This window comes from Paenibacillus sp. J31P13 (assembly GCF_056269295.1).
Map to the genome: position 1 here is coordinate 403,062 of NZ_JBWDNR010000004.1, position 57,671 is coordinate 460,732.

Sequence of the window (57,671 nt, forward strand, 5' to 3'; positions counted from 1 at the left end):
TTCCCCCTTGTCTTGCAGCCCCAGCATCTTCATTCCAGCAGGATTAATATAAGAAATTTCACCTTCCTTATAAACCGCAATAGCTACTGGGGAGAGTTCGACCAACTTCCGATAACGCTTTTCACTGTTCTTAAGCGCCTTCTCCATCTTCAGGCTTTCCGTAATATCTTCAATTAAGGTAAGGACGCTACCCGCTTTTTCATCATAAATACCAGTAGCCTTTGCATCAATGACTTGACCATTAAGCCGAACAAGCTTGATTTCGGTTTTAATATACCCGTTGTACCTCAATTCTTGTGCTCTTTGTCTAATCGATTCCCTTTGGTCGGAATGGATAAAATTATAAATATTTCTTCCGATGATGGAATCATCCTTGGTCGCTCCAATCAGTTCTAGTCCTGCTGGATTAATATAGACCATAATACCGTTATGATGGGATACCATCGGTTGAGGAGACAGCTCAATCAAACGCCTGTAGCGCTCTTCACTCTCTCTAAGCTCTCTCTCCATCCGTTTTTTTGCAGTAACATCTTTTACAATTGTAAAGACGCCTTCGATTTGGTTATTCACATAGATGGGGACATTCTTCATGTCCAAGTGAAAAACCACACCCTCCTTAACGGTTGTAGCTATGACATAATGCTGAGATTGTCCTTGCAGTGCCCCATCAAAATAAGTTCGCATCGTTTCCGCGTGTTCAGCCCCAAAGGCATCAATTATAGACAAATGATTCTCAGAGTCTATATGTGACTTTGCAGTAATTTGCTCACCCGCAGAATTAATGCACCGTATATTTCCGTTCAGATCCATTTCACAAATCGCATCGGAATTGAATTCAAATAGTGATTTATAACGTTGCTCGCTTCTGTTCAATGCTTCCTCTATCGTCTTTTTTGCTGTAATATCAACAACCGCGCCATCCAATCGAGATAGCTTGCCAGATTCGTCCAAGCTAGGGATAACTCTTACCTGAATCCAACGAAGATCCCCATTGGCATGGAATATTCGATATTCACTGAGATAAGGAAGCCCTTTTCTCACATCGCCTTCCATTTGTTCATATAGGAAAACATCATCCTTGTAGATGATGTTTTCCCAAAAGCATTTATCCAAAAAATTATGAATGGAATAACCCGAAATTCTTTCCATAGCATCAGAAATAAATGATACTTTACGTGTGGAGCAATCATAAGACCAAATCGCCAAATCAATCGTTTGCACCATTTTTTGAAACAACGAGTGACTGTGCTCCAGTTGCTCCCATGCAGCTCGGTTCTCCGTTAAATCCTGTATAACCCCTTCAATGGAAAGAACCTGCTTAGCCTTATTTAGAATAGGAATACCTATGTTGCGGATCCATCTATTCTCCCCAGTTTGCAAGTGAACCCGATGCTCAATGCTGCTTGGATATCCGTTAAACAATTTGGTCATATGCTCATTAAACAACATTAAATCTTCTTTATGAATCAATCCGTACAACAAATCAGGGCTATGATACATACAGTCAAACGAATAGCCTAGCCATTTCAACAGAGCCTTAGACATGTAAAGCAGGTTTTTTTCTTTATCAATAGACCAAGTGGCAATCTCTGTGCTGTCAGATGAACTCATGTTATTCCTTCTTCTCCTATTCATAATTGGGGGTAGACATAAACTTTATTTTAAAACAACTGATTTTGAGCCAAACATCGTTTATCAATTGCTCCGTTACATAAAACAAAATGAGACTTTATTATATATAGTAGATTACTGCAATGCTATAGCACAAATTTAAATATAATAAGAAATATTATCCAATTTTAAAATAAAGGAACTTCCTTTGTCGATTTGATTATTCGAATCATTTGTTCTGCCGCTGTTTCCAGTAACGGTTCCGTCTGTTCCATGGCCTCCGCTAGCGTCATAGGTCGGTTAACAATACTAAAAACGGCGGATACACCATGCTCGTATAGACTATCAATCCCCTTACCCACAGAGCCTGCTAAAACAATGACCGGTACCCCATACTTCAATGCGGCTCTCGCAACTCCAAATGGCGTTTTACCATGTACGGTTTGAAAATCGACTCCACCCTCGCCCGTGATGACAAGGTCCGCCTCTTGAATCGCTGCCTCTAGTCCAGTAACCCGAGTAACAATTGAAACGCCCGACTCCAGCACGCCTTTAAAAAAAGCGAGTATGCCGCCAGACAATCCGCCGGCTGCTCCAGTACCCGGAAGATCATGTATCGCTATTCCTTGCGTGCGCTCTATGATATCAGCAAAATATTTAAAATTCTGATCCAGCTGTTCCACCATTTCAGGGGTTGCTCCCTTCTGTGGTCCAAAGACAGCAGAGGCGCCATTTGGGCCAGTGAAAGGATTATCCACATCGCATGCTACAGTAAAGTGACTTTCATGAAGACGAGGATCCAAGCCACTCGTCCTTATCGTTACGATTTGATTCAAGTTTTCGCCGCCATACCCAATTTGTTGCCCTTTGCCATTAAGCAGTTCTACACCTAAAGCCTGCAACATGCCCGCGCCTCCATCATTCGTTGCACTTCCTCCAACCGCAAGGATAAAGCTGCGACAACCGAGATCAAGCGCTGCGATTATTAATTGTCCGACTCCATAGGTCGTTGTTTTCATTGGATTTCGTTCATGTGATTCTATTAGATATAAGCCCGAAGACATGGCCATTTCAATAATGCAGGTCTTGCCATCGCCCAGTATTCCGAAGCCAGATTGGATGTCCCGTCCTAAAGGATTCTGAACAGATACACTTATAAATCTGCCTTGAGTGGCATCGATTAGACATTCCATCGTCCCTTCACCGCCATCTGCCATTGGGATGATTTTAGTTGCGCTGTCAGGAATAACTCGTTTTATCCCTTTCTCAATCGCTGTGCCTACTCCCCTAGCAGATAGACTGCCTTTGAATGAATCTGGTGCGATTACAATGTTCACCCTTAGCCGCCTCCTCCGTGTCTAGTCTACTATGTATTTTTCATTACTTGTGCATTATAGTATCTTATTCCAAATCCAAGTTCAACGAGTCGTTCAACATTAAGCTAACGCAAATAACCCGCCCACGAATGTGAGCGGGCTAATTGTCCCCTTTATAAACACTATAACCATTTTTCCCGAGTCGCTTGGCATGATACATAGCGATATCCGATTCATTCATCATTTTGGAGCGATTAGCTTTAGAGCCCTTGCTCCAACTTATCCCAATGCTGGCTGTCACGGAAATATCTCGACCTTGGATATAGCTTGGTCTACTTATTTTTTCTATGATTAATCCCGCCATAATTTCTACTTTATTGTGATCACAATTTTTCATAATGAATAGAAACTCATCTCCACCAATTCGATAGACGAATTGATGCTTATTTGTAAACTGACGTAAATTTTTACTCACTTCCTGCAGGAGCTGATCGCCCACCCCGTGACCGTATGTATCATTAATCTCTTTAAAATGATCCAGATCAAGACTTAATACCGCCAAATTTTCTTTGCCTTTGTAGTTGGACCAGAAATGATCAAGTCCATTGCGATTCAATAAGCCTGTTACCGGATCACGATAGGCTAGCTCTCTGAGCATCGACCTCTCCTTGAGCAGTGCTCTCAAGCCTATCCCTGCCCCGATTAATAAGACTACAAAAATACTGTATATCGTATAGGTTAGATAAGGATTCGCAAAATTCATTGCCTTGTCACCTGCCAAATTATCGCTAGTATTTAAACCCGTCAGTATACCATTGCTTCAGCATTTGGACTCAATACCAGCGTATCAAGAGCCTCATCTGTTATTTAATAGCCTCAATGTCTCCTGGCCCCAATCACCTAGTCTCCAAAGCGCTATGTTGTTATAGCCTGCTTCCTGAGAAACACCGATCCACTGAGATAATGTTTCTTCATCCGCATACCAGACCGTATGCTTCATGCCGCCTTCATCTCTATATTCAAAGAATAGACTGCCGCTTGCAGCATCCCGCTTCGGCGACTCCAAGCCTCCTTCCGCAAGCTCTGCCGCCCGTTTCTCTGTCAGGGCAGTGACCTTCCCCTTTTCAGACCAATCAAATCCCCCTACGGATAGAGCGATCATGGAATCCCCGGGAATATTATTCATCTTGCTCGCCAGCTTGCGAATCAATTTATGGTCGGCTTTTGGTCCTGGTCCGCTATGATTACCGTAAAGGTTATACGCCATCATTATATAAACCGGTCCCTCCGGCAGATTTATGGACTCGAGCGGTGCTTTGGGTTCTAGAACAATTCTTAGCGATTTCCCTTGGAGCTGAAGACGCTCATATAACTCTCTATAAAAAACAATTAGATTATCCCAGTCCCTCGCATTAATCGCTTCGTAATCAATCTCTACACCTTGAAAATGATATCGCGCTACTGTCTCCAAAATCTCATCAATATGATGGGTACGAGATTCTTTATTCGACATCAGCCTTGTGATCAATGCAGATTCCTTCTGTATCGATGTCCCGTCTCCATTTATTCGGTCGTTAACCACGGATAAGGAGATATTATCAATACCGCCATCCTTCGCAGTGTTCATGATTTGAGGCAGCGCTTCCGTCATATCCTTGGTGAAATATAAATGGTCCGACTCATCAAAATAGGCTGCAAACACCTGTAAGCTCGTTAACCCCTTGGTCATTTGACGCAGATCCTCGATACCGGATTCCCATTGCCAATCAACGATCCATGCAGACCGTTCCTTCTCGGTCTCTTCCACTTTCGGCTCGTTCTTCACCTCAGAAGGCTCCTGTTTCATAAAATAGAAAATAGCTGCGCCAATCATAACTAGTATGAATGCCGCAACTATATATGCTTTTCCCATCATCCTATTTGCTCGCACTACGCGCCTTGCCCCCTTCTATTGAAATTAAAAGGTATCAATCGCCCAGTCTACGGAAGCATTGATCGCTTTACGGATTTTACTTACAACGGCTTGAAAGCCTGTAACTCGATTACTAAATAGAATAACCTCTTCATCATTCTCTGTGCTTAGCGCTGCGACTCTTACATCTTCAAACACTGCATCGTAGATGTCATCTTTCTTATTCTGTTCACTATATTGCGAGGCAAGAGCAATTCCACCTGATGCTATCGCGTTGTCGATTTTCAGTTTATCGAACAGTATTTCCTTATCCACCCTAACCTGCAAGTCATCGCCTTGAATAACGAGTTCAATATCCCGTGTGTTCTTAATGTTAATCGGATATTTTTCATCCGTCGATGCTCCTGATGCGGTCTGTTCCTTCGTGTATACGGAAGCTTTATCAAATGCCAAATCCTTCGCGCTCCAAATAACCGGATCCAGCTCCCGCGTAAAGATTCGCTCTATCCCCTGTCCTGGTTTCTGCTGATCAACTTGCAGCTCGTTGTTCTCCAGCGTAACACGAACGAAGGAATGCTTTGCCTGATCATAACGGGCATAGATCGTCTGCTTGCCAACGACATTTCCAGCAAGCTTAGCCGAAACCTTAATATCACGACTAGCATCACTAGCTTTCAAGTATAACTTGCCCGCATCGCCCGGGAGAGAGGTCAGAACCATTTTGTTTTCTGTATACTGTGCTTCACCGCTGAGGGACTGCCATTTGTCAGCATCCTTCTTATTGCCGCGAATAAACGTCATCGTCTGTCCAGTATCCTTGTTAATTTTCATCAGCAGATGATTCGTATACCAATAAGGAGCCGGTTGAACCCTAGTCAAATCATAGAGGCTCTGGTCCTTTGTATTATAAACGATTCCCTCACGATTAAAATTCATCTTAAATACTCGCTCAATATTGGTGTTATTGGCGTTCGAGACAAGGCGGTTCATCCCTTGGTTAAGCGCATTAGCATGCATAATCATATAAACATCCGGAACATACCCTAATGTATCGGTATAAATATCCTTCATCCGCTTATAGTCCTCGTTAATACGCGCTTCCATCTCTGCCCGATTCTCCACCGGAATCATGTTCTCATCACGAATGAAATCCATCAAATAATGATTGTAATACTCCAAATTCGCTCGGTCTATCAATTGGCTTTCGTCCTTCATCCCTACAAAACGGCCTGCTTTATCGAAGATGTTCAAATAAGTTAGACGGTATCCGTTGCTCCCGAGTTCCCAGAATCCCGTTTTCTCCATCTTCAACATATCCTTGGGCTGAAGAAATTTACGATCGCTATTGCCCATTTTGTTCGCGTAGGAAAGAAACGTCGCTTTAAAATTATATTTCTCCAGCAGCGGTTGAGAGAATAGACTGGAATCATTGCGGCCATCCTCAAATGATAAGAAAAGCGCCTTATCCGGCAATGCCTTTCCCTTCGTGTAGAAGTCCAAAATATCCTGCTGCGAAATCGTCTTATATCCCTGATCGTATAGTGCTTTAAGCTGTTGATCCAATTGATTCTTTGCGACTAATTTAGAAGTGCCGGATCGCCCAACGCCAAAATAGGATAACGCAATAAAGCCTTTATCCCCTGACCATTTCGTCTTATCCGGCTCTTCATATTTCTTCACATCAAATATCGTATTGAACAAAATAAAGCCTACAATCAACACAATAGCAGTCTGAACGATCGTTTTTATAACCTTCATACGATCCTTCTTGCGAACATTCAGGGCAGAACTTCGCTTTTCTTTCACCATTTCTGCCATCCTCACTCTTGAATCTTAAGATGATTGCATTAGAACGGCAATCCGATTCTTTTTTTATTTTTACGCTTCCTTGCTTCCTTCTTCTCTTTGGCTTCAATATCCTGAGGCGTTTCTCTTGTGCCCCAAGTAGACTTCCAGAAGGTTACCCAAGCAACCGGCATTTGCCACAGCAGCACAAACTCATAGAAAATACAGAACACAAATCCGAAGAGCCATAGCTTGCTCTTTCGAAACCATAGATGTGCAAGACTCATAAGCAATGCCATCAACAGCAAGCCCATTAAGAAAGTACCCGGGAATACACCGTAAACGAGCGGAACATAACCGAGGTTATACAATACGACTACTGGAGCCGCAATCGGAACGATAAGTCCAATGTAAAAAAAGAATGCCATGAAGGGCTCTTTTCGCCATATAAATAACGCGGCACGAAGCGACTCCCGCAGCCATGAACGTTTCCAGCGCATTTGCTGCTTTAAGAATACGTTCATTTTTGAAGGGACGATTGTCGAGCAAATGGCTCTATCCTGGTAGCCTGTACGATGCGTCTGCAATATAAAATTCGTCATGCTTCGATCATCGCCAAAGGTAGCAGGCTGACCAAGAAACTTCTGATTCAGCCATGCATCAGAATGCTTCAGTATCAAATCCTTCCGATAACAGGAAAGAGGACCGGAAAGACAAGTAACGCTGTCGAACCAGGATTCGGCAGCTTTCATAATTCGAAAAGCAATATAATAGCGCACGGTTTGCAATTTCGTAACCGAATTGGTGTACTTATTTTCCACATCCGTACGACCCGCGACTCCGCCCATTTTCGGATCTTGAAAGGGCTGTACGAGATTTCGAATAGCAGTTGGTTCTAGGAAGCTGTCCGAATCGACAAACACGACTAAGTCATGCTTCGCCATTTCCACACCTTTCACCAGCGCCACTCGCTTACCGCCGTTTTCTGGCAGCACATGCATTCTCAGACGATCACGGGTTGAATAACGTTCCGCCTCTTTGTGAATAAGCTCGATCATCTTATTGATTTGCTCTACCGATTTATCGGTTGAGCGATCATCCACGACAATGACCTCCAGCTTGTCCACGGGATAGTCCTGATTCATACAGCTTAGAATGGTGCGATGAATCCATTCCTCCTCGTTAAAGCACGGAATAACGATCGATACGCCCGGCGTATAATCCGGATTGACTGGAACGTCGCGATACAGCGCCCCGAATAAGTAGCGCGTCAGCAAGAAGAGTGCCGCTGTAAGGCTATATAGATACAGCACGAAATTGTATTTGAAATAGATAATGCTCTCTACACGCATAAGGATGATAAAGGCAACCGCTACAAATAATAGTCCGCTGGCTGTGTATACGGAATATCCCCAACGTTTTCTCTGGAAATAGTCCGTAAGCGGCTTAACAAATTGAATAGCCATCATGATCTTCTCTTCGCCATCTGCTTGCTCCGTAAAAATCCGAACTACACTAGCATCCGTTTTTACAAGTGACTCAAAGCCTTCCGGCATCGTACCGGCAGGAATATTAAATCTTGCCCTTAGTTTATCTCCAACTTTAAAAGCGGCGAGAGCAGGGTCTAATTCCAGCAATAAACCCGTTGAAGAGATATCTATAGCCTTCGCCTTTACTCCTGCTTTTCTCTTCTGTCCTTCTGAGATAAGCAGGACTTCAAAGTCAGCTACATACCTTAAGCTAAGCATTCTTAGCTTGTTCAAGTAATCGGAATCTTCGCTGGCCTCAGAGCCCATTCTGCTGATTCCTCTGCGATCGACACTAAGTCTTATCTGTTCCGGGTCGGGCACATGTGATAGCGTACGCCTGTCGGCCCTTGGAACAGTTAAAACCTCCTCGGTCCTTTTCTTTTTCTTACTAATCACTGTCGCTGTCTCCAATCTGATTATTACAAACTCCAGTAATAATAACCGTTGTTCTCAAATTCCAAATTAGAATAGATGCCCTTAATATCAATCATGATTTTAGTTGGTCCATCGCCGTACATCTTATCGAAATCCGCAACATTCATTTCTGTAAATGGTTGATGAGGAACGGCAACAATCGCAACGTCCAGCATTTTCAACGAGGACATATCCGAGAGCTCAATGCCGTATTCCTCGTAAGCTTGAACAGGGTCTACCATAGGGTCCGCGACGAGAGTCGTTATGCCGTACTCTTTGAGCTCCTTAATAATGTCGATGACCTTGGAATTTCGAATATCCTGACAATTTTCCTTGAAAGACAATCCGAGCAACCCAATACGCGCGTTCTTCATATCTAGCTGTTTGCGAACTAGTATCTTAATAATATTTTGAGCGATATATTTTCCCATGCCGTCATTAATATGACGTCCTGCAAGAATGATTTTGGAATGATAGCCGCTATCCTCTGCTTTGTATGTTAAATAATAAGGATCAATACCTATGCAATGTCCGCCAACCAAACCCGGTTTGAAATTCATGAAATTCCATTTGGTGCCTGCTGCCTGCAAAACCGCATTCGTATTAATGTTCATTTGGTTAAACAGCATGGACAATTCATTCATAAAAGCGATGTTAATATCACGCTGTGCATTCTCAATCACTTTGGCAGCTTCTGCAACCTTAATGCTCTCGGCGCGGAAGACACCAGCATCTACAACTAGCTCATATAACTTGGCCACCATATCAAGTGCGGCCTCATCATTGCCAGAGACAATTTTGACAATGTTCTCAAGGCGATGGACTTTGTCGCCCGGATTAATACGTTCAGGTGAATAGCCGACTTTAAAATCCTCACCGCAGCGCAGCCCAGACACACTCTCCAGTATCGGAATACAAACCTCTTCGGTCACACCAGGGTAAACCGTCGATTCATAGATCACTACAGCGCCTTTCGCTAAGTTCTCTCCCACTACTCGGCTCGAGCTTTGTACATACTTCAAGTCAGGCACATTACCGCTTTGTACAGGAGTCGGGACTGCCACAATAAAACAACGTACCCCTTTCAAATCATCAGGGTCTGAAGTAAATTGCACGGTGCAACCTCTTATAACCTCATCCCCGACATCGCCGGTAACATCTTTGCCATTCTTATATTCTTCTATCTTTTGTCGATTAACATCGAAGCCAATGACGTCGCATTTTCTCGAAAAAGCGATAGCTATAGGCAAACCCACATACCCAAGGCCGACTACAGCTATTCTCTCCTGTTGATTTAATATCCCTTCGTATAGCCCCATCGTATTTCATCCTCGCCTGTGTGATATTTCTAATTGCTGATCAAATCCGCCATTTTCACGAACGTAAATCCTTTGCTCTTTAAGCCTTCAATCACTCTAGGAAGCGCCTCGATAGTATGGATGTCATCCAGCATATGGAGCAATATGATACTGCCGTCTTTTGTCTGATTCATAACGCCATTTACGATGTCATCTGCACTATTGGAAGCATCCCAGTCCAGCGTCGTCACATCATACATGGCAATTTGAGGATAGCCGACTGCTGCTATGGCTTTGCCCATTTGATCATTCACGACCCCAGTTGGCGGTCTGAATAACATTACCGGCTTCTCTTGAATCGCTTCTGTTATAATCTGATGAGCTTTCACCAAATCCTCCTGCAGCTCTTCTGGAGTCAAAGTGGTAACAACAGGGTGACTGTATGAATGATTGGCCACGTCATGTCCGCCTTCGATCATTGCTCTAGCCAAATTCGGGTTGTTCTCCACTCCTTTGGCACGCAGGAAGAAAGTTGCAACTACTTCATGCTGAGACAAAATATCTAAAATCTTCGTTACCGTTTTGTCGCTGCCCCAATCATCAAAGGTAAGCGCAATCTGCTTTTTATTTTTATTTTCTACATTATAAATAAGTTCGTATTTTGCATTTTGAAAATTCAAGTTCACTTTAGCTGCATCATAACCAGGGATTTCCTCTAGCGGTTTTCTCACGCCGCCATTCTTCACCAATTGCTCTAATGGAATCAGTTTATAACCGATTTCCTGTGCCGCTTTGGCTATGAGTTTAATGGATGGAATAACCTCCGGGTTAATATCCGTGTTTAACGAGATGATACCGCCTCTGGATATATATTTTTCGACATATTCTCCTATGGCTTTGGCGTCCTTCATATCACGATCTTTGGGATTGATATTATAGCTAACTACCGCTTCCATACCGAGGTGAGCTGCCGCTAGCGGAAGATCATCTGGATAATCACCAGATTTTGTTCGAATATACTTCGGTTGTATGCCTGTGTTCTTCTTAATAACATCATTGCTTAGTTTAATTTCATTATAGATTTGTTCATAATCCAGCTTGTTCATATCCAGCTGATTCAGCGTATTGTTCTCAATCTCATGGCCCCTAGCCAAAATATCTTGAGCGATCTTCGGTTCTTCCGTCACTCGCATCCCTGGCAGAAAAAAGGTAGCCTTAATTTGATAACGATCCAGTTCATCCAGCAGGCTTGTCATCATCACCTCATCGCCCATACCGTTAAACGTAAGGGAAAGCTCTTTCCGAGCCGTATAGACATAAGGGATTTCCCTGCTCTTCTGTCCATCGTATCGCTCTATCTTTTGCGGCGTAGTGCTGCTATCGCTCTGATTTTTGGCAGTACTACCATTCCCCTCTCCTAAACAACCAGATAGCAAGACGAGAGTCATCGCCATAACAATGATTAGGGCAAATGATTTTTTTGTTGTTTTATCTAAGTAAATCTTCATCCACTTACTCCTCTTATATAGTCAAAACACTGCCTATTAATATTCCTGTTAATTGTAACTTATTGTTCTGAACAATTTCTAAACAATGGTCATTATCCTAAAAATGTTAATATCAGTATCCGAACAACTCTATTTATTTTAGTGTTTTCATCTTTTTTTAGGTACTCATCCCTCCCTTAATTTTCCCGCTAAAGTTATGCTTATTTTACATGATACACTACTTTAGTTCGACAATTTATTCTAAAATTCGACAAATTTATTTGAATTACTAGATCCATACAAATTCGCTTCAAAACCGATTCAAACAAAAACGCAAAAAAGATTATCATCCATTAATACCACGATAATAAGCTTATGAATCTAATTCCTGTCTCTTTCCTTCACTTATTTCCAAATATCTTCGTACCATTTGCTGTCGAATAATCCCGATTCAGTTCAATGATGAGTAAGCTTCAATCTTTTTGGAGTATAAAGGGTTGATCTGTACAATTTCTATACAACTTAAACAGCCCTCGAAATTTAGGATGGAGGGATGGCATATTGCTGCTTTTGATTCATTTTGATGGGTTTCGGAACAGTTATGATAATAGAAAAAATGAGGTTTTAAGGAAGCGAGACAGATGTTTTTTTCAAAGGGGCTCATTCCATTGTAATCGGGGGTGCTGATGAAATAAGAGGAGAGCAAATCATAGTAATATTTCAAAGCCTCTATGATTTACTCAATTGCTTTTCCCATTGCTCATACCATTCTGTAATATATAAGCTTGGCTGTTCATTTATTTCCTCCAGCAGTGCTGCTGTCAAACTATTATATTGACGATGGACCATCGTATCGTAATGCATACTCTCATAGATTTTCATGAGCGCAAAATAAGCCTTCTCATCCTGAGGATACTGATTACAAATGTTCGTATAGCAGGCTACCGCTTTATCCAGAAGGTCTTGATCGCGATACCACTCCGCCATTTCACAGGATACGTTAAACCATAATTTTTTCAGGCGCTGGCGTTCACTCTCTGCCCACCAATAGTGGTACTCCAGCAAATAATCGCCAGTATATATTTTCATTGCTTCTATGTAATCATCTATCATGTTAGAAGTTAGCGGGGCAAGTGAGGCGAGTCTAGATTCCCATTCCTCAGCGTCCAAGCGCACATTATTTATATTTAATATATAGCCCTCGGTCGTATTCATAATCTGAAAATAGTCGGCGTACTCATCCAGTGTTTTCCGGATATGATAAACAGCTGTGTACAACTGTGAATAGACCTTATCTATTTCATATTCCGGCCATAGCAATTCAATTAGAAATGACTTACGAACGAGTTGACCGCGGTGCTGCAATAAGTAGAGGAAGAGCTCTTGTGCTTTTGTCGTACGCCATTGCAGAATCGAAAACTGGCCTGGGGTCAGCTCTATGCTTACTTGCTTGAAAACATTCATTCGAATGCTATCATCGCTTGCTGTCGATTCGTCCCGCTTTAACTCCATTCGTTCCCGAATGCGTTCAATCGTTATAGCCAATCGTTCCGCCTTGATCGGTTTAACAATATAATCGGATGCATTCAGCTCAAAAGCTTTCACCGCATACTCATTATAAGCCGTCACAAACACAATATTCAGGTTCGGCTTACTCTCTAAAATTTGTTCCGCCAGCTCTATGCCGCTTATTTCCGGCAAGCTGATATCGAGAAAAATGACATCTGCATTTCTCTGCAGCGCCGTATCCTTCCCTGCTGCGGGATCTGTGAACTTTCCTATGATTTCTATGTTCGTGAGCTTCATCAGTTCACGCTCCAAATATTCCAGTGCCAATCGTTCATCATCCACAAGGATTACTTTCATAGAATTTACTCCTTATCATAGTTTAAGTTAAGATCAATTTGCACCAATTATACAGCTTGTTTTGTCGTTTTGTAAGTTGTTATGTCATTTCTCAATCTATTATGGAGCAAATAGGCTAGTCCACGCCCTAAATAAGACTTAACTACCTCTGATCAGTGATATTCTAAGTAACATAAAAAATGGCCATTCCCAGTTAGGAATAGCCATGCATTACTATTTATTTAAATGAGATCCTTAAAGGAATTCCGAATGACATCACCGCGGCTAATGATTCCAACAAGTACGCCATTACGTTCAACCGGCAGCTTTTTGATTCGTTTTTCGCCTAAAATAGCCGCAATATCTTCGACCTCAACATCCCATTTCACTTTTTGCACTTTCTTCTGTGCAATCGTCATAACATTCAAATCAAGTATTCTTTGGAGTCTTTCCTCATACTCGTCATCATCGCCTTTGACCACGTTTATATAATACAACGTGTCGATGACAAAGTCCTTATGCTTTCCAATATAACGCATAATATCTCCATCGCTAACATATCCAACAATTTCGTTTCTTTCATTAACAATGGGCAGGCCGCTAATACGATGCTCAATGAATCTAGCGAGGATAGACCTTATTGTATCTGTTTCCTTCACTTTAAACACATTATTAACCATGATTTCGTAAGCTTGCATAATAAACAACCTCCTATTGAATATTGGGTTTGCTTCAATGGAATGGTATAACGAAACTCTATAATTGTATTATACAACTAATTTCAGAACGGTCAACGTACTTCTTATATTGTCCCTAATATGGCAAACATACACGAGGGTCTGTGATCCTGCATGGGCAAAGTGTTACGTATCCTTAGCTAATTGCTTTAGACCCGACAAAATCACGAAGATAAGCGCTTTTGTCGGGTCTTTTTTTCAGAAAAAGGTATTACGTAATAATACCTTGATGGAAAAGCTCAGCTAACGCATGTGAATGATTTTTTGTTCCAAAATTTATTCATTGTTTAAGAATAAAATTTCAAAAATCAATTGTCATTTTTGGACGGAATTTGCGGTTATGCTCGTTAACGCACTTCAATTAAATGGCGATGCGAGCACAAAATCATTTACCGATCAGAATCAGATTAGTGCTTGGGCTAAATCAGCTGTCTCCCTTGCTGTAAAGGAAGGGATTATTACAGGCTATGAGGATGGCAGCTTCCGTCCTAAAGCGAAAATTAGCCGTGCTGAAATCACTGCTATGATTGTTCGCGCATTGCAACTGAAAGAACAATCTGGTGCTGAAGCAAAATTTGCTGATGATGCAAGCATCCCTTCATGGGCAAAGAGCTACGTGTCTATAGCCGTAGAACATGGCATTATTCAAGGACGCACAGGCAATCAGTTTGCTCCAAATGATTCCGCTACTAGAGCAGAATCAGTAGTAATGCTTCTTCGTATGCTAAACATCCCTAACTAACTGCAAAAAGACCCGATAAAAGCGCTGAAATAAGCGCCTTTATCGGGTCTTTCTTTTAAAGTATACAAAGTAATACGAAATAATACCTTATCGAAACAGCCTGACTGGATCACAGAAAACTCCAAATCACGCGGCTCTATAGACTGTATACCTTTTAATAAGTAAATTTATTGATCAACATCTTAAGCTCCTCAGACAATGCTGCTAATGATTGCGCAGAAGCGGAGATTTCTTGCATGGAAGCCAATTGCTCTTCGGTCGATGCTGCCACTTCCTCTGATGTTGCCGCATTACCTTTGGCTATCATCGCCATTTCACTTGCAACAGCAATGACCTCCTGCACCCCAGCAGAGATTTGCTGCGTAATTGCCGAAACCTCATCAATATGAGGAGTTGTTTGTCTCATACTGGCCAATATTTGCTCGAACTTAAGCGTCGTATCATTGGATACCTCAAGTCCATTCTCGACATCATGCGTTACTTTATCCATGGTTTCCACGGATTCCTTCGTTTCCTTCTGAATTTCAATAATCAAATTAGAAATTTGTTGTGCGGATGTCTGTGATTGCTCTGCCAATTTACGCACTTCACTTGCGACTACAGCAAAGCCTTTCCCATGCTCACCGGCTCTTGCTGCTTCAATGGCAGCATTAAGTGCAAGCAGGTTGGTTTGTTGTGAAATACCGCTAATCACTTCCGATATCGAGCTGATTTCCTTTGAACGATCATATAATGATCTGATCATACGGTCTGACTTTTCAACCGATTCATGAATGAAGTTCATCTGTTTCACGACTTCATTAACAGACTCTCCGCCTTCTTCTGCTTGTATCGTTGTATGTCTGGAAAGCTCTGATACAATCGACACACTCTCCACAATTCGAACCACACCAAGCGAGATTTCACTTAAGGCATTTGAATTAAATTCAAGTCCGCTTGTCTGCTTCTCAGCACTGCCTGCTACTTCCTGTACAGCCATTGCGACCTGTTCGGTTGCTTCGCTAGTTTGATGCGAGCTTATCGTCAGTTGTTCCGCAGATGCTGCAACTAGCTCTGATCTAGCCTCAACATCCTTAATTAAGGAACGAAGATTATGCTGCATATCATTAAAGGCTTTACCCAGTTCGCCAATTTCATCATTCGAGTCAATGTGGATGCTTTCAGTAAGAATTCCCTTACTTACTTGTGCTGCATGCACTTTCAATTTAATTATTGGCTTTAAAATGGATTTCAAAATGAAATAAATAATGACTCCGCCCATTAGTAAGCAAATGAAGATTGTGAAAAATGTATAATAAAAGATCGGTCTTGTCGCATCCGTAACCTCCTTCGCATCCATGGTCCCTGATACCTTCCAGCCTACAACTTTATTTGTCGTAAAATACATCCTCTTCTCTTTACCTTGATATTGATAGTCAAATTGACCAGTATCCCCTTGATACAAATTATCGTAGAAAGACTCTGCAGCCTCTGCTCCTGCTTCATCCGTAGGATGAACGACAAACTTCTTATTTTTGTCCAGCAGAAGGACGTAGCCTTCTTTACCAATATTGACGGAATTGGCTAATTGCTTAATTTGTTCAATGCCAAGCGTCACAGCGACAACACCAGAACTGTCCCCCGTTGCCTCTGAAATGGTTACGATAATCTCTCCTGTAACGGCAGAAACATATGGATCAGTAACAACGACCTTTCCTTTGTTAGCCATAGCGTTTTTGTACCAATCTCTTGTTCTAGGGTCAAAATCAGCCTTTACTTCCTGTCTAGGTGAACGTACATAGACACCTGTCTCCGTACCCAGACTCAGACTTGCCACATCTAGATGCATGCCTAAGTACATATCAAATATCTTTCTTACCGCAGGGCTGTCTTCCCCTTGATGCATGCTGATATTTATATTCTTTGATAGATACTCAACGTCCTTCATCTTCGTTTCCATTGTACTGCTGATGATGGAATCAACTAGCGCAACATTTTCTTTCGCGCTATTCATGATCTGCTTTTTCATCTCTGTCTTCGATTTACCGTAAGCTAAAGCTCCAACGACTAACGAAGGAATAATGAGAATCAACACAAAAGTAGATATCAGCTTTGTTTTAAAATTTTTCCTCAATATCTTTGCCAAACTTGTCTTCAAAAAAATCCGCCTCTTTCTCATGATGTCGTTTTAAGTAAAATATGGATCATAATTCGACCTATTCATTTACTTCGGAAAACATGGTTACTTTCATTAGAAAAGAAAGGATAAATTTTAATAAAATCTCTATTTTATTCAATAAGTTATTGTAAAGACAAAAAAAGGACACCTCTATTAGGTGCCCTTCATTTCTAGATCCTCTTATTTTCTCCTTACCGTTACTTCGATATATCCACGAAACCTTCCCCAAATACATCCCTTACATCATGTATGGTAATGAACGCATCTTTATCAACGGATCTTACGATTTTTTTGAGCGTGCTCACTTCCTGTTTGCTAATGACGATATAGAGCAGCTCTTTTGGCGATTTCGTATAGTAACCACGGCCATAGATGACTGTGACCCCTCTATCCATGATCACATTTACTTGCTCCGCTATTTTATTCTGCTCCTTGGATATAATCGTTATCGCCTTTTTAGGATTAACTCCTTCAATGATAAAGTCCATCACTTTAGTAGCAATATAGAGCATGACAATCGTAAACATCAAGCTTTCAGCGCCAATGATGAAATAGGAAGCAAATACGACAACTAAATCAACGACTAGAAGCGCGTAGCTAACATTCCAATCCAGAAATTTATGTAAGATTCTAGCGATAATGGTTGACCCCGCAGTTGTACCTCCTACCCGGATGATCAATCCTATACCAATTCCTCCAAAGATACCTCCGAAAATAGCATTGATGATGAGCTCATTAGCTTCAATATGCCAGCTCTCTGTTAGTTGAAGGAAAAGTGAGTTAAATACGACCGCAATAATCGTATAAATCGTTGTCGTCTTATCCAAAAATTTATAGCCTACTATTAATAATAACGAATTAAGAATCAAGCTTAGAAGCCCAGGAGACCAGTGGTACAGATAGTAAAATATGATCGTAACTCCCGTTACGCCGCCTTCGCCTAATTCACTTGGAATAATGAACAGATTAACAGCTAAGGAGAACATAATCGACCCCACCATAATGACACAAATATCAAGAATACGTTTTTTCATTGGATGCCTCTTCTGCATAAAAAAAATTTGATTTACCTATTATATAATTCATCGTTGTGGATTTAAAGGAAAAAAGTAAACCCCCTCAATTCGTTGCCTTTTGTTACCTTGTACTTGCTCTTTAGAGTGGCGTTTTCCGATTTTACACTAGCATCTCCAAAAAAAGAAGAGACAATTACACTTCACCCCCTAAATATAACAACTGACACCTTTTCGATATGAACCTAATACGATGGTGTATGCAGCATGACATTAGCCTAGGAAGGTGTGACGGTTATGACTGGAATCATCAAAAACTTCTTTGTGAACGGCAATACGGCCCATGGCTTTACCAGCCTGTTTGACTCATCTTTGCAAGAAATAGACCGCCTCTTTATTTTGAAAGGAGGACCTATTGCAGAACGATCCAATTTAATAAGAACAATCTCAGACGGGATGGTGAGAGATAACTATGACATTTGGTTGCTTCATTGCCCTTCAGACAATGACGCGCTCGATGGATTAATCGTTCCCGCGCTAAAGCTCGGGATTGTAGATGGAACCGGTCCGAGATTTATTGAGCCGCAGCTTTCTGGTCCCGCACTGCAATACGTTGATTTGAGCGAAGCGACAGACTCTGAAAGGCTTAATGCGTTGAACCTAGAAACCGAGCGGTTAAAAGAACAATTAGCGCAAGCATATGATCGCGCTTACGCAGGTTTCGCTGAAGCGCTTCGCATTCATGACGATTGGGAAGCACTCTATATTGCTAATATGAATTTTCAAGCCGCTAATGAGTTGACTGAAACGTACATTGGCACACTCTTTGGTGATTGTAGATTGAAGAAGCCGAGCCGAGTTGATCATCGCTTTCTAGGTGCTGCTACACCACGCGGTGCCGTAGATTTTGTTCCGAATCTAACTGAAGGCTTGAAAAGATATTTGATTAAAGGCAGAGCTGGCTCCGGTAAATCAACCTTACTCAAAAAATTAGCGGCAGTGGCAATCGAACGAGGGCTCGATGTAGAGATCTATCATTGCGGTTTCGATCCCAACAGCTTAGATATGGTCATCGTTCGGGAGCTGGGATTCGCTATCTTTGACAGTACGGCACCGCATGAGTATTTTCCAGATCGCGCAACTGACGAAATTGTAGATATGTATGCTTCCTGTATCAAACCAGGTACAGATGAGGCCTATTTCGATACAATTACTGAAATCAAAAACCGTTACTCTTCCCAAATGAAGTCTTCTACCGCGGAGCTTGCATTTGCTAAGTCCATTCAGGATGAACTGGAACGGATTCAGACCCAATCTTTCGATTTCCGTGGGGCTGAGCGTATCAAGGACGGGATTAAAGAGATCATCAGCAGCATCTCAGCCAATGCTAATTAAGGGCTCCAATCATAAGAAAGCCTGCAAGCTTTCACCATAATGGTGAGGCCTGCAGGCTTTTTGGCGTAACGTTATTGTTGTAGATTGATTTATTTATTCAGCATTCCAATAATAAGTGCTACTGCCTCAGCACGCGTTGCGATTTGCTTCGGAGCGAAACGATTTTTACCTACTCCGCTTACTAAGCCCGCATCTACTGCTGCTGCAACATAAGGCACTGCCCATGCTGGAACATCTTTCCCATCCGCAAACGATAATTTCGCGTTCGGATCTACTTTTATGTTGCTTGCACGAACGATCATTGCAACGAGTTCTGCTCGGTTAAGCTCTTTGGCAGGACCGAATGTACCGTCCTCATAGCCGCTTATAATCCCTGATTCTACTGCTTGTGCTGCGAATGATAGCGCCCATGCAGGTATTTTGTCAGCATCTTTAAAGTTTGTGCTATTAGTTGTATCCGGGAGTTTCAATGCGCGAGCCAGCATTGTAATGAACTCAGCACGATTCACGGATTTATTCGGTAGGAATTGATTATCGCCATAACCTTTCACGAAGCCTGCTTCTACCGCTTGCTTAATAGCTGATGCAGCCCAGTGTCCTGCGATATCCGTCAACACAACCTGAGACTCACCGCCTGTTCCAGGCGTTGTTGTGCCCGGGTTCGTTTCTGTACCCGTTCCTGGTGTTGTTGTACCTGGGTTCGTTCCTGGGTTCGTTCCTGGGTTTGTTCCTGGGTTCGTTCCTGGGTTTGTTCCTGGGTCGGTAACCGTCTTCTTCACAATACCGAACTGATCAACAATAAATGGCTTAGCGCCGTTAAGATTTTGGTCAATCTCATACGTTACAGCCGTCAATTTATCTCCGTCAATGGTAATGCCGACGAAGTTTTGAACTTGGCTGCGCTTAGGACGGCGATTATCCGATGGATCTGCACCATACTTAGCTGCATGATTTTCCTCTGCAAGTTCGAAGAGGTTGTAATACGCATCCCCTAGCTTCTCACTCGGGTTTTTATAATAAACCTTTGGACCTGCAGTAGCTGGAATCACATAGATGGAACCGTCAGGATTAACGCTGTACTCTATCGTCTCACCATTCAGCTTTTCTACGATTTTTTCTGGCTCGGATGCTTTACCATCCTGCTTAATCGGTTTTGTACGTGCATAGATATGGTCATGACCTTGTACGACAAAGTCAATCCCCAGCTCAGCCATCAGCGGAGCAATTTGGTTCCTTACACCATTCGCATCCATAATATCAGAATCCGTTGCATGATTCGAAGTTGTGTAAGGACCTTTGTGAATATTTACAATGATCCACTTTGCTCCGGCAGCCTTTGCTGCTTTTGCATCCTTCTTCAACCACTCCACTTGATCTACAGAGAAGTTCGCATATTGTTCCGAATCCTCATTGGAGTTCAGTACGATAAAATGAGCATTGCTGTAATCATAAGAATAATAAGCACCTGTCTCAGTAGCAGAATTCTCCGCTTGCTTGATGTTGAAATGCTCGTAGAAAGCAAAGTTCTCATCCTCATGATTACCTGCAGAAGGTACAATGGTCGTATTCAAAAGACTATCCTGCGAGTGACCAAGAAGCCAGTTCCACTGCTCTTCTTTTGTTCCTGTATCTACAATATCGCCATTATGAACAACAAACTGTGCGTTTGGTACCGTATCTAGCGCTTTAGCTAACGTCTCAGATGAAAGCTTAGCTTCTACTTCATCCTTCGCTTGCGTATCCGCTAGGTCGATGAATGTAAATGCGCCATCTTTTGCAGCCGTACGGAATGTTCCTGTTTCGCTCCAAATATTGAGTGCTGCGTCACCAACACGGAAGTAGTATGCCGTATCTGCTTTCAAGCCAGTCGCTTCCGCCTTGTGAACAAGCTCCTTCGGAGAGTTTGATGATACCGTTGAACGTCCTGTGAATGCCGTTGCACCCGTAAAGTCAGCTGCAGCATTTGTTTTCTCTACAACTTGTACATCATTGCCCTTAACAAGCGATGAAGTGTACCAAGCAAAGCCTTTCGAGCTTACGGTATCACCATTGAAGGTTACCGTTACTTTGCTTACTTTTTCCTTGCTGTAATCAGGTTTTGTTTCCTTTGTAATTCCGAACTGATCGACAATAAATGGCTCAGCATTGTTTAGGTTTTGATCAATTTCGTACGTTACAGCAGTCAACTTGCTGCCGTCTATCGTAATACCCACAAAATTTTGTACATGCCCACGAGCAAGACTCGTTGTATCGCCATATTTCCGTGCATGATTCTCTTCTGAAAGCTCAAACAGATTAAAGTAAGCATCGCCCAGCTGTGTTTTTTGGTTTTTGAAATAAACCTTTGCACCCGCTGTTGCTGGAATGACATAAATCGTTCCGTCTGGTTTTACAGCATAATCAATGGTTTTCCCATTCAATGTTTCTGTAATTTTCTCGACAGATTCCGCTGTGCCATCGCTCTTAATTGGTTTTGTACGTGCATAGATATGGTCATGGCCTTGGAAAACAAAATCGATATCCAATTCATTCATAAGCGGAGCAATTTTATTTCTCACGCCATTCGCTCCGATAATATCGCTGTCCGTTGCATGGTTTGAGGTTGTATAAGGACCTTTGTGAATGTTGACGATAATCCACTCTGCTCCCGCAGCTTTCGCTGCTTTCGCATCCTTTTTCAACCATTCAACTTGTTCAACAGAGAAATTTGCATACTCAGTCGAATTTTCATTTGAGTTTAGTACGATAAAGTGAGCGTTACTGTAATCATATGAATAATAAGCGCCCGTTAAAGTTGCTGAATTCTCAGCCTGCTTAATATTAAAATGCTCGAAAAATGCGTTATTCTTATCCTCGTGATTACCTGCTGCCGGAACAATCGTCGTGTTCAGCAGTGAGCTTTGCGAATGACCAAGCAACCAGTTCCATTCCTGTTCGCTAGTTCCGTTTTCTACAACGTCCCCATTATGCACTATAAATTTCGCATTTGGCACAGTAGCCAGCGCTTTGGATAGGGTTTCGCCTGAAAGAATGGCTTCATCCTCTTCCTTCGCTTGTGTATCTGTCAAATCGATAAAGCTGAATGCACCGCTAGTCGGCGCAGTTTGGAACGTTCCTGTCTCGCTCCAGATATTCAGCTTCTGGTCGCCGACACGGAAGAAATACGTTGTATTAGCCTTTAGACCTGTCGCTTCAGCCTTATGGATAAGCTCAGCGTTTGAATTTGAAGATTTTGCGGAACGACCTGTAAATGCCGTTGCCTTCGTAAAGTCAGCCGTTTCACCTGTTTTTTCTACTACTTGCAAGTCACTATCCGTTGATTGCAGCGGCGTGTACCAAGCAAAGCCTTTAGAGCTAATCGGATCACCATTGAAGGTTACCGTTACCTTGCTTACTTCCACGACAGGTGCTTTCGGAAGAGCGACCAATTCCATATCGAAGTAGAGATCAGAGCTGCTGTCGCTTTGCTGATGAACCTCAACCGCAAGCACGTTAGCACCATTGTGAAGGTTCTCTTTTAGTTCTTTTGTAAGATCCATATCTGTGTAAATAACCGGCAAATCCTTGCCTGATGTTGCTTTCGTGCTATACGTGATCTCACCTTCTGGCAGTCCATAGCGCGCTATTTCTTTTCCATTGGCATAGATAACAGCACCGTCATCTATTGCAAAGGTAGCGAGCAGCTGACCATAACCGTCAAGCTTTGCTTTGTCTACATTTAGATTGGTACGGAAATATGTAGTCGTATACTTTTTCTTTTTATCCGCGCCATAATCAATAATGGTTTTCAAATCACCAAATTGCGAGGTGGTGACTCCCGCTCCATTATCCTTATAACCGAATGGGGCTACGTTAGAGCTCCATGCCGTGTCATCATAAGTGGATTTCCATACTGATTCTTGTTCTATACCTTTATCATAGTATTTCCACTCCGAATTTTTTGGCAAAAGAACCGTCTCGTCTGTTGATGCTGCCGATACGGAGGATGGACCAGCCGTACCGAGCAAACCAAGCAGTAATGCCAAGGATAACAGAATAGATAATAATCTTTTATTAACGATGTTCATATTAATCTCCTTTTTAGATGAATTTTACAATCTAGTTTTCATACTAGACTGCCTCATCATAACAAGAGATTGTTAATGCTCTATTTTCTCAGTTTTGAGGTTTTGTAAAGATTGCGAGCATCTATGTGCTTTGAACCATCCTATTTTTCTTATAAAGCGCTTGTTCAGCCTCAGCAGCTTGCACCTTTAAATGAAGCTGCTCTGAAATTCGATACTGATAAGAGCCTTGCCGTATAGCATCACGCAGCTCAACAATCGTATTGCAGTTTTGATCAAGTTCATTATATATACTCCCAAACTGCAGAGCCTGATGTGTATCACTGCCCGCAACAACGGGGATGCCAATGCTATCCCCCAGTCCATTTACTTTTGCCTCCATAGTAAGATCATAATGATGCAAATCTCTGCCGTTCAAATCGAATGCGTCCAATCGGGCAAGCAGCTCCGGCTTCACATGATAAAGAGGATTCATCTCTCGGAACGGATGAGCCCCGATACTTAGACAGCCATTCTTATCGCTCAGATCCAGTAATGAATCCATCTCAATAAATAGATCTTCCTTCGTATGATCTTCTAGATTCAATCGAATGTCCCTAATACCCTCCCTCGTTCCAATCAGCAAAATATGCCCTCTCTCATGCACATCTACCTCTATTCCAGGAAATACTTTAATCCCTTCAACGACATAATAATTGCCCTCATATCTGCAATAGCGATCTAATGTATCAAAAATATCATTAAAGCGGCAGGTGTTAAAATGCTCAGTCAAAGCGACGGCATCCAACCCTTTTTTGCCCGCCCCAATCATCATATTTCGAAAATAATCATAGGAAAACTCCGTATTTTTTGACCATTTAGCATGAGTATGCAAATCTATTCTCACTTCATATACGCCCCCAATATTGGTATTATCGCAACGCTACATGCCCATTATAATGATAATTTATTTTCATGTACAATATTTTGAAATAAATTAACTCAAAATTAATAATATGTTAACGGTCCCATAACAAATAGCCCCTATTCTAAAAGAGAAGACGAGGACATCGCTGATTAATGTACTTAAAAAGCAGTCTTACTGATCACTGCGGTGATCAACAAAACTATTAGGGGGAACGAAAATGAATGCTAGTTTAACGTCCAAACGCTGGGAGCTGACCTCTCAGCAAAAACTTATGATCTTCATTTTATCCATGTCCTTGTACGGTATTTCCAACATGATTACAGAACTCATTCCAGAATTAAAGTTCGGCCCAATTGAGCTTAAAGTCGAATATTTTATTTTCATACCGCTTCTATTCGCTATTCTATTTAACCCTCTCTATGCAGCTCTTGGAGCTTGCGTGGGAGAAATTATTTTCGGAGAACTGCTTCTGGGCCAATTCGGAGGACTCGGTGAGCTGGAAAAGTTCATTGAATTCTCACTGGCGATCTTTATTGGCGGCATGCTCGTTACAAATCCAAAAAACAAACGTCAACTAGCGCTTGCGGCATATGTTGCTATTGGAATCGATCAACTGCTCGGCACCATCGTTGATATCAGTAAAGTGTATTTTGGAATTGAAGAATTTGAAGCTGTACCTGGTCTTCCCGAAAGTGTACTCGCCATTGAAGGCTTTGCCTTTCTAAATGCGATGGTTATCTCTGGAACGTTATTCGCATTATTACCGACTCTGTACCTCGTCCCTCGACTTTACGGCAAGGTTGAACCGCTTCTTGGCATGAAGCCTCGCGATGGAAGAGCTACTTCCTCCATTGGTGATTTCGTAACACCTAGATTACTGCTAATAAGCATTCTATTGTTCCTAGTGGCAGGCACAGCGGAATTTTTGGCTGAATCAGACATCAACTTTATTGACTGGGAATCCGATTTTATGGCTGGACTAGGCAATGGGGCAATCTGGATTAGCATGGGCGTTGCAGCGATTATTTTCATTACCACATTAATTTGGTCCTTGAATAGAAAAGCAGGCAAACGGAAAGGAGAAGCAGCTTAATGGCGAACCTATCAACGGAGGAGCAACCGATTATTCAGCTCAGCAATGTAACCTTCCGTTATCCCGGCGCACCATCCCATTCTCTAGAAGGGGTTAATCTATCTATTCATCGCGGCGATTTTGTAGCCATTGCAGGAAGCAACGGGAGTGGGAAATCCACTCTCTGCAAATGCTTTAATGGTCTGATCCCGACCTATTATTCCGGTGATTTGGAAGGCACAATTACGATTGATGGCAATCTCACATCCGACCTCAGCGTTGCTGAACTATCCAAATGTGTCGCCTATGTTTTTCAAGACTTCGAGAACCAATTGGTGCGTCCTACCGTTTACGATGAAGTATGCTTCGCCCCTCTTAACTTTGGCTTCGAGGACTACCGGCAGAGGGGTATGCTTGCCCTGCAAATGCTTGAAATTGAGCATTTACAGAGAGACTGGATTTGGCAGCTAAGCGGCGGGCAGAAGCATATGGTCGCACTAGCTGCAGCACTGGCTCTCAATCCCGATATTATCGTGGTGGATGAGCCTGTAGCCCAGCTCGATCCTGCCCATGCACGGATTATTTATGAGAAGCTGAAATTATTAAATGAAAAGTACGGAAAGACCATTGTCGTTATCGAGCATCATACGGAGTTCATTGCCGATTTCTGCAAAAACATCGTTCTTATGGAGGCTGGCGGCAAAGTTCGTTGGGTAAAATCTGTGTCTGAAGGATTATCGGCAATCTCTGAGCTGAATGAGATGAACATTCAGCCTCCCCAAGTCACTCAGGCCGTTCATGCTCTTCGCAGTGAGCAAGAGAAAGAACGTGAAATGGTATATCCCATTACGATTGATGAAGCTGTAGTCCACTTTGCACCGCTGGGAGTAAGCACTTCGCATCACTTCAATCATAATGACATCCATGCAACTAGTCTAAATGGATCAACATGGGAGACTCTTGTCCATTTCGAAGGTGTAACAAGCGGCTATCAAGGAATCGATCGGAAGAAAAAGCCCATCCTACGTGGAATCGATTTGAAGATCCACGAAGGTGACCGTATCGCACTGATTGGCAACAACGGGGCCGGCAAATCCACGCTACTGCGCCAAATCTCGGGGCTCCGTCTTCCATGGGAGGGCAGGGTTACCGTCTGTGGGACTGATACGCGCAAGACGACTCCTGAGCAATTATCCGATCAAGTAGCCTTCCTCTTCCAGAATCCCGAGGAAATGTTCATTGCCGATAATATTCGCCAAGATGTTGCCTATTTCCTAAAGGCTAGAAAGCAGCAGGGAATTGAGCCATTTGTGGATGATGTCCTGCAAAGATTTAAGCTGACAGACTTGCAAGAGCGAGACGGACGATTGTTAAGCGGAGGTCAGCAGCGGCGTGCAACACTTGCAATCGGCATGGCTATGCGCCCTGCCATTATGCTTCTTGATGAGCCGACTGCAAGTCTCGATATTGCCAGCCGAAGGGAAATGACACTGCTATTCGATCAGCTTCGTGATCATGTCAAAGCAGTTGTCGTAGCCACCCATGACATGCAGCTTGTAGCCGATTGGGCGACAAGAGTAATCGTGATGAATGAAGGCCGCATTCTTCTCGACACAGACAGCCGCAGTGTATTTCATCATACGGATATTCTCGAAAAAGCAGCTTTGATCGCTCCACAAATCGTGCAATTAAGCAGCCGTTTGGGTATTGAACCAACCTGTTTATCCGTAGAAGAATTTGTTCGCCATATGCAAAGCATGCCAAAGGGCAATAAGGAGGAGGTTACTCATGGAATTAGCTGAACAGAACCATAAAACAACCTTCTGGGAAAAATTGAGCGTCGAGAGAATTAAGATTGAGCTGCTTCGAACAGCTTTCGGACACTCCATGACGTTCCTCTCACGGTTCGACCCGCGGATGCTGATCGGATGGTATTCCTTCTTCGCGATTGCTCCTTGGTTCATTCATAACAAGACAGTGCTTATTGGGATGCTGCTAGCCATTGCTGTTCTTACGTACACTTCAAAGCCTAGCTTTCTAGTGCTCATCGTCCTGGCATTCGGACTCGTCTCGGATACCGCTTATATGCTAATTGTCTCTTTAGCCTTCGGCGGTGGACTCTCTGCCGCATGGGCGCTTTCTACCCTGACACTGAAGCTTCTAGTTATTGCGCTTGCGAGTATTGCCGTATTTTCCAGCATGGACCCCGAGAAGCTCAGCGATGCACTACTTAGCCTCGGCATACCTGCGCAATTCAGCTTCGGTGTAGCGTACGGCTATCGTATGCTTCCTATTCTCATCGAAGAATATAATAATCTGCTATATTCCTTCCGGCTTCGGGGTCGCGCACCGCTGCGAAAGGGTCTGCTCGGCTGGCGATCACTCGTTTATATGGGAAAAATATCAGTTCTGGCCTTTTATCCACTCATCCTTAATACAGCAAAGCGTACGCGGACAACGGTGGAGGCTTTAGAAGTGAAAGGCTTCACTTATGCAATCAAAGACCCAAAGGTAAAACGAATTAAGCTCGCTTATTTAAAAATTTTACCTCGCGACTATGTTTTCCTTGCTGTATCTGCTATTTACGTCGCTTTCCTATTCTGGCTCGGCAGCCATTTCAAATTATAATGACAGGAGAATACAATGATGAAAATCGATCTTCATTCACATATAAAGTTAACTAAAAAAACGAAATTTTCAATCGAATACTTTCAGGAATCGATCCAAGAAGCAAAACTAAACGGCCTAGATGCCATCGCCATGACGGAGCATTTTAATACTTACCGGTTCCATGACATCTATGAGGAATTAGAGACTCATTACACATACACGGACGATTATTACGATGTGGATGGCTTTAAGGTATTCCCAGGCATGGAGGTGGACGTCAAATTCGGAGGACATATTCTTGTCATCGGTACACGAGACGCCGTATTAGAGCTGCGTGAGAGACTGGAGCCCCACACCGAGAAAGACTACTTTGTACCATTCGAGCAGTTACTGGATTGGTGCGATGAACTATCGCTGATAAGAATCGGAGCGCACCCGCACCGAGAAAGCAATCCTTTAGACCAGCATGAAGTTGCCACCCTTCGCCGCCTCGATTTTTTCGATCTCAATGCTAAGGATTTATTTACCTACGGACCAAGCATGAAACAATCTGTCATGGAATTGGCTCATACAATCGGTATACCGATTGTGGCAGGCAGCGATACTCACCATCCGCTTCAATTCGGAAGCATCATGAATCAGCTGGATGCAGATTATAGCACGGTTTCTGATATATCGGATTGCTTGAAGCAAGGTCGTTACCAGATCAAAGTATCTCCTTGTCTTGATACAAAAGTTAAAGCGGCTACCTTGGTCAAAAAGCTTTTGAAGCAGACTAGTAAAGCAGCTGTACTATAAGACAGATTGGAAAAATAGGTAGAAGAGGGTACAATATGAGGGTACGACCTTCGCAGTCTTCGAGGCTGGTTATATACTCTGTGGGAGGATGCCCATGAACAAGCTAGAGTTTGATATCCCATTTAATCAAATGTCCAAAAGCCAGCAAAAAATAGCTGATTTCATCGTTAAATCACCGGAACGAATTCCTTTTTATACGGAAGAAGACATTGCGGCTAAATCAGGCGTCAGTATCGCTACCGTATCTCGGTTTTGGAAATCTATCGGCTATGAGAATTTGAAATCATTTAAAAAATATTTGCAGGAAACGCAGCATTCGACCCCTGCGCGCAAAATGCAGTATGTTTTAGAAAAGACCGAAAATGAGGTCGTCGTCCAGATGATTTCCTCTGCTGCGGTCAATCTAGAAGAAACAGCAAAAAGAATTTCTCTTCCAGCGTTCGACCAAGCCGTGGAGGCGTTGAACACTGCGGATAACCTATATGTGCATGGCCCCGGCTCCACTTCCTGTCTGACCGATCTATTGCGCTTCCGGTTGAACCGGATTGGAATGGAAGTTCGGATTATGGCTCAGAGCGGACATGAATTGCTAGAAAGCCTCGTCCATGCAGGTCCGAAGGACGTCGTTCTTTTTTTCGGCTTTGTCCGCAAGTCTCCTGAAGCGACCGTCATTCTGGAACAGGCAGCCGAATCCCGATATACGACCATTTTGGTCACTGATCTTCTGCTTTCGGATATGATCAATGAGAGTGATATCGTTCTTCAAGTGGATCGGGGCGACACCGACGCTTTCCACTCCCTTGTCGCTCCGATGACAATCGTTGAGAGCCTCTCTGTATCACTCGCCGGACGTCGAGGGGATTCCGCGATGGAGAAACTTAAGCAGCTTCACGCGATGCGCAAGCAATATGCTACTTTTTTACCCAAATAAAAGAGACCCGCTTCCGACTAAAAGTAACCTCTTTTGTCTTATTTCATTGCACTTATACACAAAAAAAACGATGACTGTGCAGTCATCGTTTTTTTTGACTATAACTTAGACTCCCGCCTCGTTCGAGCCACAATTTCATCTATGAAGCATTGCAGTGTGCTCGTTAAATACGCATCTTTACGCCTTATAAATATGGTTGTAATTTCACGATAAGGCTCCGGCAGGCTATGACAGTATACGGTGCCATTCGCAACCAAATCGGTAATGGACGATTCCGGAATAATCGTTATACCTATACCTGCTGCTACGCTCCCAATAATTGTCCCAAACGTTCCGAACTCCATGATTTGTTTTGGGATAATTCCCTCGACCTTCATCCAGCTTTCCAGTCTTTCGCGATAACCGCAGCCTTTATTATATAGCAATAGGGGTCTTGTTGTTATATCCTCCATCGAGAAGGTCTCTGCTTTCGTAACGAGAACTAACCTTTCTTGAATAACCTCAACCTGTTCAATTAATGGATGCCTAATCGGACCCGTAACAAACGCTCCATCAAGCTTCATTTCGATAACCTCTTGCAGCAAAAAATCGGTTACCCCAGCTTTTAATGATATTTCAACATTTGGATACTTGCTATAGTAAGAGGATAAAATATATGGAAGAGCGTTCACTGTCTCTACAATCCCAATTTCGAGGACACCCGATGGATTCGACTTGTCTTGAAAGGTACGCTTCATCTCCTCCATTTTGGACAGGATGTCTCTTGTATGCTCCAATAATCGCTTTCCTTCGGTGTTCAGAATCATTCCTCGCTTGTGCCGATTAAACAATGGCGTACCAAGCTCTTTCTCAATCAGCTTAATTCTTGCTGTCACATTGGACTGTACGTAGTTCAGCTCCAATGCAGCTTTGCTGATACTGCCATGCGCAGCAACTGTCTCAAAGATTTTCAAATCATTAAACTCCAATATGACCCCTCCGCTGCAAGCCGTTGCTTTTATCTGATATCATTATAAATGATGATAAACTTTATTTTCAATCATTTTACTGATACCCCTCTTCCCCCTATGATTGACTATATACGTTAATTCGGCAGATTTCGCTAGGGAGAGAGAATGTTCATGTTAAAAAAACAAATCGTCATTGGCTCCATCTTGTGCCTCATTGCAAGTATGTCATGGGGAGCAATGTTTCCAGTAGCACACCTCGCATTAGAGAAAATCGATCCCTTTTATTTTTCATTTATTCGTTATGCTATTGTTGGTATCATTCTCAGTATTATGCTCTGGATAAAAGAAGGAAAAGCTGCCTTCCGTCTAGAGGGACGGGGCAAAACCTTATTATTTTTTGGAACGTTCGCCTTTACCATTTATAATATGTGCGTCTTCCTAGGACAGCAGCTTATGGGTGAGTCAGGAACGGTTGCTGCATCCATTATGGAAGTGCTCATGCCGATGATATCCATCATCGTCGTATGGATCACGACAAAAAAAGCTCCAAAAAAATTCATGATCACCAGTATAGTCATTGCGCTTGCCGGCGCTTTACTTGTTATTACTAAAGGTGAATTAGCCTTCTTCATGATGGCAGGACAGCATCTGTTTCCACTCTTGTTGATCTTTGCCGGCGTTGTAGGCTGGGTCATCTATTCCATGGGCGGAAGTCAGTTTAAGGAATGGTCAGTACTGCGCTATTCCACTTTAACTTGTTTGCTGGGAAGTGCCGTATCTTTTGTCATCGTGACACTTGGCTCCAGCTTTGGGTTTCTCCCCGTTCCAACTTGGGAAACCATACTCTCAATTAAATATGAAATGTCATTTATGGTCTTATTGCCGGGATTAGCTGCCTTGCTAAGCTGGAATATGGGGATCAAATTACTCTCGCCGCTCAACGGCATATTATTTATCAATTTTGTTCCCATTACGACATTCGTTATTATGGCTTTCCAAGGCTATCATATAAGCAGCTATGAATTTTTCGGAACACTCCTAATTATCTTTGCACTCATAAGAAACAATGCATATCAGCGGAAAGCGATGCGCCAGAATAAGCATCGGAATTATAAGGCTGCACCTCGTCCAAAAGGCGAAATGATAAAGGCTGCCCCCTAATAGGGGCAGCCTTTATCATTTAAAATCGATTGTCCTTATGATACCATTAGGCATAGCAAATAATAATAAGAGTGAGGTAGTAAACAATATGAATGAGAATTCATTGGAAACGATTGAATTTGAATTGGCACTCCTACTCCGCCGTATTACCTCCTTCTCAACTTCCAAAAAAATCGGAAGTCTCGATCGTTCTGCTTACCTTCTGCTGCATCAAATTGCCTCTCACGGCTCTGCTGGCGTGAAAGCATTAGCAGATGAATTTTGGCTGGATATTTCTACCGTCAGCAGGCAAGCAGCAACACTTGAACAAAAAGGATACGTTGTACGTATCCCTGATCCGATGGATGGCAGGGCATACTCTCTTCAAATAACGGAGCTGGGAACTAAGGAATTAATCGAGAATAAGGATGCTAGATCCGCTGAGATAGGTACGCTCCTAAAGGACTGGTCCCCTGAGGATCGTGAGATGTTCGGACAGCTTATGAAAAAATTCAACCGTACATTCATATAAAATAACCATTGAAAGTTGCTTATTCTTACCGTTGCGGCAAAGCCACTCTGGCGACGCCATTTGGGATGCCGCCGCTTTTGTATTATAATTTGTTACATAATAAATTGTAGTGGAGCTGATAATTGACCATGAAAAACGAGATAATGTCCAGATTCATCTCTTATGCGCAAGTTGAAACACAATCCGATGAGAACAACGAGACATGTCCCTCCACTCCTGGGCAGCTGACACTAGCCCATATGCTCGTGGAAGAATTAAAAGCAATCGGCATGCAGGAGGTCACCATTGATGCCAATGGTTATGTTATGGCAACTCTTCCTGCCAATACGGACAAAGTGATTCCGACAATCGGCTTCCTTGCCCATGTGGATACGGCAACCGACTTTACTGGTGCTAACGTAACGCCCCAAATAATAGAACAATATGATGGGCAAGACATCGTATTGAACGAAGCGCTGAATATTATTTTATCCCCGAAGGATTTTCCGGAGCTGGCTGGCTACAAAGGACAGACATTAATTACGACAGATGGAACTACTCTTCTTGGTGCAGACGATAAAGCCGGTATCGCAGAAATCATGACTGCTATGGCCTATCTAATCAGTCATCCTGAGCTTAAGCATGGCCGAGTTAGAGTCGCTTTTACCCCGGATGAAGAGATCGGACGAGGACCGCATAAGTTTGATGTAGCTGCCTTTGATGCTGTATATGCCTATACGATGGACGGAGGCCCTCTCGGCGAGCTTCAATATGAAAGCTTTAATGCAGCCGGTGTCGTCATAACCTGCAAAGGCAAAAACGTTCATCCCGGTACAGCAAAAGGCAAAATGATCAACGCTGCAAAAATCGCAATGGAGCTTCACGGAAAACTGCCAGCAAATGAAGCTCCTGAGCATACAGAAGGCCATGAAGGCTTCTATCATCTGTCCTCTATTCAGGGCGATGTCGAGCAAACTCAGCTTCGCTACCTGATTCGTGATCACGACCGCAAACGATTTGACGAGAGAAAAGCAGAGTTGACTGGGATCGTAGAGGAGCTTCAGTCGAAGTACGGAGCAGAGCGTATTGCTATCGAAATCAAAGACCAATATTTCAACATGAAGGAAAAAATCGAGCCCGTCAAAGAAGTAGTTGATATCGCCAGACAGGCCATGGAGAACCTAGGCATTAAGCCGATTATCGAGCCGATTCGCGGCGGTACAGACGGCTCTCAGCTATCCTATATGGGCTTGCCGACACCGAACATTTTCACAGGCGGAGAAAATTATCACGGCCGATATGAGTATGTTTCAGTGGACAATATGGTGCACGCTGTAAATACCATCATTGAAATTGTAAAGCTGTATGAGCAGAAAGCTTAATCGTTAAAATATGAGCTAAACAAAAATACCACTCCTTTGATGGAGTGGTATTCTTATTTATATTCTATTTATTTTATCTATAATCCATTACTGTGCCTTAGATTTACGAAAAGCAGCAACCAACCGGCGATGATTAAATTCTTTTTCCTCGATATAGATATTCAGATAGTCGTTACCGTTCCTCTTATTGAAAGCCTCCGCTAACGATTGAATTTCACTTTCCAACCATTCCAACGTAACCTTCTCTGATTCCATTAGCTTTTTCCTGCGCTTTGTCTTACTCCACTCTTGAAGAAAAAGACGAACGGAGAGCAAATATTGCAGCCTATCCCATGGCATCTTACTATCCAACCCTGTACGAATGGTTTGTTCATATAGCTTTACAGCTTTCTTCATATCCGTCACAGTGAAGAACTCAATAAAGATACCATGCTCCTCCATAAACTCTGGCCCTTTAATCGTCCGAAACGCTTTATTTGCTGTGCTGATCGCTCGCTCATATTCTCCCAATTTCAATAAAGGACTGATCATATGACTGTAAGTATTTTGAGGTACGGAGCGACACCTTACTTTACCTTCTAAAATAGGCTTAATAGCCTGCATGCCTTTTTTATTATAATTAATCGTAAAATAATATTTACCAAATAAATTTTGCTCGCAGGCTTTGCAATCCGACAGCTGATCTCTTGATGCCGCTCTCCATTTTCCATAATAAAGAGCTGCTTCCTCCATATTGCCTTGCGAAAGCAAGAAATTCACCTTTTGCTGATAATACGCACGTAAGGAGTAACCGTATTGTTCGCACTTCTCTTTAAAATCATCAAAGACAAGCTCGATCGCTTCCAGACTGAACTGCGGCAAGCGCCAAATTTGGTTCAAAACCCATTTATAATGCCACATAATCATAAAGCTAGAGTACACACTAGGCTGTTTCTCAAATTTAGACAAGCACCAAGAGAAGGATATAAATAACCGCTCCGGACATCCGCATTCAATAGAAGCTGAGGAATAGTCCATTCGGGCATCATATGCGTCCTCGTCTGTTAAATATTTGTCAGCAATACGAATAGCCTCTTCCATCAGAGCAAGCTTCTGTTTTCCATTCGGCATGCTCCACATCTCGCGTTTTAGCCAATCATAACGATTTTTCATACGTCTATTCCACCGCCTGATTCAAGCCCATGTTCATAAACTCCAGCAAAGAACTATTCATCAGCTTCAACTCTTCTGGACTAAGTACATGATTACCCATCAATAAAGCTTGTGTATAAAATAATTCAATACAAACCTTCTGAAGAGTAGGATCATTGGAAGCGATGGCTTTTCGAACTATAGGATTATTAAAGTTGTAACAAAGCCGAGCGAACGGCTCTTCATACAGTTCCGTTCTAATGACATGTACAATATTAGCAAATAGAGAATTCGCCTCCGTCTCGCTCTCTTCAGCAAGCTTAAAGAAATTTACTTCCTGATTCGTATTATAGAGTACGGGAATATCAGCAGGCTCAAACCATCTCACTAATCCGCGACATTGATAGGGTTGAAGGAGTCTGTCAGATAAATCTAAGAACGGCTGTACCTCTTGCTGTTCAACTTGATTCAACTGTTCGAAGCGATATGAAAATTCCAAAATATCTAGAACCGTAACGTTAACATGCTCTATCACACTTGAAAGCTTGCGAGCAAGCTCAAAATCATGAACATAACCTCCGTTAATGACCAATATATTTTGAGATTTCGCCACTCTAGTAATTTGCCTAAATTCATCAAGCGTAGAAGTCAGCATAATCGAGGCATGCTTGCTAACAATACTCGCCACATCCATATCGCCGAAGGAAGTTTCAAAGCTTAGGTAACGAATAAATAGCTCGTACAGTTCATCATCTTCAACAGCCAGCGCTTTAATGGAGGCATAATGTACAAGAATGATCCGTTTGAACAGCTCCAGGTTCTCCTCCGCTAACGAAATGAGATACCGCTTAATACACTCTCCCAGCTCATCCCTCACCGTATAGAACAGATCATTTTCTTGAAAAGACTCACGTGATGCCGTCGGTCGAAGGCTATTCGTATTTATGATGCCATTAACAAAAAAAGCCCATGAAGGTAAAATGTTATTCATCTTGTCGGACAACAGCATATTTTTCAAATACACCTTATGCTTCTTTTCTTCCTGCAAGCTCACGGAGTAAGGAAGAATGTACGCAATACCTTCAATACCGCCCAATGTTGATTGCAGAGGTATGATATCCATAGGTTTACTATAGGTTTCTCGTTCTAAATACTCTAATGCGGCCGTTTTTTCCATTTTCCATGGCGGCAATGACTCATTTATTTGTCGTTCATATTTCTCTTCAGACAAATAGATGGATGTAGGCAAAAATTGTCCGAATTTCTCAAGCAGCTCCTGCACGCGATAAAATTCAAAGTATTCCTCAAATTCCGGTTTGGCCTTAATATATACGGTAGTTCCGATCGAAACTTGTTTTTTCAATTTCTTTATATGATAAGTGCCGTCCGGCTTGCCCCTCCACTCCAAGGAATCCCCTTCCAGAGCTGAGCGTGTAATCAATACGATCTCATCACTAACGACGAAGCAAGATAAGAGACCAACCCCGAATTGTCCAATAAAATCATCAGATGAATCCATGTTGTCCTTCTTGGTCGTACTTCCGATTCGCGCTAGAAATTGCTCAATTTCAGACTCCGTCAAACCGCAGCCATTGTCCTGGAACGATAAGGTATGTGATGAGAATATCTCAACCTTTACTTTTCCATCAAATGAATGGCCAAGCTGCTTTCTAGCCGTAATTGCATCGGTTCCGTTTTGCAGTAATTCTCTAATAAAGATACCTGGATCAGAATACAGATGGTTGGATAGCAACTCAATTATTCCTTGCAGATTGACTTGAAAATTCATATTGTTAGTCATGATATACCTCATCACTTTTTTATTATTTATTTCATCGCATTTGCTATCACTACCTTTCGACATTCGCTTATTTTATTCCTTCATAAAAAATACCACTTCATGTATGAAGTGGTATTGCTGTTTATTCTATGTTTAACGCTGCTTCTCTTTCATCTTCAATGGTCTCTATATCCAATGAATCATTATTTAAAATATTATTATCGAGTACTGCGAACTTATCCCCGTATTCCTTGATAATATGACTCTCACCCCAAGCGCAAAGGGAATCCAATACCGGCTTCAAGCTCCAACCATATCCACTAAGCTCGTACTCCACCTTTGGAGGAACTTGATTATAGCTAATCCGATTCACAATACCGTCCTGCTCTAATTCCCTCAACTGCTGTGTTAACATTTTTTGCGTAATGGTGGGCATACTACGTTTTAAATCGCTGGTTCGCTTCTTTCCATGTGTTAAATGACAGAGTATGACCGACTTCCATTTCCCTCCGATGACCTCTAGGGTCGCTTCCACCGAAATATTATATTTCTTTTTGATCATTACCTAATCCCTCCAACACGATTTACAGCTCATTCTTGTCCATATATTACTTTTTGGTACCTATAGTACAAAAAAGTGCGTACTATTCATTATCGCCTAAATAAATCATAATAGCATTTGCCGGCCGGTATGACTAGACGAAAGGAGTTTAACACATGTCATTAGATAAAAAAAGAAGCACGTTAGCACTCCTTGCGTTAGCAATAAGCGCATTTGCGATTGGGACAACAGAGTTCATCAGTGTGGGGCTGCTTCCCCTTATCGCGGAGGACTTAAATATATCTGTTACAACATCCGCATTAACCGTTACGTTATATGCTTTAGGAGTAACCTTTGGGGCACCGATTTTAACATCTTTGACTTCTAACATTCCGCGTAAAACATTATTATTTGGGATTATGATTGTGTTTATTATCGGTAATAGCCTTGCAGCAACAGCAACCGGTATTGGCGTGCTGCTAACCGCACGCATCATATCTGCATTTGCACATGGTGTATTTATGTCGATAGGATCAACCATCGCAGCTGATCTCGTTCCTGAGAACCGTAGAGCCAGTGCCATAGCGATTATGTTCTCTGGACTTACTGTAGCCACCGTGACAGGCGTACCTTTGGGTACTTTTATCGGGCAGCATTTGGGCTGGAGGGCAGCCTTTATGGGGATTGTCATCATCGGAGTCATTGCCTTAATTGCCAACATGATATTGATCCCATCTGATTTGCGGAAGGGCACCAAAACGCCGCTTCGCGATCAAGTGAAACTCATTACGAATGGACGCTTACTGCTAGCGTTCGCCATTACTGCCATAGGCTACGGGGGAACCTTTGTCGTCTTTACTTATTTATCCCCTTTGCTTCATGATATAACCGGATTTAAAGAAAGCACGGTCGCTTTGATTCTCCTGCTGTACGGGATCGCTATTGCGATCGGCAACATTATTGGTGGGAAAGCTGCTAACCGAAAGCCGGTTACCGCTTTGTTCTATATGTTTATTTTTCAAGCCATTATTCTTCTTATCCTAACGTTCACCGCTCCTTTTAAGGTTGCGGGCTTGATCACTATTTTATTAATGGGATTGTTAGCTTTTATGAACGTACCAGGTTTGCAAGTCTATGTAGTTATGCTAGCTGAACGATTTGCTCCGAAAGCAGTAGATGTAGCATCTGCTGTCAATATAGCCGCGTTTAATGCTGGAATTGCGATTGGGGCATACTTAGGCGGAGTAGTTACAGATTCGATTGGACTTATTCATACAGCATGGGTGGGAGCAGCGATGGTTCTTGGAGCTGTCATTTTAACCGCTTGGGCACGATCGCTGGACAAAAAAGATGAACAAAAACTCAGGAGGTCAACAATATGAACGCACAACATTTGCAAGATACAACAACACTACACAATGGTATAAAAATGCCTTGGTTCGGACTGGGCGTATTTAAAGTAGAAGAAGGCGCTGAATTGGTCCAAGCTGTGAAATCAGCTATTAAGCATGGTTATCGCAGTATTGATACCGCTGCTATTTATGAGAATGAAAAAGGCGTCGGTCAAGGTATTCAAGAAGCTATGAAAGAGAATAATATCGCAAGAGAAGATCTTTTTGTTACTTCAAAGGTTTGGAATGCCGATCTTGGTTACGAATCCACTATTGCAGCTTACGAGACCAGCTTAGCCAAACTAGGCTTGGAGTATCTTGATCTATACCTTATCCATTGGCCTGTAGAGGGCAAATTCAAAGAGGCTTGGAGAGCTTTGGAAACTCTATATAAAGAAGGTCGTGTAAAAGCAATTGGAGTAAGCAATTTCCAAATTCATCATTTGGAAGAGCTAATGAAGGATGCTGCGATTAAACCAATGGTGAATCAAGTGGAGCTTCATCCGAAATTAAGTCAAACGGAATTGCGACATTTCTGCAAGGAACAAGGTATTCAGATCGAAGCATGGTCACCTTTAATGCAAGGTCAGCTTTTGGATAACCCCATCCTAAAAGAAATCGCAGAGAAGCATAATAAATCCATCGCTCAAGTTATATTGCGTTGGGATCTACAGCACGGTATTGTTACGATTCCTAAGTCCACGAAAGAGAATCGTATCATCGAAAATGCGTCCCTATTCGATTTCGAACTATCTGCAGAGGATATTGCTCGCATCGATGGGATGAACGAGAATCTTCGTGTCGGACCAGATCCAGACAACTTTGACTTTTAATTTATATTTAAAAAGGCGCCATCCCTTTCTAATTAGAAAGGAATGACGCCTTTTTATTATTTCCTATAAGGATGGAAAAGGCTATTCCGTTATTGCTTTTAAAGCAGCGCCCAATGCATCGACAACCTTATCACACCAAAGATCAAATTCCGGATCTTCTACTTGATGCTCAGGATGGGCTAGAATGTAAGCAATCGTTGCCTTAATCCCTTGATCAAATCTTGTCGTTGCAACAAAATCAGGAACGAGCCTTTTGAGCTTCGCATTATCAAATACAACGGAATTAGCTTTATCCCCCAGCAATCCGCCTCTATAATCCTCTTTGCTCGATGCCGCCAAAAATTCGGAAGAAACATGAACCGCATTGAGCTTCACGCCAAGAGCATCCGCAATGGCTTCATAAATTTGATTCCAAGTCACCGTCTCATCTGATGTGATATGGACAGATTCGCCAATCGCATGAATATTGCCCATTAAGCCAATAAAGCCTTTTGCAAAATCACTATTATGCGTCATCGTCCAAAGCGAAGTACCATCTCCATGAATAATGACAGGCTTGTTCTCCAGCATCCGCTTAGCAACCTGCCATGATCCCTTACTTCCATGAACACCGAGTGGAACTGAACGCTCATCATAGGTATGACTTGGTCTTATAATCGTAACCGGAAAGCCATGTTCACGGTACTGTTTCATCAAGTAGTCTTCACAGGCAATCTTGTTTCTGGAATATTGCCAGTAAGGGTTCGATAGCGGCGTTCCCTCTGTAATTCTATAATCAGACAATGGTGTTTGATAAGCAGAGGCAGAGCTAATAAAAATAAATTGTTTCGTTTTACCATGGAATAAGCGATAATCCCTTTCCAATTGTGCGGGTTCAAAAGCAATAAAATCTGCTACCACATCAAACTCTAAATCTTCAATGAGTTTGGCTACAAGCTCTTCATCATTTATATCCGCTTTCAGAATCTTTGCACCCTCAGGCAAAGCCTCATTTCTTGTACCCCTATTTAAAAGATAAAGCTCACATTCTTTATCCAACAACTGCTTCGTAATTGCAGAACTGATCGTTCCCGTTCCTCCAATAAATAGCGCTTTCATCATCCACCTCCGTTAGTTGTGTGAAAAATGTTAACTGGTTTTAATGAATAATAAAATAGAACCAGTAAGAGAATATTTCGACATTTATGGTATAAACCCTCTCCTGCAAAATAAAAACCGTCCGGTTCATCTCCGGACGGTAATAGAATAAATAATCGCTATGCTTTTATTAGATGAGTAAGTACCGTCTTCGGCTGCTGCCCCACTACGAGTTTGCCATCTTGCACATAGCTTTCCTCTCGTCCCGTCAGCTCTCGTATTAGTCGATCTCTCCATCCTTGCAAGGTCGTCAAAGAGGCTGGATCATTCGCCAAATTGCACAGCTCTGACGGATCAGAAGCCAGATCAAACAGCTGCTCTTTGCCAGACTGCGAATACCAGATGTATTTCTCCAGGCCATTCGTCACATAGTGATGAGACAGTGCTCCATATGCATGCTCTCCGTGTACATACTCCCGCCAAGGAATATCTGATCCATCGCGGCATAATGGAAGCAGGCTTGCGCCTTCCACCGACTCAGGAATAGCAGTCCCAGCTGCATCCAGCAACGTTGGCATAATGTCTCTCAGCTCGACAACCTTATCTTCCTTAATACCCCGATTTAATCCCAAGCTCCCCGTGTAATCGACTACGATTAAAGGCACCTTCGCGCTGCCCTCATAAGCGAGCGATTTCCGAAAATAATGGTGGTCGCCCAGCAATTCTCCGTGATCAGAGGTGAAAACCACAACCGTATTACGCAGAACACCATATTCATTGAGTGCATTCAACAGCCTGCCAATTTGAAAATCCAGATGGGTAATGAGAGCATAATAAGCTGCCTTAGCTCGGTCCAGACGTTTCTTCGAAAGCTTGCCTAATCCGGTCGTCGGATCCACTGATCCATTCTCTGCGTTTTGCAAATCAACCCAATCCCCTACTGGAGATTCCGGCATGTCCTCATTGAGATACATGTCGAAGTAAGCCTGCGGCGGATCAAAGGGCGGATGTGGGCGTACGAATGACGTACAAAGGAAGAAAGGTTTGCTTGGGTCACGTCTTCGAAGAAAATCAATAGATTGCGATACCGCCCAGTTCGTGGGATGCAGTCTTTCTTCAAGATGCCATGGCAGCGCAACTGTTGAAGCATTGCAATCCAGACCATTGTCCATCAGATCGTATGTTGCGTTGCCTTCCGTATTTCGTACCCAATTTAAATAATCGTCACATTCATTGAAATGCTCCGCACGTACAGTCCGATCATTATATCGGTTATAGTGCATGTAGCCGTCATGCAGTACGACATTGTGATACCCGCATAAGCTGCGCGTCGGGTAAACATGCATCTTGCCAATGCACTGAGTATGATATCCCGCCTTTGCCAATTCACCTGGAAGCGTGTGCTCATATGTCCAAGGAATGTGTTCCTCGTATCCAACTCGACCATGAGAGCGCTGGCTCATTCCTGTTAAGAGCGCAGCACGGGCAGGAATACAGGTCGGTGTTGCAGAATAAGCATTGCGAAATAAAACGCCATCCTGAGCGAGCTTGTCCAAATTCGGCGTCTGAACAGTCGGATGACCAAGTATGCTTAAGCAATCGCCTCGCATTTGATCCACGGTAATGAATAATACGTTTGGCTTCACTTCCAATACCTCCCTGATCGCATGAAGCCCGCGGATGCAGGTACAACAACATCCGCGAGCATCTTACGTTTTATTTTTATTACTTTTTCAGTTTCTTCCACTCTTCGTTAGCTTGTTCAGCAATTTGCTTGCCGCCCTGTTGATTGTATTTCTGTATAAACTCATCAAACTTATCTACGCTCCATACGCCTGTAACGATCTTAACGAAATATTCTGCCCACAGCTTTGTTTCTAGATCTGGGTAATCCAGCTCAGCAGGAACCGTCTTCCAAAAAGCATTCGATATAATATTCTTTGACGCCGTTTCAATTCCTGCTCGAACTGCCTCTGTGGTCCATCTTCTGTCAATAATGAATGCCATCCGAATTGGATTGTTATAGCCCTTTTTGTACAATTCAGCATAGCTTGTGGATTGTGTAATGAGATTTTTTTCTTTATCAAACGTATAATCGGTTCCTTCAACACCATATAGTCCTAAGTTAAAACCTCCGCCTTCGCTGTCATCTACCAGCCAATCTAGGAAACGGAACAGCTTCTCTGGGTTTTGCGCCTTCACAGACAAGGCGCGAAGTGGAGCTGAAGCTACTGCATTCGTCTCAGCATTGCCTGACTTTCCATCTGGTCCTTTAGGCGGAGCAATCATATTCAGCTTAGATGTCGGTGTTGCCTTGTTCAAAGCCTCGGAAGTAGGATTTGCTTTTGGATCCACTAGGAAAGCATCATTCTCAAATAAACCAACTTTAGAGTTAATGATTTTTTCATTCAATTGCTTCGTTTCCATTACTGGAAAGTCAGGGTCGATCAAACCTTCCTTGTACCACTGCTGGAGCAAGGTAAGAACCTGCTTCGTTTCAGGAAGCGTAAAGCCTTTCTGGATCTTCCCCTCTCTCTCCATCCAGAAGGTTGGAATCACGCCATATGCACCAAAAATAGAGTTATAGCGAGAAAGCTTCGTACCGCTTAGGCCTAGTGTATCTTTCTTCCCATTGTTATCTGGATCATTCTCAACAAACGCTTTTAGCACATCATGCAGCTCATCGAGTGTAGTAGGCGCTTTCAAATTAAGCGCATCCAACCAGTCTTGGCGAACTAGAACTGACGTTACGTTCGGACTGTTAAAGGCTTCGGGTCTCATGCCGTTAGGCAAAGCATATATTTTACCGTCAAATGTCACCTGATCCCAATAGTACTGCGGAATCAGCTTCATAAGATGAGGCGCTTTCTCCAAATACTCATCAATTGGCTGCACCAATCCTTGCTCTACAAAACGACTCAGTGTCATGGAATCAATATCGAAGAAGTCTGGCAGATCATCTGAGGACGCGAGCAAATTGAGCTTGGTCTGATAATCATCTCCGGGAGCTTGCTGGGCTACAAAATCCACGCCTTTAATGCCGGCTTTAGCAGCAGCTTCCGTCAGCACCTTTCTAGCTTCACCACCATCGGCTGGGTATTCGGCAATTCCGCTGTTGCGCAGAAAGTTATACGTTACCGTCTTATCATCAGATGATTTATCGGTACCCTTATTTGTTGTATTGTTTGAGTCTCCGCATCCCCCTGCAAGGACAGCCAAAATTGTCATACTTGCTACTGTAGTCGATAATTTCCATTTCTTTTGCATATAAAGACCTCCCTATTCATCTCTCAGTTAATTAAACTTAAGACTTAAAATTCAAGATTTAACAGAACCGAGCATAACGCCCTTTACAAAATATTTCTGCAAATACGGATAAACCGCAAGAATCGGAATAATTGAAAGAAGAATCGTAGCAGCGATGACCGACTCGGTCGAGGAATCGGCTAACTGTCCAGTTTCCTCAGCGAGCTGCTGACCCGCAATTATTTGCCTTATGAGCAGGGGCAGCGTTGTAAGCGCCTTGTCATTCAAATAAATAAGTGCAGAGAAGAAGTTATTCCATAGTCCTACTGCAATCCAGAGTGCCAGCGTAGCTAGTACAGGCTTGCATAGCGGTATAATAATGGAGAAATAGATACGGATCGGATTCGCACCATCCATCATGGCTGATTCCTCGATCTCCTCCGGAATACCTCGAATAAAATTAATGACAATAATAACATTAAAGGCGGTTACCAAGTTAGGAAGAATTAACGCCCACAATGTATTCAGCAAGCTAAGCTCCTTTACAACCAAATAAACAGGAATCATACCTCCGCTGAATATCATCGTAAAGACGACTAGCGTCATCCACACATTCTTCCAGGGCAGCGTACGCTTAGCAAGTGGATAGGCCATACTCGAAGTGACCAATAAGGATAACAGAGTTCCCACAACTGTAACGAAAATGGTATTTCCGTAAGCCACCCATATGTAATCAGAGGACAATACGTTTGCATAGGCTTGAAAAGTGAACCCCCGTGGGAAGAAAAAGAATCCTCCCTGCAGCGCCTCTGCCTTCGAGCTTAGTGATAATGAAATTTCATGCCATAACGGATATAGCGTTATAAGGCTCAACAGGATCAGAAATATGCCGTTACCAGCGTCAAAAAGTCTAGATGCAATTGTTTTTTTCATAGGCACCTCACCATAATCCGCGCTCGCCCATACGTCTAGCCACCCCATTGGTGACAAGCAATAGCAGCAAACCTACGAAGGATTGAAATAAACCGGCAGCCGTTGCGAACGAGTATCTTCCCATCGTTAAGCCAAGTCGATAGACATACGTATCGATAACATCTGAAACCTCAAAGACGAGTGGGTTATATAAGATAAAGATTTGCTCGAAGCCAACGTGAAGAATTTGCCCGGTACGTAAAATAAGCAAAATAACGATTGTATTAGTAATCGATGGAAGCGTAATATGCCGTACGAGATGAAACCTATTAGCACCATCCATTCGGGCAGCTTCATACAATTCAGGGTTAATGCTTGAGATAGCAGCTAAATAAATAATCGTCCCCCAGCCCATGTCCTTCCATATTTCACTAATAACGAGAAAGCCTCGAAATGAGCCTGGATCCATCAGCGGTGATGTTTTCATGCCAAGGAAACTGAGTAAGCCAGAATCTGACGAGAAAAGCGAGAACAGAATACCGCCCAAAATAACCCATGATAGAAAGTGCGGGAAATATACGATTGTCTGTATAACGCGTTTAAAAGTCGAATGATAGACTTCATTTAACAACAGCGCCAGAAGGATCGGAGCCGGAAAGCTAAAAACAAGCTTATAGAAGCTAATAATGATTGTGTTTCTGAGTGCGGTCCAGAAATCCGGAGCATCGAATAAGATATGGAACCATTTTAGCCCCACCCACGGGCTTCCCATAATCCCGTCCAATAAGCGAAAATCTTTGAAAGCGACCGTGATGCCCGCCATCGGCCAATAGTGAAATAAAGCGAAGTAGATAAGACCCGGCAGTAGAAGAACAAAGTAGTATTTGTGCTTGCTCCATTCTCTCCAATGTCGCCCTAGCTTGGATATCGGTTTTGTTCTAGTTACGGGGACTGAAGACATTCCGTTCACATTTCAACCTCCATTCATTTGTTATAAATACTTGGCGCATGACTATTGGTTACGCTTTCATCGTAATCGTTGCCCAAAAAACAGTAAATCCCCACTCTGCAATGAGAATGGGGAAAAACCGTTATTTAACACGCTATGTTTGAAAGTCTACACGCTCATCATAAAGGCTACATGATCTTTTTTCGGTACTCGCCCGGCGTAATGCCTTCATATTTTTTGAAAAAACGAATGAAGGTATGAACGTCATTGTATCCGATTGCCTCACTAATATTTTGCAGTGATCTGCTCTCATCTCTAAGCAGTTTCTTTCCCTGCTCCAAACGATATTCGGTCAAATATTCAAGCGGTGGCTTGCCCGTTTCAGCTTTAAACAATCGACCCAAGTGGCCGCTGCTTATTCCAACAACCTCAGCCACATCCGATATGGCAATATTGCGTTCATAATTCTGTTCCATATACTGCAACGCTTCTCGTATATAGGGAGGAAAGCTCCGTTCGTTGCGAACCTCGTGCACGTAATCCATCATTAACCCAACAGTAGAATGAATATAGGATTGCAGCTCAGAGCTATCCCTGTACTTTTCTAAATTCAACAAACTAACCTCGTCCATAAGCTCCCCTATATCATAGCCTTCCTGAACAAGCGAACCCAGCATATGGCTCATAAGCATGACAATCATTTGCTGCAGCTTAGGCTGAGAGTAACGATTCTGATGAATATATTTCTCGAACAGCTGTGACACCAAATCATCAGCCGCTTGCCGATCTCCAGCCAATATCGTGTTGAGAAACAGCTTTTGATAGGAAACGGGATAATCAAACTTCAGCTCTTCCCAGGTTCCATCCGCATATACGATATTCGAATCAGAGCTAGCTAGAAATGCTTTATACGTGACAGCCCGGCGAGCCAGTTCATATGCTTCATGGACATTTTCCAATGATCGTATGCCGCCAACCACCGCATGAAGCCAGACGGACCAGCGCTCTTGTGCCTCATTCATCATTTGAAGGCAGCACTGCTCCAGACGCTCCCGTTCAGAAGACTGAAGCTCATCTGCACTTAGATTTAAAATGAAGCCGAACATGCTTCGATCCAAAATAGTGCCCGCCACTGCAAATTTGGAGGTCAGTATATCCTCTGCCAAGCTATATAAATACACACTATTTCCTTGCTCATCTTCTCTATTACTCGCCTCTGCGACAATAAGGAGTACAAGAAAATGTGAATGTCCAAAACGAAGACCCGTCTGAGCAAAGCGTTCGAGTACATCATGATCCTCTGGCGGACGATTAAGCAGCAGCTCTTGAACTAAGTGATCCCGAACAATCGGCTCATTCTGCCTTACTGTTGTAATGAGATGGCCGATAGCATCATCCACGATGTTGTAAGCATCAGACTTGCCTGTGTCAAAAGGACGGATCACAAATTCCCGCAATCGCTCAGCCATTTTCCTCCATGGATCGTACAAAAGAAAGGCAAATAAGTAGGATATTCCTAAGCCGACAAGCAAAACGACACATAATATAAGAAGGGCTTGGCCAACATTAGTTTTCATTTGTTCACTGTACACACGGTATGGTGTTAAATGCAGTAATGTCCAACCATGAGCCTGATCTTTATGTGCGGTTACAAAATATCGTCCTTCCGCAAGCGTTACAACATCCGTTCGTAGATCACCCTGCTCCAGCTGCTCGGCCAGTCCTTCGGCATCGAGTCCTTCAACAGATGAGGAGACTAGCTTGTTCTGGGGGTCAAGTACCAATGTAGCATCTGTTGCACTCATAGAAGAATTAAGCAGGGCTTTCATAAAACTGTCCTTCGTAATGTCGATCACGAGCATCCCAAGAGGTGTTTGAGATGTAGTCGGAACCGATCGCGCAAAGGATAGCATCTCAACGTCTTTGGCTCCCGCACTTCCTTTTGCCGTACGAATACCTGTCCAAGATGTGTGCCGATCTTTCGCCGATTCTCTCAAATCCGAAATAAAAGCGCTGTCAAAATAATCAGAAGTCGTATACAGCCCTTCATTGGTAGTCAAAACCTTCTCATTCTGGTAAATATGCAGCAACAACGAATAGAAGATGGAGTTCGACGTTGTCCATCCTCGAAGCTGCTCTTTTATGATCGAATAATCATAAATCGTCAGGGTATAAGGACGGTTAAGCAAATCATAAATCGAAGGTGTTAAGGATAGCTGTGTCGCCAGTTGATCCACATTATCGGTCAACCCGTCCAAATTACGACCAATCCGGTCCAGCTGATTGACTGAAGCATTCTCAATACCATTCGTCAATTGTTTCGATGAGCGGTATAAGTTATAGGAAAGGAAGATGACCGCAGGAATGAGAATCGTAATAAAAAATAAAATAAGATGCTGGCGAAAGGCTGATTTACGGAATAATTTTTTTGGCTTCCATTTCAATCCGGTTCCTCCTCATGATTTTAACTAGGACTGATCCTTGCGATACAACTCGCGACTCTTATAACCCGCTCCAAGAATCATCTTCATTTCCTCACGTCTCTTTTCTTTCGTTTCCTCTTGTTTCGCACTGTAAACATAACGAGCCCAATCTTTGCGATACCCTGGTGTAAGGGATTGGTATATGGCAAGCAGCTCAGGCAAATCATTCAAATCCTCTTCCACACGGGGGATCAAGGAAATATAATCATCTACACGCTGGCTTGATTTTGAAGAAATCTGCTCCTTGTTTTTGCCTTTAGCATCCTCTTTGAGACCTACAACGGTAAATACATCATCCAGTCCCACCATACGTGCGAATTTGATCGTGCTTGTTCCGATAAATCCATCTTTATCGCTTCCAATTCCCGCAAACAAGTCATCACGATGAATAAAGGTCGGGTAGACCTTGTTTCCCTTTTTAGGATAAGCGGCGAAGAGATAACCGTCTTTATTGAGGTGACCTTGCCGGATTACACGATCAACCAATTCCTTTAATGCATCGATATCCAGCACAAAAGCAAAGATAAGATCATATCCATGATCCCCGAGCGCAGTATCATAGCCCTTTAATTCGGTAAAATAATTTATGCCATCCGGCTCATTTAATACAGCTGCCTGCTCATATTTTTGCAAATTGAGCTTTTCTACTATTGATTTAGTCATCTTGGTTCAACCCCTATATGTATTCATTGCTCCATTATTGAATTATGCTAATTATAGCCTAAAAGAAGAATCAAAATAAATGATGAAAGAACCTTAATTCCAGTGTTTCATAGTTCTTATCGATTGAAATAAAAATAACAGGGCGCCTAAATCAGGCACCCTGTCATTTATTTATATTTCATGATTAATTTAATTGTACCTTTTCTTTAAATAAGTCATGCAAAATTAATGTAGTCGCACCGATAACATAATTTTTTTCGCCTAATTTTGCAGTTGTCACTCGATCAACCTCATGATGACCCTGAATATTTAATTGCTTTAAGCGCTCATGAATTTGCCCCATACATTTAGGTGAGTTCATGAACCAGCCATCTAAAATAATTTGCTCTGGCCCAACTAAATGAATCATGGCAGAAACCGCCTTTGCCATTAATAGAATAGTTCGATTCATTAAGCTTTCTAGCCAAGGTACCCCGTTCTCATAGGCTTCCAAGACATCCCCAATTTCATTAAAAACAACCCCGCTGTCGTACTTAGCAGCCCTTATTTGTGCATGCTTTAATACAGACATTTCGTTAAACATATTGTCTTTCATATACGTTACTTCTCCCGCGCTGCCTTTATAGCCTGAAATAATCTGACCATTAATAATAAGCCCCGCGCCAACACCATCATAAATCCATACATAGAGCACATTTTTTATTTCCGGACTTGTAAACAAATAATATTCTGCAAAAGCAGCCGCATTCGTATCATTCATGACATGAATCGGTATCGGATAGGATGCTTGCAATTGCTTCACAATATCGAAGTTTTTCAAGCTAAGATAATTGGAATACTCAATCATCCCATTGTTCTCATCCACGATACCGGGAGATGCGATGCCAATTCCTTTAATCAATGATATATCCTGCAGTTTTGCCTTTTCGGCAAGCTCTTCAATACTTGTATGAATGCATTGAAGTACGTTGGCGTTACCTGTCATTGCAGGCTTTTTCAAGTCTGCAATAACCTCACCGTGGAAATTGGATAAGGTGAAATAAAAGGTCCGATTTCCAAGTCCCGCAGAAACAACGAAGCCCTTGCGTCTGCTTATTTCAAGTGAAATAGCTCTGCGGCCCGCTCCCGATGAGGACTTCTCACCTGATTCAATAATAAAGCCCTCGTCAATCAATTCGTCAACCAAGGATGATATCGTCGTGGCGCTCAATTTCGTCCTTTGAGCAATTTCTGCACGGGACAGGCTCTTCTCACGATGCAGCATACTTAAAATCGTAGAACGATTGATCTCTTTCATTAAATACAAATTACCTCTTACATGTTTCATGGAACAACCTTTCCAGGGAAACGATTCCTCCGAAGAATATCCCTTCCATTACGTCAATTATTTCAATAGCTGCTTGTAATTTTCCAAGCCCTTGTTTTGAATTTTTTCTAATTCATCAAACTGCATCGATTTTACCGTAGCGACATAGCTATCAAATTTACTTAACGGTTCTTGCCCGATAATAAATTTACTGATCATTTCATCTACATACGTATTAAGCTGCGTGGAAATTTCATTAAACTTTTCTGCTTCTTCATCTGTGTATTTCAATGAAGGGATTGGATCTCTAAAATAATCATTATCCACGTAGTTAAACAATTGCTTACATGCATCTTCACTGACACATGAAGCCTTCTCGTATAGTGGATCCTGACGGAATCCAATTAGCGCCTGTGCTCCGATACGATGAAGCGCTTTTGCACTTCCATCCCCATTTTTGGTGATTTTATCTGTATATTGGATTGAACCATCTGCTTGTTTCGTGTATGTGTCGCCCTCTACACCAAAGTTTAAGAGAAGTTGCCCTTCATCGCTATAAACATAATCAAACAGCTTCATCGTAGCTTCTATATGTTTATTTTTGCTGCTAATTGCCCATGCCCAGGGCACAGTAATGAGTTGTTGTCTGCTCGTTAGCGCTTTATCCCCTTTGTTTAATACTGGTGGAGGCGTAACTTGATAATTAAAGCCTTTGATTTGTGCAGCCTCTGGTCTGGCGTTAAAAGCGGCAACATAACCAATCCAGTGGTTGGTGGAGCCAACCTTATCGTTAAAAATCATCGTCGTATAATCTTTTTCCTGTCTGGATAACATCTCTTTATCCAGTAAGCCTTCACTGTACCATTTATTCATTGTTGTTAAAAATTCTTTGGCTCTTGGATCGATAGGAGAATACTCCATTTTACCATTTGCCTCGAACCAGCGTCCATCTGCATTCAAATCAATACCCCATGCATCTGCAAAATTCAAGTAATACGTATCGGGTGCACCTGTTGTTGCAAAAGGAATTTCATCATTGGGATCTCCGTTGCCGTTTGCATCTTTTTCTTTAAATGCCGTTAACACATTATACCAATCATCTATTGTTTCCGGCACTGCTAATTGCAAGCGATCGAGCCAATCCTGACGGACTAGTGGTCCTTCAGATGTTTGAACAGCAGACAACATCGGAATAGAATAAATACTGCCGTCAACACCCATGGCTTGTGTTTTGGCTTCTTGGTTATCCATCAAGTATTTTTGAAGATTTGGCGCGTCTTTCATGTAATCATTGAGTGCTATAAATGCACCCTGCTGCCCGAATTTATTAAAATCACGCGTTCTGCCTGAAATGATATCCGGGTATTCGCCTGATGATACCATAATAGGAAACTTCTCAGTCATCGTTTTTGTATCGCCTGTAATAAATTCAAATTCAATATTCAATCTTTTTCCAAGCTCTTTCCATATTAATGTTTCATTCGTATACAAGGCATCTGATGCCCGGCTTGCAATGAAGACGGAAAGCTTCACCGGTTTGGAGGAGCTGCCCTCTTCTTTATCTGTTGATGAGCTGTTGCCTGCAGTATTGCTACTACACGCTGAAATCAATAAGGATAGGATTAATAGGAGGACAATCAACGCATTCCACTTTAAATTTTTCACCATTTCCAAAACCCCCAATAAAATTGTTATTATACAGCCCATTCCGTTTTCAGCTCTTCCAAAACCTGATAATCAGCTAGCTTTTCACTGCGCCGATCATCACCCCCTTAACAAAATACTTTTGCAGGAATGGATAAATCGCAATGATGGGCAGCGAAGTAATAATAATAGCTGCATATTGGATGGTAATCGGCAGCACCGCTGCATTTTGCACAAGAGCCTTCTCCATCTCTCGATCGAAAGAGCTGTCGCGAATAATTCGGACGAGCACCGCCTGCACAGGCAGCAGCTTCTCGTTATTGAGCAAGATCATCTCCCAGAAAAAGGAGTTCCATTTGCCGATTGCATAATAAAGCCCAATAGCAGCTAGAACCGGTTTGGATAATGGTAAAATAATTTGAAAAAAGATTCGTAAATCATTGGCACCATCAATTTTGGCAGATTCCTCGAGTTCCCTGGGCAAGCTTTCAAAATATGACCGAACGATTATAATGTAGAAGGTTGATATAGCTGCATACAAAAGAATAGAAAGCCTGCTGTCTAAAAGATGCATATTTTTCATAACCAAATAAAAGGGTATGATTCCGCCGCCAAACCAGAGTGTAATGACAAGGAAGACAGTCGCTATATTCCGAAACTTCCAGTCCGTCCGCGATAGGGGATATGCCGCTAATGCTGTCAATAAGAGACTGAGTATGGTGCCGACAACGGTATAGAAAATCGTATTGCCATACGCAACCATAATACCTTTATAGCTAAGTACAGTCTCAAAGGCAGCTGTATTGAACCCCTTTGGCAGAAGAAATACTTCGTTCCGCATCACGTTTTCCGTATCACTGATTGAAATGCTGAAAATAAACAGAAACGGATAAAGCGTTACGATACATACCGCAATGATAAATGCATAAACAAGCGCAGCGAAGAGTAAATCTCCCTTTTCTATTTTCTTTTTACCTACTGCCATCCTCTTTCCGCTCCTTTACCACAGAGATGTTTTGCTTACTTTTCGACTCAAGAAATTCGCACCGTATACGAGAATGAATCCAATAACGCCTTGAAACAAACCTACCGCAGTAGCGTAGCTGTAATTGGTATCCACTAATCCTTTTCGATACACATAAGTATTAAGGACATCGGCTGTTTCATAGATCGTCGGATTATACAGGAGAATGATTTTTGTAAAGTCGGTATTCAGCATTCCACCCAAATTCAGCAGCAGCATGATGATAATAGTAGGCACAAGGCTCGGAAGGGTTATGTACCAAAGCTGATTCCATCGATTGGCTCCATCGATTTTAGCAGCCTCGTACAATTCAGGGCTGATTCCCGACAATGCTGCAATATAGATAATGGCTGCAAAGCCGGCTCCTTGCCAAATACCAAGAAACACATAGATGGAGCGGAAATAATCTGGATTTTGGAAGAAGTAAATGCTCTCGATGCCGAATTTGTTCAATAGAATGTTCACGATTCCCACGCTAGGGGAGAGAAAGGTTAGGGCCATACCACATACAACAACCGTTGAAATAAAATGAGGTAAGTAACTAATGGTTTGCGATACTTTTTTGAAGGTCATATTTTTGATTTCATTGAAACAAAGGGCAAGGATAATGGGGAGTGGGAACCCAAATATTAAGCTGTAAATATTCATAAGCAGCGTGTTTCGCATTAATCGAAAGAAATAGGGATCATTAAAAAATTGATTAAAATATTTCAGCCCCACCCAGTCACTGCCTGATATTCCTTTGACAACATTGTACTTTTGGAAGGCTATGACTAATCCGTACATCGGCCAATAAGCAAATAAAGCAAACCAAACAAGGACAGGCAGAAACATTATATATAACCATTTATTTTTTACGAGCTCGCCTGTAATAACTGTCATTCTCGATTTTTTTACGGTATAACTTGAAGTTCTCATAACCCCATTGCGCATGCCATCCCCCACCCTCATTTTGCTAATCAAAAATCGATTCCCTCTTTTAATAAATACATTGTCCTTATCAATTGATTATCCTTATAATAATGATCCCGGCGATACCATCCGATGATACAAATTACAATGACCCAGTGATCCAGCTTCCCAGCCATAAAAAGCGTCAAAAGGAAGCTTCCTATCTTGCAGCTCTTCAATCTCTTGAATATTGCCGTTTAAGTATTCGTTTATCCGACTGATGGCCGTATCCATACGCGCCAGTAAACCACCATACCGCATATCTATGACTTCCCAGCCGAAGGGTTTATTCGTTTCAAACCATTGGGCTCGATGTGCATCCCTTAATTCAGTAATGCTTGCTATCAGTTCTTTCATTACCTGGTCTTTAATCCATCTCAACTGCTCCTTGTCCCCTGAATCATAGCTAGCTTTAATCCTTACGCCTAAGTCGCATTTCATTCGAAGCACCTTACTTAACTTCTCGTAAACTAGAAATAAGAGGGACCACGGACCGCTATTGCGTGAATATTCAATCATTTCTAGTTCCCAGCTTGCATAATGCATAGCCAAATCATGCTGTTGCACATGATGATCAAACAATCCTAGCAACACATCCTGCCATAATAAATAGCGGGAGGGATTAGCTTCATTTAAATTATCCTTTGTTGTTCCAGGCGTTTCATCTAGATACTTCACATTCATAAATCCTTCGAAATCACCCTCGGTACAGAACTGAAACCGCGACTTCAATTTCTCTTCAGTCACTTCAGCAGCATATGTATGCTCGGCATACAGCTGCAGACCCAAGATTCCAGAGAAGGGATTGCCCTCGGCTCCGTTGTCTCCCCACATCGTTGCAAAGACTTCCTTAACGCCTTCTTTCTTACAAGCCATTAGCCCGGCATTTGTCGACCGAAAGGTTTTTCCGTAATTCGGTACGATTCCTGTCCAGGTCCATATGCCCCCAGCAAAAATAGGATCTGAACCAAAGCTCTTATGCCGATTTATATAGTCCTGATAGAATTCTTCTTCAACATGGTAATAATCCCAATATATAAATTGAACATCGCTCGGCATGCTCGCAATCACATCTTGCGGGATAAGCACATTCGGATCATAATACTGACCCGATTCCGATCCTAGCCTGAAGTACATATCACTCCAAATCATCGGCTTTAACTCATATTTAGAGGTGATTGCAAGAACCTGGCTTAAATGATCATTCATAAGATCGAACCGTTTCTTATAGCCATGACGATCTAAATATTTGCCTAAACCAAGCTGATGCGCTTCATCCATCCCAATATGAATTCTTTTGCTTCGAAATGGTGCCGTAGCCGATGTAATCATTTCTTCAATAAACTGATAGGTGGCTTCCTCGCCAATAAGCAATATATCATCTGTATCCTTGATGTTGTCGGCATATTTCCATTTTAATGCTTGGGTTAAATGAGCTAGTGTTTGGATGCATGGAATCATTTCAACCCCAAAGATATCTGCGTAATCGTCACATTCTTTTAACTCTTCTAGCGTATATCTTCCACGCATGTAGCCAAAATAAGCTTGATTGCTTAGCGTAAATGTATCCTCGGTGTAGAGCATGAACGTATTCAAACCCATTGTCGCCATCATTCGAATGAATTGCTTAATGCTATCTACTTTAAGAACGCTATTACGCGATACATCGAACATAGCACCAGCATTGTCGAATTGAGGGTTTTCAATGACATGGAAGCGTTTACTTATTTGTGCATTTTCTATAAACAATCCAAGAGCTCGATAGAAGTGAATGGGCTGCTCGTAATAAATGAATCCTTGTCCTTCATCATAGCCCGCTTCTAGTGTTCCTGCCCTCTTGTTCACTTGTACGTGAATGCCTGTTTCATGAAGGTGAAAATTCAATACCTTTTGTAAAATATGAGCCCCTTTAATAAGGTTCTCACTCATATCACCACTCAAATGTAAGTGCACGCAATCCACTCCTTATATCGATAGCTATAATGTAATTTATTGGATTGCGATTATTGTATCAAAATTTATTTATTTTGTACAGTGTCCTTATTAATTAATTTTTAGCTCATTTCTTGTCTTATTTTGAGATGTTTTTGGAAAACTAATGATGCCGTATACGTTCTATGGACATAAATCGGTGCTCCTAAACGTATAGCTATGTTATACTTTCTCATAGTCAATTTTTATACAAATTCCACATCAATTACAAACATCATTATAAGGAGCTTATATGTCTCAACCAACCATAAAGAAACCCTACTTAACTGAGCTTGAGATACTGCGCGCATTCGGTATCCTAGCGGTTATTATGATTCATTCAACATCTTCTGCTGTCGTTACATATGATCCGCATTCGATGCTTTTCACGATTTTAGCAACGCTCAATAACCTATCAAGATTCGCTGTTCCTCTCTTCATTTTGATCAGTGGTCTGACGCTTTTCTACAATTACAAAGACAAACCATTTAACCTAGAAACGGTTAAAACATTCTATATGAAACGCATCACAAAGCTATTATTGCCTTTTCTTATTTTTTCGCTGATCTACTACGCGGTTATTATCTATTCCAGATATGGGTTTTCGAGCATCGAACAATTTACATCGTATTTTCTAACTTGGAACTTCTTTGTTAAACTAGCCATTGGCAAAACGTATGCGCATATGTACTTCATTTTTATTATCATACAGTGCTACTTGTTGTTTCCGCTTATATGGTACATTCTGCGGAAATGGCCGAAGACGGTAAAATGGCTGATTATGGCGGGTCTGGTCGTACAATGGCTATATATGCTGAATGCGAAGGACATGGGAATTAAGTATGTGACGAGCGGATTCTTCGCGTACAGCTTGTACTTTTGTATCGGGGCATATATGGGTCTCCATTATACGGAGGTTCAGCAATATGGGGAGCGTAACCGTAAAAGCGTGACTTTGCGGATCGCTTTGATCAGTCTTTGCGCGATTTTCAGTGCCTTTAACGTCATGTACGCTATACGCAAGGCGCAAGAAAAGATAGTCATAACCGATCTTTGGTTCATTGAGCTCAAAAATGAATTGTACATTACAGTTTCATGCCTTCTACTCATTCAATTGGCACTCTGGATCAAAGGTACCCGTCTTGCGTTTCTGAAAAAAACACTCCTCCATCTAGGCAACGCATCCTTTGGCATCTACTTGATCCATCCCTTGCTGTTGAGATATTACAGAATGATGAAAGTAAGCGAAGAGCCTCTCATCTACGGGGTTTGGATTGCCGGAGGCTTTATCCTTGCACTCCTTGGCTCGTGGATTATTGTTACATTGGCTGGGAAAGTAAAGGGACATTGGATTCTATTCGGACCGATCTCACTGAAACGATAACTTTTTAAATAGTGTTGCCCCTTCAGCCAAACCATGGTTGAAGGGGCTTTTTTTGACCTTAAGACAGTATCTTTTTCACAAATTCAGATTTCAATTTCATAGCTCCGAAGCTATCAATTTTACAATCAATATCATGATCGCCGTCAATCAAACGTATATTTTTGACTTTTGTACCTATTTTAATGACCAGCGAGCTGCCTTTTACTTTTAGGTCTTTAATAACGGTAACAGAATCACCATCGTTTAATATATTTCCATTTGCGTCCTTAATAATCCGTTGGTCATTACTATTTGCGCTCTCTGTTTCTAGAGACCACTCATGCGCACATTCTGGACAAACCAACAGGTTCCCATCTTCGTAAGTGTATTCGGAATTGCATGCAGGGCAGTTTGGTAAGCTAGACATCGTTTCATGTCCTCCATTCATTATTTTAAAGCGCTCTCCTTGAAGTTGCCTTACAAGTATATTGGATTATCGGTCATGAATCTACTACATGCATATATTTGATTAACATATATTGACACGTTATATATTGAGGTGATATATTAAAAAACGTAATATTACCATAAAAAGTATATGTTGCTAGTTCGAGACACTTTACAACTAGATATAAGGAGGCAGCTTTTTGAACAGTCAAGATGTCATTCTAGGTATGCTTATGAAACGTCCATTATCCGGCTATGAGATTAAACAATTATTTGAGGATATCTTCTCCTATTTCTGCAGCTCCAGCTACGGAACGATTTATCCTATGCTTCATCGGATGGAAAAGGAGAC

General features: G+C 42.3%; 45 protein-coding genes and 1 pseudogene (2 of these 46 cut by a window edge). 14 read left to right on the forward strand and 32 right to left on the reverse strand.

The genetic code is table 11. The annotated features are described in order from the left end of the window. The 10 genes from AC0YOD_RS16075 to AC0YOD_RS16120 form a co-directional block, all read right to left on the reverse strand. Positions 1 to 1,611, reverse strand: the beginning of a protein-coding gene (locus AC0YOD_RS16075; protein WP_475800337.1) for a PAS domain S-box protein. Its footprint begins 1,683 nt before the window's first position; the window shows 1,611 of its 3,294 coding nt (coding positions 1-1,611); it begins with the start codon at positions 1,609 to 1,611; the stop codon falls past the left edge of the window. Positions 1,612 to 1,799: 188 nt separating this feature from the next. Continuing rightward, complete coding sequence (locus tag AC0YOD_RS16080) at positions 1,800 to 2,948, reverse strand: glycerate kinase (RefSeq protein ID WP_475800338.1); 1,149 nt, start codon at positions 2,946 to 2,948, stop codon at positions 1,800 to 1,802. 139 nt (positions 2,949 to 3,087) lie between these two features. Further along, positions 3,088 to 3,690, reverse strand: coding sequence for a GGDEF domain-containing protein (locus AC0YOD_RS16085; RefSeq protein WP_475800339.1), 603 nt, complete (start codon positions 3,688 to 3,690; stop codon positions 3,088 to 3,090). Between the two features lie 93 nt (positions 3,691 to 3,783). Next, positions 3,784 to 4,839: a glycosyl hydrolase family 18 protein gene (locus AC0YOD_RS16090; protein WP_475800340.1), complete on the reverse strand. Its 1,056-nt coding sequence runs from the start codon at positions 4,837 to 4,839 to the stop codon at positions 3,784 to 3,786. 45 nt (positions 4,840 to 4,884) lie between these two features. Then, complete coding sequence (locus tag AC0YOD_RS16095; protein WP_475800341.1) at positions 4,885 to 6,648, reverse strand: polysaccharide deacetylase family protein; 1,764 nt, start codon at positions 6,646 to 6,648, stop codon at positions 4,885 to 4,887. A 38-nt stretch (positions 6,649 to 6,686) separates the two neighbouring features. Further along, entirely contained in the window at positions 6,687 to 8,546 is a 1,860-nt protein-coding gene (locus AC0YOD_RS16100; protein WP_475800547.1) for a glycosyltransferase family 2 protein, read from the reverse strand. A gap of 26 nt (positions 8,547 to 8,572) precedes the next feature. Next, positions 8,573 to 9,886: a nucleotide sugar dehydrogenase gene (locus AC0YOD_RS16105; RefSeq protein WP_475800342.1), complete on the reverse strand. Its 1,314-nt coding sequence runs from the start codon at positions 9,884 to 9,886 to the stop codon at positions 8,573 to 8,575. A 29-nt stretch (positions 9,887 to 9,915) separates the two neighbouring features. Beyond that, complete coding sequence (locus tag AC0YOD_RS16110) at positions 9,916 to 11,373, reverse strand: polysaccharide deacetylase family protein (RefSeq protein ID WP_475800343.1); 1,458 nt, start codon at positions 11,371 to 11,373, stop codon at positions 9,916 to 9,918. Between the two features lie 708 nt (positions 11,374 to 12,081). Further along, positions 12,082 to 13,218 (reverse strand): response regulator, encoded by a 1,137-nt coding sequence (locus AC0YOD_RS16115; protein WP_475800344.1) that lies wholly within the window; start codon positions 13,216 to 13,218, stop codon positions 12,082 to 12,084. Between the two features lie 221 nt (positions 13,219 to 13,439). Continuing rightward, positions 13,440 to 13,895: a CBS domain-containing protein gene (locus AC0YOD_RS16120; RefSeq protein WP_475800345.1), complete on the reverse strand. Its 456-nt coding sequence runs from the start codon at positions 13,893 to 13,895 to the stop codon at positions 13,440 to 13,442. 322 nt (positions 13,896 to 14,217) lie between these two features. Between AC0YOD_RS16120 and AC0YOD_RS16125 the strand changes: the two genes are divergently transcribed. After that, positions 14,218 to 14,676 (forward strand): S-layer homology domain-containing protein, encoded by a 459-nt coding sequence (locus AC0YOD_RS16125; protein WP_475800346.1) that lies wholly within the window; start codon positions 14,218 to 14,220, stop codon positions 14,674 to 14,676. Positions 14,677 to 14,830: 154 nt separating this feature from the next. Here the strand turns inward: AC0YOD_RS16125 and AC0YOD_RS16130 are convergent, their stop codons facing one another. Together AC0YOD_RS16130 and AC0YOD_RS16135 are read right to left on the reverse strand one after the other, a co-directional pair. Beyond that, positions 14,831 to 16,834: a methyl-accepting chemotaxis protein gene (locus tag AC0YOD_RS16130; protein ID WP_475800347.1), complete on the reverse strand. Its 2,004-nt coding sequence runs from the start codon at positions 16,832 to 16,834 to the stop codon at positions 14,831 to 14,833. A gap of 197 nt (positions 16,835 to 17,031) precedes the next feature. Then, complete coding sequence (locus AC0YOD_RS16135; RefSeq protein WP_475800348.1) at positions 17,032 to 17,868, reverse strand: YitT family protein; 837 nt, start codon at positions 17,866 to 17,868, stop codon at positions 17,032 to 17,034. Between the two features lie 276 nt (positions 17,869 to 18,144). On the opposite strand from AC0YOD_RS16135, the gene AC0YOD_RS16140 reads away from it, so the two are divergent. Next, the gene (locus AC0YOD_RS16140; protein ID WP_475800349.1) at positions 18,145 to 19,242 is read left to right on the forward strand and encodes a PRK06851 family protein; all 1,098 of its coding nucleotides are present in this window, start codon (positions 18,145 to 18,147) and stop codon (positions 19,240 to 19,242) included. Between the two features lie 89 nt (positions 19,243 to 19,331). On the opposite strand, the gene AC0YOD_RS16145 is transcribed toward AC0YOD_RS16140, so the two are convergent. Continuing rightward, positions 19,332 to 23,309, reverse strand: coding sequence for an S-layer homology domain-containing protein (locus AC0YOD_RS16145; RefSeq protein ID WP_475800350.1), 3,978 nt, complete (start codon positions 23,307 to 23,309; stop codon positions 19,332 to 19,334). Between the two features lie 121 nt (positions 23,310 to 23,430). Then, on the reverse strand, positions 23,431 to 24,192 hold the full coding sequence (locus AC0YOD_RS16150) for a PHP domain-containing protein (protein ID WP_475800351.1): 762 nt from the start codon (positions 24,190 to 24,192) through the stop codon (positions 23,431 to 23,433). Positions 24,193 to 24,430: 238 nt separating this feature from the next. Here AC0YOD_RS16150 and AC0YOD_RS16155 point away from each other — a divergent pair, with 238 nt between their 5' ends. From AC0YOD_RS16155 to AC0YOD_RS16175, 5 genes are all read left to right on the forward strand, one after another. After that, positions 24,431 to 25,306 carry a DUF8171 family membrane protein gene (locus AC0YOD_RS16155; protein WP_475800352.1) on the forward strand — a complete coding sequence of 292 codons (876 nt, stop codon included), beginning with the start codon at positions 24,431 to 24,433 and terminating at the stop codon, positions 25,304 to 25,306. Beyond that, positions 25,306 to 27,087 (forward strand): ABC transporter ATP-binding protein, encoded by a 1,782-nt coding sequence (locus AC0YOD_RS16160; protein ID WP_475800353.1) that lies wholly within the window; start codon positions 25,306 to 25,308, stop codon positions 27,085 to 27,087. Before AC0YOD_RS16155 ends, AC0YOD_RS16160 begins: the two co-directional genes overlap by 1 nt. Next, a complete protein-coding gene (locus tag AC0YOD_RS16165) occupies positions 27,074 to 27,913 on the forward strand; it encodes an energy-coupling factor transporter transmembrane component T family protein (RefSeq protein ID WP_475800354.1) in 840 nt (279 codons plus the stop codon). The genes AC0YOD_RS16160 and AC0YOD_RS16165 overlap by 14 nt, the downstream gene beginning before the upstream one ends. 18 nt (positions 27,914 to 27,931) lie before the next feature. After that, positions 27,932 to 28,693 (forward strand): PHP domain-containing protein, encoded by a 762-nt coding sequence (locus tag AC0YOD_RS16170; protein WP_475800355.1) that lies wholly within the window; start codon positions 27,932 to 27,934, stop codon positions 28,691 to 28,693. A 94-nt stretch (positions 28,694 to 28,787) separates the two neighbouring features. After that, a complete protein-coding gene (locus AC0YOD_RS16175; RefSeq protein ID WP_475800356.1) occupies positions 28,788 to 29,624 on the forward strand; it encodes a MurR/RpiR family transcriptional regulator in 837 nt (278 codons plus the stop codon). A 98-nt stretch (positions 29,625 to 29,722) separates the two neighbouring features. Here AC0YOD_RS16175 and AC0YOD_RS16180 read toward each other — a convergent pair whose 3' ends face one another. Next, complete coding sequence (locus tag AC0YOD_RS16180) at positions 29,723 to 30,592, reverse strand: LysR family transcriptional regulator (RefSeq protein ID WP_475800357.1); 870 nt, start codon at positions 30,590 to 30,592, stop codon at positions 29,723 to 29,725. A 153-nt stretch (positions 30,593 to 30,745) separates the two neighbouring features. Between AC0YOD_RS16180 and AC0YOD_RS16185 the strand changes: the two genes are divergently transcribed. The 3 genes from AC0YOD_RS16185 (at position 30,746) to pepT (ending at position 33,607) form a co-directional block, all read left to right on the forward strand. Continuing rightward, entirely contained in the window at positions 30,746 to 31,735 is a 990-nt protein-coding gene (locus AC0YOD_RS16185; RefSeq protein WP_475800358.1) for a DMT family transporter, read from the forward strand. A gap of 88 nt (positions 31,736 to 31,823) precedes the next feature. After that, positions 31,824 to 32,246, forward strand: coding sequence for a MarR family winged helix-turn-helix transcriptional regulator (locus AC0YOD_RS16190; RefSeq protein ID WP_475800359.1), 423 nt, complete (start codon positions 31,824 to 31,826; stop codon positions 32,244 to 32,246). A gap of 128 nt (positions 32,247 to 32,374) precedes the next feature. Then, positions 32,375 to 33,607: a peptidase T gene (gene pepT, locus AC0YOD_RS16195; RefSeq protein WP_475800360.1), complete on the forward strand. Its 1,233-nt coding sequence runs from the start codon at positions 32,375 to 32,377 to the stop codon at positions 33,605 to 33,607. An 87-nt stretch (positions 33,608 to 33,694) separates the two neighbouring features. Here pepT and AC0YOD_RS16200 read toward each other — a convergent pair whose 3' ends face one another. The 3 genes from AC0YOD_RS16200 to AC0YOD_RS16210 all read right to left on the reverse strand — a co-directional run bounded on the left by AC0YOD_RS16200 (position 33,695) and on the right by AC0YOD_RS16210 (position 37,080). Beyond that, a complete protein-coding gene (locus AC0YOD_RS16200) occupies positions 33,695 to 34,759 on the reverse strand; it encodes a hypothetical protein (RefSeq protein WP_475800361.1) in 1,065 nt (354 codons plus the stop codon). A 4-nt stretch (positions 34,760 to 34,763) separates the two neighbouring features. Next, positions 34,764 to 36,539: an HSP90 family protein gene (locus AC0YOD_RS16205; protein ID WP_475800362.1), complete on the reverse strand. Its 1,776-nt coding sequence runs from the start codon at positions 36,537 to 36,539 to the stop codon at positions 34,764 to 34,766. Between the two features lie 121 nt (positions 36,540 to 36,660). Beyond that, entirely contained in the window at positions 36,661 to 37,080 is a 420-nt protein-coding gene (locus AC0YOD_RS16210) for a winged helix-turn-helix transcriptional regulator (protein WP_475800363.1), read from the reverse strand. Positions 37,081 to 37,235: 155 nt separating this feature from the next. Between AC0YOD_RS16210 and AC0YOD_RS16215 the strand changes: the two genes are divergently transcribed. Further along, positions 37,236 to 38,441, forward strand: coding sequence for an MFS transporter (locus tag AC0YOD_RS16215; protein ID WP_475800364.1), 1,206 nt, complete (start codon positions 37,236 to 37,238; stop codon positions 38,439 to 38,441). After that, positions 38,438 to 39,283, forward strand: a complete 846-nt coding sequence (locus AC0YOD_RS16220; RefSeq protein ID WP_475800365.1) for an aldo/keto reductase — start codon at positions 38,438 to 38,440, stop codon at positions 39,281 to 39,283. The genes AC0YOD_RS16215 and AC0YOD_RS16220 overlap by 4 nt, the downstream gene beginning before the upstream one ends. A gap of 81 nt (positions 39,284 to 39,364) precedes the next feature. Here AC0YOD_RS16220 and AC0YOD_RS16225 read toward each other — a convergent pair whose 3' ends face one another. The 13 genes and pseudogenes from AC0YOD_RS16225 to AC0YOD_RS16285 form a co-directional block, all read right to left on the reverse strand. After that, positions 39,365 to 40,381 carry an SDR family oxidoreductase gene (locus AC0YOD_RS16225; protein WP_475800366.1) on the reverse strand — a complete coding sequence of 339 codons (1,017 nt, stop codon included), beginning with the start codon at positions 40,379 to 40,381 and terminating at the stop codon, positions 39,365 to 39,367. Positions 40,382 to 40,539: 158 nt separating this feature from the next. Then, positions 40,540 to 42,006 (reverse strand): arylsulfatase, encoded by a 1,467-nt coding sequence (locus AC0YOD_RS16230; protein WP_475800367.1) that lies wholly within the window; start codon positions 42,004 to 42,006, stop codon positions 40,540 to 40,542. 79 nt (positions 42,007 to 42,085) lie between these two features. Continuing rightward, the gene (locus AC0YOD_RS16235) at positions 42,086 to 43,627 is read right to left on the reverse strand and encodes an extracellular solute-binding protein (protein WP_475800368.1); all 1,542 of its coding nucleotides are present in this window, start codon (positions 43,625 to 43,627) and stop codon (positions 42,086 to 42,088) included. 51 nt (positions 43,628 to 43,678) lie between these two features. Next, the gene (locus AC0YOD_RS16240; RefSeq protein WP_475800369.1) at positions 43,679 to 44,539 is read right to left on the reverse strand and encodes a carbohydrate ABC transporter permease; all 861 of its coding nucleotides are present in this window, start codon (positions 44,537 to 44,539) and stop codon (positions 43,679 to 43,681) included. 7 nt (positions 44,540 to 44,546) lie between these two features. After that, positions 44,547 to 45,479: an ABC transporter permease gene (locus AC0YOD_RS16245; RefSeq protein WP_475800548.1), complete on the reverse strand. Its 933-nt coding sequence runs from the start codon at positions 45,477 to 45,479 to the stop codon at positions 44,547 to 44,549. A gap of 176 nt (positions 45,480 to 45,655) precedes the next feature. Further along, positions 45,656 to 47,911 carry a cache domain-containing protein gene (locus tag AC0YOD_RS16250; protein ID WP_475800370.1) on the reverse strand — a complete coding sequence of 752 codons (2,256 nt, stop codon included), beginning with the start codon at positions 47,909 to 47,911 and terminating at the stop codon, positions 45,656 to 45,658. 24 nt (positions 47,912 to 47,935) lie between these two features. Further along, entirely contained in the window at positions 47,936 to 48,613 is a 678-nt protein-coding gene (locus AC0YOD_RS16255) for a YdeI/OmpD-associated family protein (protein WP_475800371.1), read from the reverse strand. Between the two features lie 184 nt (positions 48,614 to 48,797). After that, positions 48,798 to 49,787, reverse strand: a complete 990-nt coding sequence (locus tag AC0YOD_RS16260; RefSeq protein ID WP_475800549.1) for an ROK family protein — start codon at positions 49,785 to 49,787, stop codon at positions 48,798 to 48,800. Beyond that, positions 49,764 to 49,940 (reverse strand): annotated as a pseudogene (locus AC0YOD_RS16265) (MarR family transcriptional regulator); the annotation flags it as partial. The gene AC0YOD_RS16260 and the pseudogene AC0YOD_RS16265, both read right to left, overlap by 24 nt. A 57-nt stretch (positions 49,941 to 49,997) precedes the next feature. Beyond that, positions 49,998 to 51,587, reverse strand: a complete 1,590-nt coding sequence (locus tag AC0YOD_RS16270; RefSeq protein WP_475800372.1) for an extracellular solute-binding protein — start codon at positions 51,585 to 51,587, stop codon at positions 49,998 to 50,000. A 73-nt stretch (positions 51,588 to 51,660) separates the two neighbouring features. Next, positions 51,661 to 52,548, reverse strand: coding sequence for a carbohydrate ABC transporter permease (locus AC0YOD_RS16275; RefSeq protein WP_475800373.1), 888 nt, complete (start codon positions 52,546 to 52,548; stop codon positions 51,661 to 51,663). A gap of 15 nt (positions 52,549 to 52,563) precedes the next feature. Beyond that, entirely contained in the window at positions 52,564 to 53,505 is a 942-nt protein-coding gene (locus tag AC0YOD_RS16280) for an ABC transporter permease (RefSeq protein WP_475800374.1), read from the reverse strand. Between the two features lie 96 nt (positions 53,506 to 53,601). Next, on the reverse strand, positions 53,602 to 55,467 hold the full coding sequence (locus AC0YOD_RS16285) for a family 20 glycosylhydrolase (RefSeq protein ID WP_475800375.1): 1,866 nt from the start codon (positions 55,465 to 55,467) through the stop codon (positions 53,602 to 53,604). A gap of 295 nt (positions 55,468 to 55,762) precedes the next feature. Between AC0YOD_RS16285 and AC0YOD_RS16290 the strand changes: the two genes are divergently transcribed. Next, positions 55,763 to 56,893: an acyltransferase gene (locus AC0YOD_RS16290; RefSeq protein ID WP_475800376.1), complete on the forward strand. Its 1,131-nt coding sequence runs from the start codon at positions 55,763 to 55,765 to the stop codon at positions 56,891 to 56,893. 58 nt (positions 56,894 to 56,951) lie between these two features. Here AC0YOD_RS16290 and AC0YOD_RS16295 read toward each other — a convergent pair whose 3' ends face one another. Next, positions 56,952 to 57,299: a zinc ribbon domain-containing protein YjdM gene (locus AC0YOD_RS16295; RefSeq protein WP_475800377.1), complete on the reverse strand. Its 348-nt coding sequence runs from the start codon at positions 57,297 to 57,299 to the stop codon at positions 56,952 to 56,954. Between the two features lie 220 nt (positions 57,300 to 57,519). Here AC0YOD_RS16295 and AC0YOD_RS16300 point away from each other — a divergent pair, with 220 nt between their 5' ends. Beyond that, on the forward strand, positions 57,520 to 57,671 hold the start of the coding sequence (locus AC0YOD_RS16300) for a helix-turn-helix transcriptional regulator (protein WP_475800378.1). It continues 385 nt past the right edge of the window; the window shows 152 of its 537 coding nt (coding positions 1-152); it begins with the start codon at positions 57,520 to 57,522; its stop codon lies beyond the right edge, outside the window.

Excerpts from the sequence above, each read along its gene's own strand:
- AC0YOD_RS16085 (WP_475800339.1), bottom strand. The coding sequence starts at position 3,690 with ATGAATTTTGCGAATCCTTATCTAACCTATACGATATACAGTATTTTT.
- AC0YOD_RS16090 (WP_475800340.1), bottom strand. The coding sequence starts at position 4,839 with ATGGGAAAAGCATATATAGTTGCGGCATTCATACTAGTTATGATTGGC.
- AC0YOD_RS16095 (WP_475800341.1), bottom strand. The coding sequence starts at position 6,648 with ATGGTGAAAGAAAAGCGAAGTTCTGCCCTGAATGTTCGCAAGAAGGAT.
- AC0YOD_RS16105 (WP_475800342.1), bottom strand. The coding sequence starts at position 9,886 with ATGGGGCTATACGAAGGGATATTAAATCAACAGGAGAGAATAGCTGTA.
- AC0YOD_RS16110 (WP_475800343.1), bottom strand. The coding sequence starts at position 11,373 with ATGAAGATTTACTTAGATAAAACAACAAAAAAATCATTTGCCCTAATC.
- AC0YOD_RS16115 (WP_475800344.1), bottom strand. The coding sequence starts at position 13,218 with ATGAAAGTAATCCTTGTGGATGATGAACGATTGGCACTGGAATATTTG.
- AC0YOD_RS16120 (WP_475800345.1), bottom strand. The coding sequence starts at position 13,895 with ATGCAAGCTTACGAAATCATGGTTAATAATGTGTTTAAAGTGAAGGAA.
- AC0YOD_RS16130 (WP_475800347.1), bottom strand. The coding sequence starts at position 16,834 with ATGAGAAAGAGGCGGATTTTTTTGAAGACAAGTTTGGCAAAGATATTG.
- AC0YOD_RS16135 (WP_475800348.1), bottom strand. The coding sequence starts at position 17,868 with ATGAAAAAACGTATTCTTGATATTTGTGTCATTATGGTGGGGTCGATT.
- AC0YOD_RS16140 (WP_475800349.1), top strand. The coding sequence starts at position 18,145 with ATGACTGGAATCATCAAAAACTTCTTTGTGAACGGCAATACGGCCCAT.
- AC0YOD_RS16145 (WP_475800350.1), bottom strand. The coding sequence starts at position 23,309 with ATGAACATCGTTAATAAAAGATTATTATCTATTCTGTTATCCTTGGCA.
- AC0YOD_RS16155 (WP_475800352.1), top strand. The coding sequence starts at position 24,431 with ATGAATGCTAGTTTAACGTCCAAACGCTGGGAGCTGACCTCTCAGCAA.
- AC0YOD_RS16160 (WP_475800353.1), top strand. The coding sequence starts at position 25,306 with ATGGCGAACCTATCAACGGAGGAGCAACCGATTATTCAGCTCAGCAAT.
- AC0YOD_RS16165 (WP_475800354.1), top strand. The coding sequence starts at position 27,074 with ATGGAATTAGCTGAACAGAACCATAAAACAACCTTCTGGGAAAAATTG.
- AC0YOD_RS16170 (WP_475800355.1), top strand. The coding sequence starts at position 27,932 with ATGAAAATCGATCTTCATTCACATATAAAGTTAACTAAAAAAACGAAA.
- AC0YOD_RS16175 (WP_475800356.1), top strand. The coding sequence starts at position 28,788 with ATGAACAAGCTAGAGTTTGATATCCCATTTAATCAAATGTCCAAAAGC.
- AC0YOD_RS16185 (WP_475800358.1), top strand. The coding sequence starts at position 30,746 with ATGTTAAAAAAACAAATCGTCATTGGCTCCATCTTGTGCCTCATTGCA.
- AC0YOD_RS16190 (WP_475800359.1), top strand. The coding sequence starts at position 31,824 with ATGAATGAGAATTCATTGGAAACGATTGAATTTGAATTGGCACTCCTA.
- pepT (WP_475800360.1), top strand. The coding sequence starts at position 32,375 with ATGAAAAACGAGATAATGTCCAGATTCATCTCTTATGCGCAAGTTGAA.
- AC0YOD_RS16200 (WP_475800361.1), bottom strand. The coding sequence starts at position 34,759 with ATGAAAAATCGTTATGATTGGCTAAAACGCGAGATGTGGAGCATGCCG.
- AC0YOD_RS16205 (WP_475800362.1), bottom strand. The coding sequence starts at position 36,539 with ATGACTAACAATATGAATTTTCAAGTCAATCTGCAAGGAATAATTGAG.
- AC0YOD_RS16210 (WP_475800363.1), bottom strand. The coding sequence starts at position 37,080 with ATGATCAAAAAGAAATATAATATTTCGGTGGAAGCGACCCTAGAGGTC.
- AC0YOD_RS16215 (WP_475800364.1), top strand. The coding sequence starts at position 37,236 with ATGTCATTAGATAAAAAAAGAAGCACGTTAGCACTCCTTGCGTTAGCA.
- AC0YOD_RS16220 (WP_475800365.1), top strand. The coding sequence starts at position 38,438 with ATGAACGCACAACATTTGCAAGATACAACAACACTACACAATGGTATA.
- AC0YOD_RS16225 (WP_475800366.1), bottom strand. The coding sequence starts at position 40,381 with ATGAAAGCGCTATTTATTGGAGGAACGGGAACGATCAGTTCTGCAATT.
- AC0YOD_RS16235 (WP_475800368.1), bottom strand. The coding sequence starts at position 43,627 with ATGCAAAAGAAATGGAAATTATCGACTACAGTAGCAAGTATGACAATT.
- AC0YOD_RS16240 (WP_475800369.1), bottom strand. The coding sequence starts at position 44,539 with ATGAAAAAAACAATTGCATCTAGACTTTTTGACGCTGGTAACGGCATA.
- AC0YOD_RS16245 (WP_475800548.1), bottom strand. The coding sequence starts at position 45,479 with ATGTCTTCAGTCCCCGTAACTAGAACAAAACCGATATCCAAGCTAGGG.
- AC0YOD_RS16255 (WP_475800371.1), bottom strand. The coding sequence starts at position 48,613 with ATGACTAAATCAATAGTAGAAAAGCTCAATTTGCAAAAATATGAGCAG.
- AC0YOD_RS16270 (WP_475800372.1), bottom strand. The coding sequence starts at position 51,587 with ATGGTGAAAAATTTAAAGTGGAATGCGTTGATTGTCCTCCTATTAATC.
- AC0YOD_RS16275 (WP_475800373.1), bottom strand. The coding sequence starts at position 52,548 with ATGGCAGTAGGTAAAAAGAAAATAGAAAAGGGAGATTTACTCTTCGCT.
- AC0YOD_RS16280 (WP_475800374.1), bottom strand. The coding sequence starts at position 53,505 with ATGAGAACTTCAAGTTATACCGTAAAAAAATCGAGAATGACAGTTATT.
- AC0YOD_RS16285 (WP_475800375.1), bottom strand. The coding sequence starts at position 55,467 with ATGAGTGAGAACCTTATTAAAGGGGCTCATATTTTACAAAAGGTATTG.
- AC0YOD_RS16290 (WP_475800376.1), top strand. The coding sequence starts at position 55,763 with ATGTCTCAACCAACCATAAAGAAACCCTACTTAACTGAGCTTGAGATA.
- AC0YOD_RS16295 (WP_475800377.1), bottom strand. The coding sequence starts at position 57,299 with ATGTCTAGCTTACCAAACTGCCCTGCATGCAATTCCGAATACACTTAC.